Origin of the sequence: Pseudomonas jessenii, from assembly GCF_002236115.1 — a bacterium.
In the GTDB taxonomy this organism is placed as follows: Bacteria; Pseudomonadota; Gammaproteobacteria; order Pseudomonadales; family Pseudomonadaceae; genus Aquipseudomonas; species Aquipseudomonas jessenii.
Genome location: NZ_NIWT01000002.1, coordinates 858,450 through 916,120, shown reverse-complemented (window position 1 = coordinate 916,120; position 57,671 = coordinate 858,450). Strand labels below are relative to the sequence as shown.

Here is a 57,671-nt window from a genome sequence, read left to right as displayed (position 1 = left end):
AGTGGATCTGCACGGAAGCCCTCCTCGGTTATCTCGTTGACGAAAGCGTTCGGCGTCCACAACGAACGCACGCTGCTACGCGAAACATTGGGTAGAAAGGTGACTGCCTGAGTGACGTCATACAGACGCTTGAGAGCCGTCTCGCTCCAGATCTTGCCTGCGCGAGTCTTGACCACAATGGTCAGTCGATTCGCCCCCAACAGGTCATTGCGGTACGCCTCGAACGTTTCTACATATTCATGGCCGATGGGCAGCTGCTTTTCAAAGCCCGCATCCATACGCAACTGAACAGCAAACCAGGCCATGATCAGAGTGAAGATGACCAGACTCGCCAGTACTGACCGGCGATGCCCGAAAAGCCAGTTTTCGATGCAAGGCAGCACGCCACGCCCCCGTTTGACGGGCATTTTTACAGAAGTATTCACGACATGCCTCACAGAGTGCGCGAAATCACGAAACCGACATAGTCGCGATCACCCAACAATTGATCGTAGGGGGTATCGCCTCCCATGAATTTCGCGTAGTTGAAAGAGACCTGCCAACTTGCGGGATTACGCACGAAGTTCAAATACAGGTTCATGCTGCTGGCACCCTCAGTGAAGGTTGCAGACAGATTGGGCGTCCGTCCGCCAAGGGAGCGCGAATAGAAGATCCCAGGCGTAACCTGCCAACCTGGAAGCAACGTCCCGTCATAGGTGAGGCTGAAATCCACATTGACACCGGATGAGGTTTTGTCGCCCTTGGCCGTCGGCGGGGTCGTTGGATCTAGCTGCCAGGTGTTCAAACCCGCGGCAATCAGCTCACCGTCGACACTGTCATGCAGATCGGGATACTTCACGACCACCAATTCAGACAGCAGGGTGCCCGTACTGGCGCCGGTGAAGTCAAGCAGTCCGGGGGAGTTGGAGGGTGTCAGGCTGTATAGGCCGGTCAGGTGCCACTGGAATTTTTTCTGGTCGTCCCAGCATTTGCCGCCATTGTTTGCACAGAGATCAAGAACAGGGTTGAGTGGCACCGCATCCTTGGGACGGTAGGACAACTCCGTGCCGACAGCCCAGTCGCCAATCGGCATGTTGGCGCTGATGCCATAGAGCATACGGTCTTCCGGATATACCCACTTTTGCGAAAGGGCGAAGGTCTCAGGATCGAGTACCTGCACCGTCAGCGACGGCAGCTTTTCGTGATAGCGCATCACGTAAAGGCCGAGATTGAGATCGGTGTCATCCGGTTGCCAACGCAGCGAGATGCCCCACTGTCCGTTATCCCGAGCATGCTTATCGTCGAACCCGTAGGATTGCATACCCTCACCGAGCCCGTGAGTGGTGGACCAGTAACTGCCAACGGGCGGCAACTCGCTCTTGTTCCAGCCGAACTGATAGTAGGCCTCAATGTTCAGACCTGAACCCAGACCCGAAGCGAGGCTGAGCATCGGGGCCGGCAGCACGGCTTCCTTGAGCTGGACACCAGGACGCGCGAGGGCCTGATAATCGTAAGCGTTGGTGTTGTTGATGCCACCAACCACGAACAGGCTTTCGCCCCAGTTGATCACCTGGTTGCCCAAGCGAGCCCGTACACGCTGATCGCCGACATCGAAGCTCTTGCTCACCCACAGGTCGAGCAGGCGAGCCTTGAACTCCAGGTCGTCACGCGCATCATTGGTAAGACCGTCGCTGCCAACGCCCGCAGGTGTGTTGAAAGACAGGGCGCCGGTGGTATCGGTGGCGGCGAAGTCACGAATCCAGCTTCCTCGCGCCATGAAGGTGAAGTCCTCCGGTAACTTCAGCAGCAACTCATGGGAGCCTTTGATGTAGTTGGTGAACAGGTCACCCTTGTCGTAGTTCAAGTTGCCCTGATCACCAATGCCAGAAGTTTGTGCCAGGCAACCACTGGGCGGGTTGTGTCCGGTAGCGCCGGTGTTGACCAGATTGCAGGATTGCGAATCGGTGCGCAGGCCCATGCCCAAGGCGATGGTGGAATCGAATGAACCACGGATGTTTTCGGTTTCAAACGTGAACGCCATTGCCAAAGGGGTTGCACACGCGATGACAAGGCCTGATGCTTTTGTGATTATTTTTTTCATGATGGCTCTCGACCGATCGCTTTTCAGCGTTCACTGATGGCACGCAAGTTGTCGGATGTGTAGAAGTCACGCTTCAGGCGGGGGTTGCCGGTACTCTCGGTGAGCCAGCGGTGATCGTTCTTACCCACTCCGACAGACGTCATGTCGTACAGGTAGCGACCGTCAACCAGGTTGTACTGCACCTGTGCCTCCATATCGCAGGTGCCTGTCTCGTAGACCGGGATCGTATAGCCTTCGCGAACCTTCCAGATTTGCCCTTGCTTGTCGTAGTCGACAGCCATCAGCGCGTTCCAGCTATCTTCATCGATGTAGAAGAGTCGCTTCGGAGCCTGGTGGCGCATGCCCTGGCGAACCGTGGCCTCGACGACCCAGACACGATGCAATTCATAGCGGCGTGATTCGGGCGCGATGTAATCACGCTTGGCCACACTCTCAATGTTGGCAGAGGCGTCATAGGCCCCGAAGGCGTTGTAGGGCACCAACAACTCCTGCTTGCCGACCAGCTTCCAGTCGAAGCGGTCCATCGGCCCGAAGAACACGTTCGACTCATCGATGGTGTACTGATTATCGAGACCAATTTGTGGAGAGTCGTAGGAGTAGGCGGGCATGCGACGCACACGACGCTGGCCGGGGAAGTAATAGAACGTGGTCGCCTGTTCGCCGGCCTTGGTAGTCACCACACCGGCCTGTCCGGCAAGGGCAGCAGGATCCAGATAGGAGAAATAAGTGGCGACTTCCAGGCGATCGAAGGAAGAGAACAACGCACTGCCCTTTTCTCCCCATGGGGTATACATGAACCAGTCCGTCGAAGTGCGCAGCCAGTCGTTCCCCCCCTTGCGCGGCGATATCCCGGAAACGGTCTTGGACATATCGAAACCAACGCCGCGGTAGCGCATTTTCATGTTCCACATCACCTCGGCACCGGTGCTCGGCATAGGGAATGGAATACCGGGTACGTGGGCTTCTTTCAGCGCCAGGCCATCGGCATCCAATGTGGCGAACCCGACGTTCTTCCTGGTGTTATCAGCGACAAAGTCGGGCACGCCGCAGCTACGACGGGTCGGATACACGTCCATGCGATAGCCCGGGATTTTCTTGAACAGTTCCACCTGACCGGGTGAAAGCTTGTTCGCATATTGCGAGACATTGTTGGAGTCGATACTGAAAAGCGGCTTGTCGTTCTTGAATTTCCAGGATTGACCACGCACCTGGCCATAAGTCCAGCCACCGCCCTGCTGACCGGGTGGTGTCCAGGCCGGGATGACCCCATCAGCACTTGCCGCGACCTCCCCTCCCAGCGGCGTTAGCTTCGTACCGAGCAGCGCAGGATCCTTCTGTGCAGCTTGAACAGTGCCGATAGCAGCCATTGCTGCCAATGCCACGATCAGATGCCTGACTCCACTTCTGGTGGAGATACCGGCGCATGGCCGCTCAATAACTTCATTCATTGGAAGATCCTCATGGGGCTGGAACCGGCGGCGCGACCTTCCTGGAGGGAAGACTCGGGCTGTGTCACACTCTATAATCAATTGACTTGATCACTTGACCAAGTCAATTGACTACAAAGCAAACCACATGCCAAACCATGGAGGCAAAATGAATTTGCTTAGTTATCAATGTGTTAGAAATTTGATCAATCGGCCAGGCAACACTGCTTACTCACCGACGCACCCGCTTGTTTCAGCAGGCCGCACCAATCTGGGAATTTACGAAACAATTGTTACGTATTATCACCGCATTGGAATGAGCTATTCACGTGTGCCACTGGCAACAAAACCCATGCGTCGCTCCACGCCGGCTCATGACTCGCAGACCAGTCATGCTGTAGCATCCGCCGGCGTTGACGCCGCCCCCCAGGCAGGCGCTACTGCAGTAACAAAGGAGATTGCTTGACTATGGCCAGAGTGGGCGCTGAATTGCGTAGACAGGACTTCGTGGAAGCCACTGTCAAAGTGATTGCTGAACATGGGGTTGCCAATGCAACGACTCGACGTATCGCCGCTGCCGCAGGCTGTCCTCTCGCGTCGCTGCACTATGTGTTTCATACAAAAGACGACCTCCTCTATGCGGTCTATGAGTCTCTTTTCAACTTGCCACACCAGGCCCTGACGAACGTGCCTGCGGGAACTACCGCAGCGGAAACGACAGCGGAAATGCTTCGCCAATTAGTCACGTGGTTCTCCACCAACCCCGACATCGCCAAGGCACAAACCGAGCTTTTCTTCTGGGCCATGCGCAACAATCCCGAGATGGCGACCAGGATCTACGCGGTAGCGATAGAAGCAACGGAACAGGCAATGGAAAAAGCCATCGGTACGCAATTCGACAAGGCCTTCTTGAAGGCCACAAGTCGACTGTTGGTTCACCTTGTAGATGGTCTGATCATCGCCTGGTCCGCTCATGGAGACTTGGCACGGCTGGAGGCAGAAACTGAAACGGCCTGCGAAGCTGTAGCGCTATTAGTGGCCAGCCGCTGAACATTTCGATCCGTATCTACCTGACGATCATCAACCTGTACCCCGGTGGGTGATCGCCGGGGCCTGAGTGATTTGTTGAGCTGTGGCGGATATAGCTGTTGGAGGTACCGGTGAAGTATGGCAAGTCAGTGCTCAACCAGATCATGGTTGCAGCTGGCGACTCTGTCTGAGCACAAGCCTTGTCATCGAACTTGCTTACAAGCTACTGACCAATTGACCTCCATCCACTGCCAGAACGCTACCGTTCATGAACGCACCGGCATCGCTGGCGAGCAGTAGAAACGGCCCTTCCAGCTCGTGGAGTTCGCCTAATCGGCGCATGGGAATCAGCTCACGTATGTAGTTGATGCCCTTGTCACTATCGAAAAAAGCTTCATTCATTTCCGTCTTGAAGTAGCCCGGGGCTATGGCGTTGACGCGAATCTTGTAGCGCGCGAGCTCCAGCGCCAGCGACTTGGTCAGTTGCACCACGCCTGCTTTGGCGGCGCAGTAATGGCTATAGCCGGTGCCGACTCGTAGACCAAGTATCGAGGCAATATTGACGATGCTGCCGCTACGTCCTGCTTTAACCAGCCGCTGCGCTGCGACCTGAGCAACGCGCCAGACACCGTCGAGGTTGGTCGCCAGCATTGCACGCCAATCTTCCTCACCGATTTCCAGCGGGCGTTGGCCATTGCCGATGCCGGCATTGTTGAGCACTACGTCGACTACCCCGAAGTGCGCCTCGGCGGTGTCGAAGGCCGCCTCGACGCTAGCCCGGTCGGTGACGTCGAGAGCGACCGACAGCGCCTGGCCACTCTCCCACTCGATGTCCTTGGCAACTTGTTCGAGCCGCTCGACGCGCCGCGCAGCGAGCACGACGCGGGCGCCAGCGCGAGCGGCGATCCGCGACAAGTGCGCGCCAATGCCGCTGGAGGCGCCAGTGATCAGCACCGTTCGGCCGGCCAAGGAGAAGCGCTGGGCGAAGTCGCGATCCATCAATACACCTCGACTGCGATACAGATGACGCACAGGGTCAACTGGCTGGCCCAGGGCCGCGACATGGCACCGTTGACCGCGCCACAAGCGGCCTTGGTAATCAGTGTGTGGGCAGTGAAGTGAATCACGGGTTCTTTCATGGTGGTGCCTTGCATGTATATTGGGTTCCCTCTCCCTCTGAGAGAGGGCCAGGATAAGGGAGATGCGTGGTCGCCCTCATGACTCGCCCTGCTCCCCGGAGCGAGAGGGAATTTCAGATGATTTCGATGCGGGTATTGCCAGCAGCGACCAGGCGCTCCAGCAACTGTGCCGGCTGGAACCACATCTGGCCGTACTCGCCTAGAACGTGACGGTAGTGCTCAATACCGGCCAGCACCTTGTCCAGTCCCAACTGCTCGGCATAATGCATCGGGCCGCCGAGATGAGCCGGAAATCCGTAGCCGTTGATCCAGACCAGATCGATGTCGCTGGCGCGCAGAGCGATGCCTTCGTCCAGTAACTGGATGCCTTCGTTGATCAGCATGAACATGCAACGGTCATGGATTTCCTGATCATCGATGGAACGTCGGGGGACTTCCAGCTCATCGGCAAGGCGCTCTGCCAGCACCACCACCTCGTCGTCCTCCTTACAGTTGCGCCCCTCATAAAGGTAGAAGCCCCGCCCGGTTTTCTGGCCGTATCGCCCTAGGGCATAGAGTTCCTCTCCAAGGCGGCAGTAGGTTTCGTCATGGGCAATGGCGGCCCGATTCGAATCGCGTATCAAGAAACTCACATCGATACCGGCAAGGTCCAGCATGCTGAATATGCCCATATTGAGGTCCAGGCCGGTGAGCACACCGTCTACCTGCGCCGGTGTCGCCCCCTCCAACACCAGGCGATGGGCTTCACGGGAATAAGGCTCGAGCATGCGGTTGCCGATGAAACCAAAGCAAACGCCGGAGAGCACCGGTAGCTTGCCAATATGCTTGGCGATCTTCATGGTGGTTGCCAGTACATCCGGCGCAGTGGCCTTACCGCGTACTACCTCCAGCAGGCGCATAACATTGGCCGGACTGAAGAAGTGCAGACCGATCACGTCCTGCGGACGGGAGACGGTGGCCGCAATGGCGTCGACATCGAGTGACGAGGTGTTGGTGGCGAGAATGGCACCTGGCTTACACACCTTTTCAAGGGTGCGGAATACCTGCTGCTTGATTTCCATCTGCTCGAACACCGCTTCGATCACCAGGTCGGCATCGGCCAAATCGTTGTAGTCAAGGGTGCCGAATAGCAGGTCCATGCGCTGTTCCAGTTGTTCGGCGGTCATCTTTCCGCGCTTGACGCTGATCTCGTAGTTTTTGCGGATCTGCATCAGGCCGTTGTCCAGCGCCTCCCCCTTGAGCTCAAGCAGAGCTACAGGGATACCGGCGTTGGCGAAGTTCATGGCGATGCCACCGCCCATGGTGCCGGCTCCGATCACCGCAACCTTATCAACCTTGCGCAGCGCAATGTCCGCCCCGATACCTGGAATGCGTCCGGCCTCGCGCTCAGCGAAGAACACATGGCGCAGCGCCTTCGACTGGCGGGAAGCCTCGGCCTGCTTGAACAACGCCAGTTCTCGGGCGAGGCCCTCCTCCAGCGGCAGCAGGCACGCCGCTTCCAGCGCAGAGAGCACCAGACGCGGGGCCAATCGGCTTTTCCAGCGCGGCTCATGCTCGGTGCGGTAGCGGGCGAGGAAATCACCCGGCAGGTCCTCGGCCGGTTCCGGCCAAGCCTCTGTCGGCCGCGCCGGGGCGCCGTAGTCGATCAGCTCGTTGGCATAAGCGCGCGCCTCATCCAGCAGTTGCTCGGCAGCGGTAGCGATGCGGTCGAGGATGCCCAGCATGCGAGCGCGTTCGGCGTCTATTTGTTGACCAGAAAGAATCAGATTCAGCGCCGATTCAGCGCCGATAAGCCTTGGCAGGCGCTGTGTCCCGCCTGCGCCGGGCAACAGTCCCAGGTTTATTTCCGATAAACCCACTCGGGTGCTCGGCTCACCAATCCGGTACCCACAGGCCAGAGCCAGTTCCATACCACCACCCAAGGCCAACTTGCCAATGGCGGCAACCAGCGGTTTGTGGATCTGGGTCAAGCGAACCAGCGTGCTGGGTAGGTCCGGCTCGGCGAAGGAGGCCTCGGTGCCGAATTCCGTGATATCGGCGCCAGCACTAAACATACCGTGCTCGCCGTAGAGGATGATTGCTTCCACCCTTTCGTCAGCGGCTGCGCGCTCGCAAGCGTCAATGATAGCGGCGCGCAGAGGCTGGCCGAGTGCATTGACCGGTGGATGGGCCAGGCCTATCAGGGCCAGACCGTCTTCGAGACGATAGTGGATGAGGTCGCTCATTGGGGGATCCTTATGTTGCTGCACGACTGCTTAACGCTGAGCACGCGGGGATGCGCTCGTTGGCCGCGATTCGTCAAAAATGCCTGAAGACTTCGTTGATGCTGGTGATTGGATAATTCGGGTGAGCGTTGGAGACGCGACTCGAAACCACTGATCCAAAGGCGTAGATAGCCCCCGAAGCCAGTATCGCGGTCATGGTTACAGTCAGGCAGGAGAGCAGGAATCGGCGCATCGGAAACCTCCGTCATTTGGCGGGAGCCAAATGCAGTGTCTTTTGTTATTGAGGGTTTCGATTCTGGATAACGGCCGATGCAAAAGCTTGGCAGATCACGCCATGTATTTTGCAGTTCATGACTTTCAAGCGCCTCAGAACCTGGTGAAATTTGAAAGCCGAGACCTGAGCAAATAATGTCTCAGATGAAGTAATTTGCTCATGTTCTGCGGTTTTCGTTGCAGTGATGAGCTTTTCCTGCACAATTCCCGGCATTGAAATTCGATCCGAGACCGACTGATGTCCCTGACTCCGCAAGACGAAAGACTCATCAAAGCGCTGGCCCTGGCCATCGTTGATCGCCCGCGGGCGACGCTCAAGGAACTGGCTGAAGCTGCTGGCGTGAGCAAGGCTACGCTGCATCGCTTTTGCGGCACCCGTGACAACCTGGTGCAGATGATGGAAAGCCACGGTGAGACGGTGCTGAACCAGATCACCACCACGACCGACCTGTTGCACAGCGAGCCGGTGCAGGCGCTGCGTAGTCTGATCAATGAGCATTTGGTGCATCGTGAAATGCTGGTTTTCCTGCTCTTTCAATATCGCCCAGACACCTTCCCGGTAAATGGTGAGGGGGACCGTTGGCAATCGTATGCCGATGCCCTTGATGCTTTCTTTCTGCGCGGCCAACAATTGGGTGCCTTCCGCATCGATGTCACCGCAGCAGTCTTCACGGAACTGTTCCTGACCATGATCTTCGGCATGGTCGATGCGGAGCGCCGTGGGCGTGCGGCCAGTGCCAACTCAGCCAATGTGCTGGAGCAGATGTTCTTGCATGGCGCTGCCGGCGTAGTACGTCCCCAATAATCCCCACCCTTCGCTCCTCCAAAAAAAGAGCCCCGTGACCTAACGGGTCCACGGGGCTAAAGAACGGGTTGGATGCACCAACCCAAGGAGCGCTTGCCAGCTTCTTATCTGGCCTCTACTTGCGAGGACCATCCTCCGCCCAGCGAGCGGAACAGATCGACCAAGGCAATCTGTCGCTGAGTGCTGACCTCAATGAATGCCGTCTCGTTGACGAAGCTGGTGCGCTGGGCATCGAGGTAACGCAGGTGACTGTCAATGCCACCTTCATAACGGGCCTTGGCCAGCTTCAGCGTCTCGCTGCTGGTATTGGCCAGCGCGCGTCGGGCCGCCTCCTCCCGGCGCAAGGTGTCGGTGGCGGCCAATGCATCGGCGACCTCGCGAAACGCTGTCTGAATCGTGCCCTCATACGCCGCCACCGCCGAGTCCTTGCGGGCTTCGGCCAGACTCAGCCCTGCATTGTTGCGGCCAGCATCGAACAACGGCAGCGACAGGTTCGGCACAAAACTCCAGGACCGAGAGCCACCGTCGAACAAACCGGACATTTGCGCGCTGGAAGTGCCGAAGCTGCCCGTCAGACTGATACGCGGAAAGAACGCCGCACGTGCAGCGCCAATGTCCGCATTGCGCGCCTGCAGTCGATGCTCAGCGGCAAGAATGTCCGGTCGGCGCTCTATCAGCGCCGACGTGGTGTCAGGTGCGATGTCCTGAACCAGCATCGGCTCCTTTTGCAACCAGTCGGGAATCGACTTCGCCGCGTCTTTGGTGCCGAGCAACAGCACCAGCGCGTTAAAGGCCTGCTGTTTCTGACGCCGATTGCTTTCCTGTTCTGCGCGCGATTGCTCCACCAACCCCAACGCTTCCTGGTAGTCCAGTGCAGTCGCCGTGCCGTTCGAACGGCGCTGGCTGATCAGGGCGAACGAGTACTCGCGGCTGATCAGGGTTTGTTGGGTCAGATCCAGGCGACGCTGGGCGCCATCGTGAACCAGATACGCCTGGCTGACCTCGGCGATCAGTGCGATCTGCGCGGCGCGGGCGGCCTCTTCGGTGGCCAGGTACTCTTGCAACGCGGAGTCACTGAGGCTCTTCACGCGGCCGAACAGATCCAGCTCGTATTCAGGCAGCGACAAGCCGACCTGATAGTCGCTGGTAACTCCCGGCCGGCCGTTGTTAGCCAGATCCGCCGGCAAGCGCTGACGATTGCCCGCTGCGTTGGCATTCAACCCCGGTACACGGTCGGCGCGCTGGATGCGGTATTGCGCCCGGGCCTGCTCGATATCCAGAAGCGTCTGGCGCAGTGAGCGGTTGTTATCCAGAGCTATCACCACCAGCCGGCGCAGGTCGGGATCGATGATAAACGTCTGCCACACCAGTTGGTTGATCGGACTGCCCTGCTTCGTCGACTCACCCGCCCAGTTATCCGCAACCGGCGCAACGGGCCGCTCATAAGTGGGCGCCAACGAGCAACCGCCCAACAGCATGGCGATCACAAGCGTAGAAAAAGCTGAAATACGCATGAATCACTCCTGAGTCAAAGCGGGTTGTTCAGTGGGTGCCGGTTTACTACGCAGCATCGACAGCACCCAGACAAAACAGATCGGTACGAACAACACACCCAGCAAAGTCGCGCTGAGCATGCCGCCGATCACACCCGTACCGATTGCACGCTGACTCGCAGCCCCTGCTCCGGTTGCCAACGCCAGTGGCACGACGCCGAGGATGAAAGCCATGGAGGTCATGACAATCGGCCGAAAGCGCAGGCTTGCGGCCTCGATGGCAGCGCCGCGCAGGCTATAACCTTTCTCCCACAGCTCTTTGGCGAACTCGACGATGAGGATCGCGTTCTTCGCCGCCAGACCGATGATGGTGATCAGCCCCACCTTGAAATACACGTCGTTGGGCATGCCGGCGACCATTACCGCGAGTACCGCACCGATGGCACCGATCGGCACGATCAGCATCACGGTCAGGGGAATTGCCCAGCTCTCATAAAGCGCGACCAGCAAGAGGAACACCACGAGGATCGCGAGCGCGAACAGTTGCGTCGCCTGACCGCTGGAAACCTTTTCCTGATACGACAGGCCGGTCCACTCGTAGCTGAAACCCGCCGGCAATTGCGCGGCGATTCGCTCCATTTCCGCCATGGCTTCACCGGTGCTGTATCCCGGCCCGGCGTCACCAACGATCCGGATCGACGGATAACCGTTGTAACGCACCAGTTGCACCGGACCTTCTTCCCAATGGGTGGTGACGAAGGCGCTGAGCGGCACCAGATTGCCCGCGCTGTTGTGCACGTACAGTTTGAGCACACTTTCCGGGGTCATCCGGTCGCCCTGCTCGGCCTGCACCACCACACGCTGCTGACGGCCGGCGTTGGTGAAGTCGTTGATCACCTCCGAACCGAACGCGGCTGACAATGCACCGCTGATCGACTCGAAACTCACGCCCAGGGTACGGGCCTTGTCGCGGTCGATCACCACCCGCAATTGCGGCGACTCGGCCAGGCCTTCCATCATTGCGTAGAGGATTTTCGGGTTGCCGTTGGCCTGACCGAGCAACTGATCACGGGCTGCAATCAATGCTTCGCGGCCCAGACCGGCGCGATCCTGCAGGCGCAGTGCAAAACCACCGGAGTTGCCCAGGCCATCAATCGGTGGCGGAGGCACAGCCATCACTGCACCGTCGTTGGTCACGGCAAATTGCTCGTTCAGCGCCATGACTTCCGCCATGGCCGATTGATCTTCGCCACGCAGCGACCAGTCCTTGAACACCGGGAATGCCAGCGCCGCGTTATCGCCCATCCCGGAAAAACTGAAGCCTGATACCAGGAAAGTCGAAGCGACCGCTTCACGGGAGGCGAGGAACCGCTCCAGTTGTTCACCGGTGGCTTCGGTGCGGGTACGGGTCGCGCCCGGCGGCAACTGAACGTCGACGATCATGTAGCCCTGGTCCTCCACGGGCACAAACGACTCCGGCAAGCGCAGATAGAAGTAACCGAGCATCGCGATAATGCCCACGTACACCAACATCATCCGGCCGGCACGCGACACCAGCCCGTTGTTCAGGATCGAGTAACGCTCGGTGAGCCGGGCAAAGCCACGGTTGAAGGCGCCGAAGAAACCGCGTTTCTCATGGTGTCCCTGAGGAATCGGCTTGAGCAACGTGGCACACAGCGCCGGAGTGAACGTCAACGCCAGGAAGCCCGAGAACAAAATCGACACCGCCAGCGACACCGAGAACTGCTGGTAGATCACACCCACCGAGCCGGACATGAACGCCAATGGCATGAACACCGCCGACAGCACCAGGGTGATGCCGATGATCGCTCCCGATACTTGCCCCATCGCTTTAACTGTGGCATCGACCGGTGAAAGCCCCTCCTCGGCCATGATCCGTTCAACGTTCTCCACCACTACGATGGCGTCGTCCACCAGAATACCGATCGCGAGCACCATGCCGAACATGGTCATCATGTTCACCGAGAAGCCCAGCAGGTACATCAGCAGCAGCGTGCCCAGCAGACACACCGGCACCACAATCGACGGGATCAATGTATAGCGGATGTTCTGCAGGAACAGGAACATCACCAGGAATACCAGCACCATCGCCTCGATCAAGGTATGGATCACCTTCTCGATAGCGACATCGACGAAACGCGAGGTGTCGTAGGGCACGGAATATTCCACGTCGTCCGGAAAGTAGGCCGACAGTTCGGCCAGGCGTTCCTTGACTGCCGTCGCGGTCTGGATCGCGTTGGCGCCGGGGGATAACTGGATCGCCGCCGCCACCGCCGGTCTACCATTCAGACGCGAGTTGAAGTTGTAACTCTCCTGGCCGACTTCCACACGAGCGACATCCGCCAGATTGACCGTCGAGCCGTCCTCGTTGGCGCGCAGAACGATGCGTGCGAATTCTTCCGGATTATCCAGAGTACCTTTCACCGCCAACGTAGCAGTCAGTTCCTGCTGGCTGCTGGTCGGCGTACTGCCGAAGCTGCCGGCCGGCACCTGCACGTTCTGTCCGCGAATGGCTGTGCTCACGTCGTCGATAGACAGTCCATAACCCACCAGTTTCTGCGGGTCGATCCAGATCCGCATGGCTGCTTCAGAAGAGAAGAATTGCAGCTTGCCGACGCCGGGCACCCGGCGCAGTTCGTTGTTGATGTTGCGCGCGGCATAGTCACCCAGAGCGGTGGTATCGCTGTGCTGGGTGCCCTCCTTGTAGTTGAGCGCATAGATCAGCAGGAAACCGGCACTGGTCTGCTCCACCTCCAACCCTTGGGTGAGCACGGCTGGCGGCATGCGTGCTTCGGCCTTTTTCAGGCGATTTTGCACGTCAACCTGGGCAAGCTGCGGATCAGTGCCGGGCTGGAACGTAATCGCAATCTCGGCGATGCCGTTGGAGTTGTTGGTCGACTCGAAATACAGCAGGTTTTTGGCACCATTGAGCGACTCCTCGATCACGCTGGTGACCGAGTCCACCAGCACTTTCGCCGAAGCACCAGGATAGGTCGCCGTCACCTTGATTTGCGGCGGCGCAACGTTGGGATACTGCGCCACCGGCAGCATCGGGATGACCAGCAGACCGGCCAGAGAGATGAACAACGCCACCACCCAAGCAAAATTCGGGCGTTTGATGAAAAACTGAGACATCGGAGTATCCTCGCGGCGACTGCGCCCTTACTGTTTCGACTCAGGCGACTGAGCCTGCGCGTGGGGCTGAGCAGGTGCGACTTTGGCACCCGGTTGCAGACCGGTAAGGCCGCCGACAATCACCTGATCGCCCGCCTTCAATCCCTCACTGATTTGCCAGCGCGAACCCTGCATGGCGCCGGTGACCACATTGCGTGACTCGACTCGGTCGTCTACGCCGACCACCATCACCTGTGCAACGCCATCGCTGCCGCGTTGCACCGAACGTTGCGGCACAAGAATGGCCTGGTTGTCAGTGCCTTGTGGCGTGCGCACGCGTACAAACATGCCCGGCAACAGGACGCCGTCGGTATTGGCGAACTTGCCACGCAACGACACCTGCCCCGTGCCGCGATCAACCGCGACGTCGGTAAACATCAGTGCACCTTGGCGCTCGTATGCCGTGCCGTCGACGCGAATCGACAGCGCCTTGTTGTCGGTGGCGGAGAGTTTCCCGTCCTTGAGCGACTCGCGCAGGCGCAGCGCATCAGCGGCCGACTGAGTGAAATCGACATAGACCGGATCAAGTTGTTGAATTCGCGCCATCAACGTCGCGTCGCCCTGGCCAACCAAGGCACCTTCGGTCACCAGCGCGCGGCCGACGCGACCCGAAATCGGTGCGGTCACCGAGGCATAACCGAGGTTCAAGCGGGCGCTTTGCAGGTCGGCTTGAGCCGAACGGGTGGTCGCCTGAGCGTTGCGTAGATCGGCCGTGGCACTGTCGAAATCCTGTTGGCTGACCGCCTCGATCTTCACTAACGGTTCATAGCGTTTGACCCGCGCCTGCGCTTCCAGCACGACGGACTGAGTTCGAGCTAACTCACCCTCGGCGCGCGATAAAGCCGCTTTGAGCGGTGCCGGGTCAATCTGGAACAGCAGGTCCCCGGCTTTGACGTCAGCGCCCTCTTCAAAACGCTTTTGCATCACGATGCCAGGCACCCGTGCACGCACCTCCGCAACCCGCATGGGTTCCACCCTGCCCGGTAGCTCCGAAGTCAGCGCCAGAGGCTCAGTCTTCACCGCTAATACTTCTACCGGGCGCGCCACTTCGGCCACACTCGCTTGATCATTTGCCGGCCCACATCCCGCCAGCGCAATGGCTACTGCCAGCGAGCCCGCCATCCCTACTGCACGCAAATTGCCCATAACTCACCCAAAGCTTGATTGAATTTGGTGCGAATGCTACTTTCTAAGCCCTAATGAGTCAATATTGTCTCATATGAGAAATTTGAGAACCTTTATAAACATCGCTTGAGGCTTGGTGATGAACCCGATTTCCCATGATGAACACCTGCTCAAGACGCTGACCGTGGCGGTCGTCAGCCGGCCGCGAGCGACGATGAAGGAGTTGGCGCAATTGGCAGGCGTGAGCAAGGCGACCCTGCACCGCTACTGTGGAACACGGGAAAACCTGGGGCAGCGACTGGAGGAATACGCCGAGGGCACGCTCAATCTGATTATCCGCAGCGCCGGCCTGCAGCATCTGGAGCCACTGGACGCGCTACGCCGATTGATCAGGGAGCACCTCGCCCATCGCGAACTGCTGGCCTTTCTGATGGCGCAATACCGCCCTGACTTCCTGGACTTCGAACGGGGTGACATACGCTGGCAGTTTTACCTGGAGGCGCTGGATGGGTTCTTCCTGCGAGGCCAGCAAAAAGGGTTGTTTCGTATCGACATCACTGCAGCGATTTTTACCGAGCTGTTCATCACGCTGGTCTATGGCCTGGTGGATGCCGAACAGCGCGGGCGTGCCGCCAATGCTGATTCGGCACGAACGCTTGAGCAGATGTTCCTGCATGGAGCGCTGTCTGGCGGCGAGTTCCGCGAGCGCTAATCTGTGCAGGAAAGAACGCTTTAGTCTTCAGAAATGCGTGAAGGCATCGCTGATGCCAGCAACCGGTGGGTGATTGGAATGATGAACAACAGTGTGGCCAGCGGGCTGAGGCTGAAAATAAAGCGCACCCGAAATCAGCGCGACCACCAGGAAAGCGAACAGGAACCGACGCATCGAATACCTCCATCGTCCAGCCTTGGGCCGAACGCAGGTCTTTTGTTATTGGTGGTTCAAGTCTGGTCTCGGGACCAAGGTGAAAGCTTTGCAGATCGCGCCAGAGATTTTGCAAATCGTGCCAGTGCGCCCTTGGCCACAAGCTGTGTTTCATTCGGGGGATCGAGTTGATGTCCACTGTCCGTGGTACTGCTCTGTTAGGGTTTAAGGAGTTCGCTGTCAGTCAGGGCATCGATCCGGATTCGGCGCTGGCTGAGGTTCATCTGCCTTTAGACCTGCTGGATGCGCAACTTTCCGGCGCTCAGTTCAACGCCTTGGTCGAGTTGTGTGCGGTGCGCTCGAACAATCCGCTGTTCGGCTTGCAGTTCGGCTTACACCAGGGCACGCAAAGTCTCGGCACCCTGCTCTACGCCATGCGCTGTACCGGCAACGTGGGCGAGGCGCTGAATCTACTGACCCGCTATTTCCATGTTCATAGCGACGGCGCGCAAGTGCGCCTTGAACGTCAGACTGGCAACGTCCTGCTCCTGTATGAAATCACCGATGGAGCGTTGGCCTCGGTGCGTCAGACGGTGGAGTTGGCGATGGGGATAGCAGCGTGCTTGCTCCGCGAACTGCTGGGGCACGCCTGGCAACCGCGAGGCCTGATGTTGCGCCATTGTTGTGTGGCAAATCGCAGCGCCTACCGAGCACTACTGGGTTTGTTGCCGCGCTTCGATTGCCCCGTCAATGCGTGGGTGTTCGATGAATCATTGCTAGCGATACCTCTGGAAGCGACGGACGTCAGGTGTCAGCAATTGGTCCAGCAACACATCGATGAGCTGGCCCGCATGACGCTGCAAGAGCTGCCCTCTTACGTGCAAAAGCTGTTGCGCAGCAGGCTTGCCAATGGCCAGGTCGCGATTGGTCAGATTGCCGAGCACATGATGATCAGCCCGCGCACCCTGCAACGCTACCTTATGACGCAAGGCACAGGATTTCAGGAACTGTTGGACGACACGCGTCAGGCAATGGCCGCGCGTTACCTCAGCGACTCGTCGATCAGCCTGACGCAATTGGCAAGTCTGTTGGGTTACGCCGATCTGAGTACATTCTCCCGGGCTTTCACTCGCTGGAACGGCATCAGTCCGCAAAAGTGGAAGCAACATAAGTATCAAATCCCTCGGTGATAGAAATGGCTTCCAATCCTTTCATTCGTGCCCTCAGCCTTGCAGGATTCGATCAATTCGCCCGCAGTCAGGGCTTGGACCCGAACCGGATGCTGCGCCAGGCCTCATTGCCCGTGGCTTCGCTGCACCGTCCGGAAGATATCCTGTCCTTCCAGCACTATTGCGGCTTGCTGGAGCTGTGCCAACAGGGTTCGAATAACCCGTTGTTCGGCCTGGAATTCGGGCTCTATCAAGGGGTCGACGTTTTCGGTGATATTTTTTTCCTGATTCACAACACTCGAACCGTCGGTGATGCCTTGTTTGAGCTGCGTGCCAATTTCTCGTTGTACAACGGATCAGCGCAAATTGACCTCGAGGTTGTCGACGGCGTTGCCGTGCTCAGTTACCAGATAGATGAAACGACAATGGCCGGACTGTCACAGGCAGAAGAGTTGGCGTGTGGTGTCGGTATGCAACTGATGCGGACCTTGGTCGGGGACCAATGGCAGCCCGAAGCAGTAATGCTTCGTCACTCGCCCCATGCAGATGAGTTCGTCTATCGGAAGACGCTGGGCATCACGCCGACCTTCTCTGCGGCACATACCGGTCTGTTATTCGACGCTTGCGTGCTGACGCAGCCGCTGGATTGCGCCAGCGAAGCACTGCATCAACTCATCGCTCAACATCTGTCCGGCATGGAACGCTTGTCGGCAGACGAAATGCCCGGCTACGTCGGACAATTACTTCGCAATCTGTTGCCCAGCGGTCGTGCGACGATCGACAGAGTGGCCGACTGCATGGCGCTCAACCCTCGTACTTTGCAGCGTCGCCTGGAGCAAAAAAACACGTCCTTTCAGCAATTGCTGGATGAGACACGCCAGCAATTGGTGCGCAATTACCTGCAAGTCCCGACGATCAGCCTGACACAAATGGCGCATCAGCTGGGTTACGCCGATGTCAGCACGTTCTCGCGGGCATTCAATCGCTGGTTTAGTGTGTCCCCGCTGGAATGGTGCAGGCAGTCGGGATTGCGCAGGCAGCCATTACTGTTTCAGAACCGATTGAAAGATCGGCCGTGAACGTATTCTGGCGAATATCTGATAGTGCTTCTGCGCTGAGTGCAGACTTAGCTCGCCGATATTACCGTCTGCCCATAGGTATCCGCTTTGAGGTGATAGCTGCCTTTAATACCGGCGGCTCTCGGCCAGAGGTGGTCTGTTACGTATCCGCGCGGATCGCGCCCGATACCGCAGCAGCCGATCATAAAAAAGAACCGAAAACGCGCAAATTGCGTCCTTGATATCCATCGAAGATTCCACCCAGAGCCAGCCGTTTTGTAGGGGTAAAAACCACCTAAAATAAAAAGGGGTCGCCAGATAAAATCTCGCAACCCCTTGAATTATATGGTCGGGACGGAGTGATTCGAACACTCGACCCCTAGCACCCCATCTCCTTTTTCATACTTCTTGAAAGCTTCCAAAATTTTACTCTGGATTTTTACAAGCGAGTATTTACTTGAACTCCAGCGGTGTTCTGCTCTACGAGAGTCCAGTAACGTCCATCAAGAGCCGACGTTTTTGTGGGGGTAAAAGTAGGGGGAACCCATTTTATGGCCAAAATCACCATCAAAGAACTCGAGTCGCTGACCGCCAACGATGCCGGACGCATCCTCCGGGAAGATGGCAATCTCGCAGGTCGAATTTCCCTGCGTAAGGACGGCGTGTCGGTCAGCTTTTTCTATCGCTATCGGTGGGGCGACCAGAACAAAGAATACGCCTGCGGGTCTTGGCCACGCAAATCCCTGACGGACATCCGTAAGGCGCGTAACCAGGCCCGGGCACTCATTGATGAGCAGATCAATCCCAACGAGCACAAGAAAACCGCCAAGGCACAGGCTCATGCCGCGACGAACGCAAAAGCCGATCAGGAAAAATCGACGAAGGTCCAAACTCTGACCGTCCAGGATCTGGCCAAGGCCTGGCTGCTGGATGGCGTCGCGCGTAAAGACGGCAATGCCGAGTTGCAACGGCGCCTTAACAAGGACCTTTTGCCAGCCCTCGGCAAGACCGCGGTGAACAATGTGTCCGAGCACGATATTCGGGCGCTGATCCGCACCGTGGTCAACCGCGGCGCTTACCGACAAGCCATCAGTTTTTTCGCCGACCTCACCCAGATGTTTAGTTGGGCCAGAAAGCGTCAGCCCTGGCGGGCCTTATTGATCGAGGGCGATCCGACTGAACTGGTCGACATCTCCCCCCTGATCCCTGCCGACTACGAAGCGGAACGAAGCCGCATCCTTTCGCCGGCGGAGCTGTTGGAACTGCACAACCGCTTCCAGCAAATGACCGCCGATTACAGCGCCCTCCCCGCCGGGCAAAAGTACGAAGGCATTCGGCCATTGAAAAAAGAAACCCAACTCGCGCTCTGGATCAGCCTGGGCACCCTGTGTCGGATTGGCGAGTTGCTGCAGGCCGAATGGAAAAATGTCGATCTGGACCAGCAGACCTGGTTCCTCCCCAGTGAAAACGTCAAAGGCACCCGCGGCAAGAAACAGGACCACCATGTTTTCCTCTCCCCCTTCGCCCTGCATTTCTTTCAGGAACTCAAAACCCTGACGGGCGACTCTCAGTGGTGCTTTCCGAACAAGCAGGATGATGGGCATGTGGACGTGAAAGTGGTGAGCAAACAGGTCGGCGATCGCCAGGCCCGATTTAAAAGCCGCAAGGCTCTCTCCAGACGGCGTCACGACGATACGCTGGTGCTTGCCGACGGCCAAAACGGCGACTGGACACCGCATGACCTACGCCGTACGGGCGCAACCATGATGCAGGCCTTGGGGGTCAGCCTGGACGTCATCGATCGCTGCCAAAACCATGTGCTGGCCGGCTCCCGGGTAAGACGGCACTACCTGCATCACGATTATGCCGAAGAGAAGAAGCGTGCCTGGGACCTGTTGGGCGATCGACTCAGCGCCATGTTGTCCTCCACCTACGAGCATCCGTCAGCAGAATCGATGATGTCTTTTCCTGCGTATACCGTGACTGGCTCTTTACTGCCGTCTTAAATCGGTGCCTTTAGTGTTGAGTCCTCATAGTTGCGCAAACATCGCCGAGCACGTTCTTCAGCTTGATTTCGGCTTCATGACCGGTTGAATCCACAGCCAAGAGCGGTCACTGGGAGGCGCCGGGAAAACGAGTTGCGCATCAGAAATGACTGTGAGTGCCAACGCGATGGCTGATATCTTTCCCGCGCCCCAAATCGCGTCCAATCGACGCTGATCCCATCAAGGAAGATAAAAACAATGAAAATATTATTCATCGCTTCGCTAGGAATTTTATCGCTGACTCAAACATTACTATCCTTCGCGGATAATGCTAATGGAAAAAATCTCTATCTACAGCGATGCAGCATGTGCCACGGAATGGATCTCAAAGCAACAGGACCACTGGCCAATAAAAGCAATCCTCCTACACCTAATCTAACAACGTCCGCTTTCAAAAAACGATTAAATGATTATCCGGGCGTGATTGTATCTTCGATAATACTTCGTCCAAATGGAGACTTGATTCCAAGAACCTTGCGTGAGAATGGTGTAAAGCTATCGCCGCATTCATGGAGCATTAAAGATCTGCGCGATTTAAATCAATACATGGGTGGTGTGATTTCACAAAAACGATGACCTTTAAAGTGCCTGGTTTCTCCCCTATTGTTCAAAGGTGGTGCCCCACGAACCGGTGTAGACCCTGTGCTGTCACCTTCGATTGACCGCCGTTGCGTCTGACCTCACGGCTAATGGTCGAGGTTGCTCGCCCGAGCAGCGTTGCAGAATTTAAGTGTGTTGCATCGCCCGGTTGAACCCACAGCCAAAAGCTGCCATTCACTTAAGTAAATCGTAGCGATTTAGCACCACAAAACCTCCAGGCTTTGATTTGCGTAATTCGGTGGCGCCGTCCCGAACTCGCGGAGCGCGAGTGCGGGGTCTTCCAAATCGCCACGGATAGCGACGACCTTCAGACAGGCGCAGATATAACGTAGAGACCCACTTGTGGAGAGTGCACCGACAGCAAGGAGCTTGGTAAAACACCTCGATTAGGCATGGCTACTAACGCCGTGGAACGCGTAGCGCCCGCCCGCTGTAAAGAGCCCCCATGACAGGTTCAGCAATGGGCGCTGGAAAAACTACTCAATCAATACGTAGTGGAAATGCTCTGAGTCAGGTCGATTAATACCGATAGGTTGCCTGCACTGAAACACCATTCGCACTATTGTCGTATTTGGCACTGTATTCCGGTTGAACACCGGAGTTGTTCGACTGCTTTACCGATACTTTGGAATCCCAGAGATATCCGTAAGCAAAGTCTATCGTCAGGTCGGAATTTGGCGAATAAGCACTGCCCAAGGTCACGGCTTGGCGATTCCCAACCGGAATGCGCACGCTGCGATCGGCATTCCTGATGGGCGAAGGATCATAGGCGTAGCCTGCGCGCAGCAGCCATTGCTGGTTCACTTGATAGGAGGCGCCCACTGCGGTGCTCCAGGTGTCGCGCCAGTTCATTTCTTCGATCACATGTCCCAGGCCAGCCTGCTGGCCCATGGGGGAAAGACCGCTGTTGACTGCCTCAACCTTCTGGATCCGGCTCCACCGTTTCCAGGTGGTTCCCAGATAGCCCGTCCAGCGATCATTGAAGTGATGGGTGATAGACGTGTCCACGGATTCGGGCATCGTGAGGTCTATCTTGTTGTCATAATTTCCGTCCAGCGGGATAACGCTCGGGGAGCCAGAAACCTGAGTATGCCCCTTGAGTTCATAGTCCACCTTCGAGTGATAGTTAATCCCCCAACGGGTTGACTCAGTAAAATCAACCAGGATGCCTACGTTGTAGCCAAGTGCCGTGTCATCGCCTTTGATGGTGACCAGTGTGTCCTCGCCGTTGTTCAAGGCGCCGGTGGCCAGGTAATTCTGAAGCTTTGCATTGAAACGGTTTATGGTCGGTCCGCCACCAATGGACACGTAATCATTGATCCGATAAGCAATGGTCGGCTGCAGGGTTACTTCCTTGGTCGTGCTATAGGAGCCATGGTAGCGCCCCTGAAAAGTGCTCTCGTAATCATTGATCAGACCACTCGGCGCATAGAGACCCAGGCCAATCGAAAAGCGATCATCAAGTGGCGTCGACATATAAGCGAAGGGCACGACGCCCAAAGGTACCGAGTCCCCCTTATTGGTACCTGGGGCACTGCTTTGCGCATCACTGATGTCATCGCTCACCGAGACGACCGCGGCCCCGCCGGAAATCTCACTGCGTTTCAACTTGGTCAAGCCCGCGGGATTTCCAAAGATAGTGCTGGCGTCCAGCGCGGAAGACGACCTTCCCGCATAAGCAGTTCCCGCACTGCTTGCACTTTGTTCGTTGAGTGCAATGCCATTGGCGCTTGCAATGGTAGAGGCGCTGAGTAGTGCGATGGCACTGCTGAACTCAATCCAGACTGCACATTTGCGCTGAGTAGAAACACTCGAGATCACACGGCTATTCAGTTTCATTTTCCACCTCATGTTTATTGTTTTTGTTGATTGCACCAGGCAAGGCTTCGCCTTTCCGTGCACTTTTCAGTGCCGGTTAGAGAGGATCGATGTTGTGTAAAAAGCCCTGGCTGAACAGCACCAGGGCATGACTGCCGGACTTACAGATTACGAATCACGAACTCAATTAACCCACTCGACTTGAAAGCTATAACGGCCCAAGAGCGGAGCCAGGACTTCCTGGCCCGTTCCGGCCCTGACGCAGGCAACCTGCCCACGACGATTGTCCTGCACGACTTCAACAGCAATATCCGAAAGCCCCAGGCGCTCCACTTCCTGCTGGACTACTTTGGCAATCTCCCGCTGCTGCAACGCGGGCTTGAATATCTTGCCCACGGCAGTCAGTGGCAATGCTTCGAGGATTTCAATGCGCTTGGGAACGGCTGCGCGCTCGCTAATGTTCTGATGAGCGAACGCCTCAAGTTCTTCGGCATTGCAAACTTGCCCGGGACGCAGCTGAACATAGGCAACCGGCACCTCGCCCGAGTAGGCATCGGGGCTACCGATTGCAGCGGCCAAGGCGACAGCGGGATGCGCCTGAAGCGCCTCCTCGATTTGCTTGGGATCGATGTTGTGGCCGCCGCGGATGATCAACTCCTTCTTGCGTCCGGTCAGCCAGAAATAACCCTGCGCATCCTGGCGCCCCAAATCGCCCGTATTCAGCCAGCGATGACCGTCGATATCGATCCAGAGGCCCTGGTTATGACGTTCTTCCAGATAACCCTCGAAGAGGTTCGGTCCGCTGATTGTGATCAGGCCGATCTCATCCACGTTGGCGTCGCGCAGGTACTCTCCCGAATCATTGAGCAAGACCGCACGCATATTCTGGTACGCGATCCGTATCCCGATGGAGCCGATATGGCGTTCGCCATGGGGTGGATTGATTGAAGAGACGCAGGCGCCCTCGGTAAGGCCGTAACCTTCAAGGATTTTCACCCCGGTACGGTTCTCGAACTCTCGGAAAAGCTCTGCCGGCATGGGTGCGGCGCCACACATTGCAAAGCGCAGGCTGGACAGGTCGCGGCCCTGCCATTCATTTTGCAGAAGTGCCGCATAGACAGTAGGCACGCCGGAAAAGAGGTTGATACCGAAGTGCTCGACCATCTCCCAGAATCGTGGGATCACCCCCTCGCCACGATACCCTTGAGGCGTCCCGAGAATCACGTGATCGCCTTGAGTCCAAGGCATCAGTCCAGTCACCAGCTGGCCATTGACATGAAACAGCGGCAGGCCACAAAAGATAACCTGGCTACCACTGCGTGGCTGCAAGTGAGCGGCCACGGCCCATACATTGAATACTTCAGAGCCATGGGTGCGCGCGGCGATCTTGGGGAGTCCGGTAGTGCCGCCCGTACAGATGTAGGAGGAGCACTCATCCTGGCGGATTTGCCGACCGCTCTTGAGGTGCGTGTGCGGCTGAGTATTCATCAGCGCACGCCAATCGTGGATCGCGATGCCGCTGTGTAAGTCTCGTTCCTTCAGTGCTACGGCTTTAAGAGCGCCACGCACAGGTTCGTCGACATAGGGTTCCATGCTCACCCAAACAACAGACCTGACCGTTGGTAAACGATCCAGCTGCGAAGCCAGTTTGGGCCACAGGTCGCTGCCCGCCGTCGGCGCGAGCGTCACCACCACCGATGCTTTCGCCGCATTCAGCAAGCCAGCCATCTGCGAGGCTTCAAGCAGAGGATTGATCGCCATGGCGATCCCTGCCGCCTCCCCGCCCCATAGCGTGAAGTGGGTTTCCGGCAGGTTGGGCAGGATGAAGGCAAGCACCTCGCCCGGTCTTATGCCCAGGTCATGGAAGGCGTTTGCCGCGCGAGTGATATCCGCGAAGAGCTGGGAGTAGTTCCACTCGTAGGTGCGTTTGAAATCGGCGGCATCGGCAAAGAAACTCAGCGCCGGAGCCTGTGGGTTGCACTCGGCCGCCTGTTGCAGCACGTCATAAGTGCTGCAAGCCAGGCCACGCTCCGACAAGGGGACTCGTTCGAGATTTTCGATGTCATCCAGGGTCTGCACAACCATCAGGCTTCCCCCACGACGCGGTTGCGTTGCACGCCAAGGTCGATCACACCATCGGCGCTGCGAATGCGCGCCTCGACCACGTCACCGGCCTTGAGGTACTGCGTCCGGCCTTCCTGCGCCTTGAGGAAAAGCTTCCACTTGGTGGCTTCGGGTAGCAGCGCTGCAATGCGCATTTTGGCAGGCGAAGGGATCGTCAGGGCACAGCCGGCAGGCGTACCGGTGGCGATCAGGTCTCCAACCGCGAGATCTTGCAAGGCGGAAAGTTCGGTCAGGGTTTCAGCGGGGCCGTAAACCAGGTTGGCCGTGCTGTCGTTCTGTCGCACCTGGTCGTTCACCGTCAGGCGCAGCTGCAGTTCTTTCAGGTAATGAATGTTCGAGGCATCCAGAAGGCACAGGTACGGGCCGACCGGGCCGAAAGTGCGGTAGCTCTTGCCCTTGTAGAACTGCATCTGGGGAATCTGAATGTCACGAGCCGAGTAGTCATTGACGATGACGACGCCTGCAATGAACTCATGCAGATTGGCATCGGTGACAGCAATGGCGCCGGTGATCGAGCGCTTCATCACAAGGCCCAGTTCGATCTCGTAATCAAGGAAACGCACATGGCGCGGCTTGATCAGGTCGCTGTCAGCCGCCACCAGGCAACTGGTCGCCTTGGTGAAGATCATGTTGAATTTCTTCGCATCCGGATCCATGCCCGACTCGATCATGTGCTGACGGTAATTGGCACCCTGGCAGACGAACTGCTGGTTACGGGTTACCGGCGACAGCAGTTTTACTTCACGCTCATCCACCTCCGCACCTTTCAGTTGAACAAGGTCGTCGAGACTGTTCTGGCTAATGAAGTCACCGGTGGTTTCAAAAACACCGGGGACAACTGTGATACGGCCCTGGCGTAGCACGCCCCAATGGATACCATTCTGAAATTCAAAGCGGACTACGTGTACTGCAGACATTGAAGGCACTCCTGGAGCAGTGTTTTTCCCGTGCTCGATGGCACGAGAATTCTGGTGTTGTTCTTGTGAAGGGCTGGTAACGCTGTAAATCAACGAGCCGCCGGCGATCACAGCACCGGCTTTGAGCACATCGCGCCGGCCATATCTGGTTGAATTGCCCGACATGGCGGCAGCTCTACCCGAACATCCGCATGAGTGTTAGCAACTTTCGAAGGCTCAGGTCCGGGCTGCGTCGCAGGTTGCGAATCAGCAGAATCAGATTGGCCAGGCTCATCTTGGGTTTGGTAAAACTCTTGGGCATGCGCTGCCCCCATTGCGCCATTGCCTCGGGACTCACCGGATGAATGCCCGTAGGCTGGGTGGCCGTGAAAAGATCCCCATCGCAATAATGCTCGTGCTTGTCGCCCCAAGGGTCTTGCCAGTAATCGAAGATCTGACTGCCCAGAATGTGCCGGCCGATGCCCCATGAGTGCGCCCAACCGCGCTCGCGCAAGACGCGCTGCCCCATACCCACGGCGTCTGCATCGACGACTTCATAGGCGCTATGGCTGTAGGTGGCCATGAACCCTTGTGCAATAGCGAGCGTATGGTGATCCGCGGGAATGTCACCGAGATCAAGGCGCATGAAAGTGACAATGGGCGTGCCGTCGGGGAGTACCTGCACATCGCTGGGAATAAACCCGAAATGCCGCGTATACCAGGCACACGTCGCCTGATAGTCGGCCACTTCAAGGACGATGTGGCCAAGCTTGAGGACTTCAGGGGGGGCAATCGGCGGGCGCTGCGTGGCGTTGATTCGAGGTTGCTCGTGCGCCAGATTCCAGTTCAAAGGAGCTCTATGCGCCAGAGGCTTGCCTGGCGTCTGGTCGCAGACGGCTTCCACAATGAAACCGGAAGGATCCGTCAGTGTGACGTAATACCCTTTGCCAGGATGTTCCGACTTCTCTACCGATGACGCACCCGGGATTCGAGTGAGCTTTTCCAGATCTTCCAGGGACTGCACGGCAAGTCCGAACCCGATAAAGCGTGCCTGTTCGGCCCGTTGGACACGGTAACAGTAGGCAGTGGCTTCGGCGGCCCGTAGATAGAGCGTATCGGCGTCCTGCCGACTTACCGTGAGGCCGAAGTCAGTCAGGAAACGCGCCGCCGCATTCAAGTCCGGCCGCTGGAAGATCAGGTGAGTCAGATCCAGGGCCTTCACCGTCGGTTGCGGATGCCGGGCGGGCTGTTGCGTCGTCAACCGGTGCAATTCGATTTTGTTGTTCATTGTTGTTGTTTTCCGGTTTTTTAGGGCAAAGCGGTCCCGAACCCCGAAAAAACAGGGGTTTATTTTGTTAAGTCAGTTACGAACTCAGTCGAGAGATGGAAGTGCCGGCAACTCTTTGGTCGCCAACGCACGAGCCTCCTCTGGCGGCACACCCAATGCGCGCAGTACCAGCTCGGCGGTATCAGAGCCCGACTCGCGCCACGTTCGATGCCCTTCCAGTACCAGGAAAATCGAGCCAAGCACGCTGCTCGATATCAACGTCAGTACCGAGAGCAATTGCTCCTGCGCAAACGTGTAGCGCCCAGTGGCAAGCCCACTCAGAAGATCCGTGGTCGCCTGGCTGCTGAACATTTCGCGCAACGCCGAATTGCTCATGGCGAATTTATGGATGAACGCGCCCCACTGTGAGTCTTCGTGCGCTCGGCGAATGAAGAATCGAATGCCATTGGCAAGGCGATGAGCCGGATCCGAGAGGGAGTCGAAGCTCTTGTTGACGCGCTCATGCATCTCCCTCGCGAGATGGCTGGCGACCGCCTCGAACAGGCTTTCCATGCTGTCGATGTTGCTATAGACCGTTCCGCGCGCCACGCCTGCCTCTTGCGCGAGGTCGAGGATGTTCACTTGTGAGGTGCCTCTCTCGGCGAACAGGCGAAAGGCAGCTTGATGAATGCGGCGTTGTGTTGGATTCAGGGATTCCACGGTTCTCTCTCCAGGATTACCTCATGAATCGATTGAACACTCGTGTTCATTTTACGTCAACCCTATTTTTTAGCGTGTTGGATTTACCGTCTGAAATCTGGCCAAAAACCTAATAATCCGGACGTCATGGTCGATGACGCCGGATCAATCAAAGCCATGCACATTGACATAATTGAACACGCATGTTCAATTATGTCATGGCTCAGGCTCGCCTTCTCCGCAAGCACCTGGCTCTGCCCATCGATGAAAACCAGGACACAACATGACCGGCTCAAATCTCTTCAAACCGCTTCGATTGCCTAACGGCACGGTGATTCCAAACCGAATCGCCAAGGCTGCCATGGAAGAGAACCTTGCCAATGAGGCACACGCCCCAGGAGAAGCGCTGATCAAGCTCTACCAGCGTTGGGCGCAGGGTGGTGCCGGTCTGATCATCACTGGCAACGTCATGGTTGACCGCCATGCCTTGACCGGCCCCGCTGGCGTAGTGCTCGAGGATGATCGGAATCTGGCCAAGTTCAAGCTATGGGCCGATGCTTGCCGCAGCCATGGAGCCCAGGCCTGGATGCAAATCAATCATCCCGGACGGCAGCTATTGGCTTCAATGGGCCAACCGGCAAGGGGCCCCTCCGCAGTTGCGGTCGATATCCCCGGACTTTCAAAAGCGTTTGTGCTGCCCAGGGCTTTGGAGGAGCAGGAGATCGAAGAGCTGATTGAGCGCTATGCCCAAGCGGCGGTGTTGGCGGAGCGCGCCGGATTCACCGGCGTGGAGATTCATGCCGCGCATGGCTACCTGTTCAGCCAATTCCTTTCCCCCCTGACCAATCGGCGTGATGACCGCTGGGGCGGTAGCCTCGAAAATCGTGCGCAAATTCTATTGAAAACCATCGACGCAATTCGCCAGCGAGTGGCACCGATCTTTTGCGTCGCAGTGAAGCTCAACTCCGCGGACTTTCAGCGTGGCGGGTTCGATGCCGCGGATGCGGCTCGCGTGGTGGAAATGCTTAACACCAAGGCGGTCGATCTGGTCGAGTTGTCGGGTGGCAGCTACGAAAGCCCGGCTATGCAGGGGCAAACCCGCGATGGCAGCAGCCTCGCTCGAGAAGCCTACTTTCTCGAGTTCGCAGAAAAAATAGGAGAAATAGCGCGCATGCCGCTGATGGTCACCGGCGGCGTGCGCAGAAAGGAGGTTGCGGAGAGAGTGGTGAGCGGCTCGGTGTCGATGGTCGGACTTGCTACTGCGCTGGCAATCGAACCAGCCCTGCCGAGGCAATGGATGGCAGGTCGAGACGTCAGAGTGGAGCCCATCGTCGTCCGCTGGAAGAACAAGACGCTGGCATCGCTGGCAGTGGCATCGGTGATCAAGAAGCAGCTCGGCTTGCTGAGTCAAGGTAAACGGACAAACCCAGGGACCTCGCCACTCATGGCATTGATCGGCAATCAACTGAAGGCTCGTCGCCAGGCGAAGAGCTATCGGCAATGGATTGATCAAGCCAGGTAGAGGATCAGGCCGGTAGCGGCTTGCCGGCGATTTTCCTGGCTCTGGCAGGTGTGACGCCTAGAGCCTGGAGAATCATTTCGGCGACCCGCAGATCGTGCTCCGCCACTGCACGTCCCTCCACAACTGAGCGCATTGCTCCGGTTGTGCACGACAGGACGATGTCCAGGGCGATCCCTTCGTCCGCGTAAGCAAAAGTGCCTGCACGCAGCCCCTCACGCAGATCGCCCAGCACATGGTCAGCCAGACGCGAGCGCATGGCCTGGTCGAAATGGATGATGCGCAGCAGCGCATTCGCCCATTGATGGTCGGCCGCAGCCCGGCACACAAACATGCGCACGCCGATCGAAAGCCGCTGTGCGCCGCAGTGCTCGTCCCTGCTCATCGCGGAAATGGCATCGGAGAACTCGGCGGCCATGGCGATGCCAACCGCCTCCAGCACTTCGTCGCGAGTTCGAAAATAGTTGTAGATGGTGCCGTTGGATACTGCGGCTTCCGCAGCGACCTCGAGCAGTGCGATCTCCCCCACTTCCTTACGCGCGATAAGGCGCAATGCCGCGTCCACCAGGCCGCGACGGGTGCGCTCACGCTTCTTGTGACCTCTCGTGAGAGGTTCTGGCGCATCAGCTTCTAAAGGAAGTGTGGGGGAATGCATAATCAAGCTCGCAATCGAATGGGCTCGTTGATGGTAATGGAAACGCTGTCCGCAGTGGCGCCTTCGCTAGCCAGCAGGTTCCTGCAGTCTCGAAGAAGGCTGCCGGCCTCTGAGCCAGGGGCGTGGTGCATGATGATACGGTCGGGGCGAACCGCGACGAGCGTTCCCTTGGCCGCCAGCGGCAGGATCTCATGGTTCATGTCTTCGATGAAGTCACAGCTGCCCCCGGCGCGTTGGCCACGGGCTCTGACCTCTAAGAAGTGCCCCCCCATTTTTTCCCAGGAAACGATCTGATCAGGGGTGAGCAGTGACAACGGGTCCACACCGAATCCAACCAGGGTCAGGCTATCTCCCAGAGCATCGTCGCTCAGTTTGATCTGCTTTTGCATGTTGCGGGTCCAGGCCTGGGGAAACAGGCTGCCACGTACCAGTTTGTCGCCCCGGCGATGCTGCACGAACAGGCCCTGTTTGAAGGTGTTCTTCGGCTTGATGTCCAACTGTTCGAAGTACCTCCTGGTCGTGGGCGTCAACGCCAGCGTGCGCATCAGGCCGTGGACAAAGAAAGCGGCGATCTTGTTCTTGGGCATCACCAGGCGCCCCATGAGTTTCGCCAGATTGATCATCGCCCGGGCATGGGGGCGGCGCTCTACGTCATAGCTATCGAGTATTGCAGGCGCGGCATGGCCGCGAAGGACCCAAGCCAGCTTCCAGGCAAGGTTGGCGCCATCCCGAAGTCCCGCGACGAGACCTTGCCCGACAAAAGGGGGCGTGATGTGCGCGGCGTCGCCGGCCAGAAAAACGCGCCCCCGGCTGAATCTGTTGCAGCAGCGAGCATGGAATCGATACACCGCCTTGCGCTCGATTTCCAGCTCTTGCGGGTTGATCCATGGCGCGATCAGCCGGGCGATGCTTTCCGGGCTTTCCAGCTCCTCTCGGGACTCATTGGGTTGCAGCATGAACTCCCAACGTTCCCTGCCGCCGGGTGCAGGCATGTGCGGCGTCGGGCGCCGCGGATCACAGAGAAACTCGATGTGATCAATCGCCGACTTATGCCGGTTCTTGACATCGACAATCAGCCAATCCTCCGCATAGGTCTGCCCCTCGAATTCCTGGCCGATCAGCGCTCTGACCCTGGAGCTGGCTCCGTCCGCTCCGATCAGGTACTGGGCGCGAACGGAATGCGGCTGCCCATTCTCATCCCGTACGGAAGCGAAGACGCAATCCGACACTTCGACCAGGCTCTCAAGCTCGAAGCCACCCAGGCTGGTCACGGTTTTTAACCGGGAAACCTGGCCGCGCATCGCGTGTTCGAGGTCGGGTTGATAGAACGTCACGAGTTTCGGATGGCCGTAGACGCACCCCTCGGTATTGGCTCGACCGAACTGCCCGAGTACCGGGGAGTGCATCCTCACTTCAGGGATAACGATCTTCTCGAAAGCGTCTTCCGACAAACCGGCCTGTTGCAGGATGCGCAGCGCCTCGTTGTCCAGAGCAATGGCACGCGGCATCAGTACGACGTCATGGACCTTGTCCATTACCAGGGTCGTGACCCCGTAGCGGCCGAGCAGCGCAGCGATGGTCGCACCTACCGGGCCATAACCGATAACCAGCACGTCGACGGCGGCGGGTGGCAATTCGCAAACTTTCTTGTTGTTGTTCATCTCGGGCCCTTGTTGTGATTGAAGTCGTGAGACTCGAGGTCTCATCGTCAGGCAAGGTCAAGGTATTCAATATTGAGATATATTTCAATATTGATGTTTTTGTCATTAATCTTTGAGATCATGCTCAAACCGCGATGGGCCAAGGGGCGAGCCGAAGTGCTCGGCGTGAACCGAGTTGGCGCGTGTGCCAGTTTCCGACCGGCGACCCTTGGCTTCAGCGCCGATCAGCGTTGTCATTGGATGCAAAGCTGAAGACGGCCTCGTGAAGATCGTGGCGCACACTCTGTCTAGTCTTTTAGGAATCAACCGTGGCACGCCCGCAGCCCCATCCGAACCCAGTCTTGCTCTGCTTCGTCGAGTTCGAGCTCGATGAGTCCAACGCCTGTTTGTCGCGAAATGGGCAAGCGGTGGCGTTGGCGCCGACGCCCTTCACGTTGTTATGCGTGCTGGCACGCCAGCCAGGATCGCTGGTGACCAAGGATGCCTTGCTTGATGCCGTGTGGGGGCACCGGTTCGTCAGCGATTCGGTCCTGAAGACGGCCATCAGCGATCTGCGCAAGGTGCTGGGCGACGACCCCAGGCATCCTCGCTTCATCGAGACGGTGTCGCGGCGCGGCTATCGCTTCATCGCTTCACCCTCCTCCGCACTTTCGATGCCGCCTGCATCCGCGACGGCTACAGCTGCCAGCACACCTTCGTCACCGTCATTCATCGGCCGCACTGACGAGGTCGCGAGGCTGCAAAGGGCGTGGGAGCGGGCGAATGGCGGCGAGCGCGCAGTGGTCTGGCTCGCCGGAGAGCCGGGGATCGGCAAGACCACGTTGATCGAACATTTCCTCGCAAACCTTGGCGACATCGCCTGCGCACGCGGCCATTGCGTGGAGCACTACGGCGCCGGCGAGCCATATCTGCCGGTGCTCGAGGCGTTAGCCGATCTGTGCCGCAGCGACCCCACCTTGCCGGCGCTGCTGCGCGCCGTGGCACCGACCTGGCTGCTGCAACTCCCTTGGCTGAGTACCCCGCAGGAGAAAGACGCGTTGCGGCGCGAGCTTGCCGGCGTCGGCCCGGATCGCATGCTGAGGGAAATGGGCGAATTGCTGGACCGCTACACAGAGCAGCGCCCGCTGATGCTGGTGACCGAAGACCTGCACTGGAGCGATCGGGCGACGGTCCAGCTCATCAACTATGTAGCACGGCGACGTGGCCGCACGCGGCTGATGTGGCTGTCGAGCTTCCGCCTTGCTGAAGTTGTAGCACTCGAGCATCCCCTTAGCTCGTTGCGCCACGAACTGCGTCTGCAACGTCTGTATGAGGAAGTGGTGCTCGACCCGTTCTCGGAAATCGAGGTCGCTGACTATGTTGCGCTGCGTTCGACCTCGCTGGCACGCGATGAAGCCTTCGTGCGCGCCCTGCACGAGCGGACCGACGGCGTGCCGTTGTTCGTTTCGTCGATCACCAGTGAAGTGATGGACCCAAAGGACGACAAAACCACCATCCAGGCTCGGCTTGCGAATCTGGCGGTTCCCGAAAACCTCGCAGCCATCATTGATCACTACATCGCCAGGCTGGGTCCGGAGCAACGTACACTCCTCACGGCAGCAGCAGTGTGCGGGACCGAATTCCGGGTTGAGACGGTTTCGCTGGCCCTCGAGCGCGACCATTCTTCGGTTACCAGCGCTTGTGAGGAGCTGATGCGCGCGCAGGTCTGGCTCACACAGTCGCGGACCACTAACGTTGAAGAGACGATAGAACTGCCTTACTCGTTTCGACACGCTCTCTTCCGCCAGGTGCTGTACGACCGCACGCCGCGCTCTTTGCGCACCCAACTCCATCGCCAGGTCGGCGCTGCCCTCGAACGCGACCGCACGACCGGCCTACCGGTTGCTGCCTCAGAGCTGGCAATGCACTTCGACCGCGCCCGACTGCCGATGATTGCGCTGCGTTATTACGCCGAGGCCGCAGAAGCTGCGCTACTGCACTTCAGCCCGGACTTGTGCATTGGCCTCACTGAGCGCGCCTTGGTCCTGCTGATGCAGGCACCCGAAGGGACGGAGCGCAATTCGCTCGAAATCACCCTGGCCACGCTGCAAGGGGTTTCGGCGTTCCACGTGTTCGGTGTCGGCAGCGAAGCCAAGAGCGCCTTCGAACGTGCATACAGGCTGCTGGCGGATGTACCCGAGCACCCCATGCGTGGTCGCCTGCTGCACGGATTCGGCTATCTACTGGGTCTGCGCGGCGACTATGCGTTGGCGCTCGAGGTGGCGGAACGTGCTGAAGCCCTCTCCTGCGCAGCAAATGATCAAGAGCTCATGCTGGCGGCATGTATCGTCCAGGGCGAGGTGCATCACCTCCAGGGACGCACGAAAACGACTCGCCGTTGGCTGGAACGCGCCCTTGCGATCGCCGAGCCGCTGGACATCGGGACGAACGAGGTCTTTGCGGCTGATCCTCAGGTCATGCTGCACGGCATGCTGGCCATAGAGCTGGTACGTTCTGGCCTGCTTGAGCAAGCCCGAGTCCACCTGCAGCAGGCGCGGGTACGTGCACAGAAGTTGCGCCAGCCCATGACCTGGCTGGTCGCTGCCTGGCAGGAGGTGTTGATCGAGGTGAGGATGGGAAACCACGTGCGTGTGGCTGCGCTGGCCGATGACATGCAGGCGCTGGTCGATGAGTATTCGCTTGCACTCGGGCGGACGGCTTGCCGCTGGTGGCGCGGTTGGGCCGACGCGCGCCGTGGCTCTCCGAGCGACGGCTACCTTCGCATCCGTGAAGCCTACGAAGAACACACCGGCCTCGGCATGCGCTCCGGTGCAAGCGAAGTTCTCGGTTACGCCGCCGAGGCACTTCTATTGGCGGGTGATTGCAACGCAGCGCAAGTCGAGCTGCAGGAAGCGTTTCGGGTGGGCGAGGAATTGGGCGAGCGCGTATACCTGCCGCAGCTATTGCTGCTGCAGGCAGCGATCTCGCGAGCGCAGGGTCGGCCCGACGCCGGCATCGCTGCGGTGCGGCGCGCGGTTGAAGAGACTCGCGCCCAGGAAGCACCGTGGCTGGAGCTGCAAGCGCTGGTCGAGTTGTGCGAGCACCCTGACGCTACGGCCGAGGACCTACAGGCATTAGCCACACTGATTGACCAGTTGCCCGAAACTGACGGAACCGAGCTGGCGAAACGTGCGCGCACGCTGATTCTCGCTGCCAAGCCGGCTTAAAGCGACGCGATTTCTCTGCGCAGAGAATGCGGTCCCGACCGAAGCCTGACCTTTCGCTTACGACTCGACCCGGGGGGGCGGCTTACGCTGTCATCGAACTTTCTTGCCCCCCTGGTCTGCAATGATCCTGAACCCTGAATCCAAATACCCGAGCCGCCGCTCGTACGTAGTGAAGCTGCGTAGCGACGCCGCGCCGGGGGCCCTGGTGGGCCGCCTCGAAAACCTGGTCACTGGACGACAGCGTGAGTTTTCGTCCGCCGAAGAGCTGTTGGAGTCGATTGCATCGGACCTCGCGTTGGCAACCGGCGAGCACACGGCCGATGCCGGCGACGAGTGACGCCTCCACCACGAATCAGCGCTCGAGATGGCGACCGAACGGCGACCCTTCGCTGACGACTTCGCGCACACCGGGCCTTACGCTGATACCACCTCGAATTTGCACGAGCCCAATCCGATGCCGCGACTTCCAAACTTCCACCTGTTGACCCGCAACACCGGGCAGACGCCCCTGCAACATGCCGAACGCGTAATCGGTGTCGTAAAGGGTGCGGCGCTTGCCGCGTCCATCGCCCTGATCCTGACCGGTTGCTCCACGGAGGTGCTGACGCCGTCGGTAGACCTACCGAGCAACTTCGCCGCGAGCACGGCCTCCGAAATGGAACCCGAGGCGGCATGGTGGGAGGTTTACCACGACCCGGTGTTGACGGATCTGGTGCGCCGAGCCGCGCGCGAGAATCGCGACGTCAAGATTGCCGCCGAGCGCCTGCACGCCGCGCGTGCTGGCGAAACGGTCAGCCGTTCATGGCTGTTCCCGAGTGTCGGCGCATCCGCCTCCGGCAGCGATCGCAGCAGCGGCTACAGCTCGGCCATGAAACAGGGTTATCCGGATACCGAGACCACCAGTGCGGGGCTGGACGTCTCGTGGGAGCTCGACCTGAGCGGCCGCTTGCGCGCCGGCGCAGCGGCGGCTGACGCCGATGCGATGGCCGCGGAGCACAGCATGCGCGGCGTACGCCTGCTGGTGATGAGCGACGTCGTCAGCAATTACTTCACACTGCTCGGCGCGCAACGCCAGGTCGCGACACTGCGCGCCATCTCAGCGATGCAGGACGAGACGCTGCGTCTGGTTGTCGCTCGCCAGCAGGCGGGGCTGGCCTCGGCCTTCGACGTCGAACGCGCGCAGACCGACGCCTTGTCGGCGCGGGCGCAGATTCCGCCGCTGGAAACACAGGTGGCTGTGTCGCGCCATCGTATTGCGGTGCTGATTGCCGACCAGTCCTTCAATACCGCGAACATCCAGTCTTCGATCAGCGATGTGGCAGTGGTGCCCGAGGCCAAGCCAGGCCAGCCCGCAGAGCTGCTGCAACGTCGACCTGACGTGCTGGCGTTGATGGCGCAGCTCGATGCAGCCAATGCGCGCCGCAAGCAGGCCGCGGCCGAGTGGTTTCCGCGGCTGTTCCTCGACGCCTCCTTCGGCCGCCAGGGCTTGAGCCTGAACGGCGCCGATCTCGGCGTTGCACGCTTCACTAACGTGGCGGGTTTGCTGGCGATGCCGCTCTTCAACGCCGGGCGCACGCAAGCAATCAACAATGCGGCCGAAAGTGCTCAAAAAGAGGCGCTGCTGCGCGCCGAAGACGGCATCGTGCGGGCGCTCGAAGATGTAGAGAACGCCCTCGTCACGCTGGCGCAAGAGCGGCGCCGCGCCGGGTCGCTGCAATTGGCCGCCGCGTCCGCCGAGGCTGCACAGAACCGCGCCCAGTCGCTCTATAACCGCGGGCAGATCGACCTGTTGCCACTGCTGGATTCGCAGCGCGCGCGCCTGGCGGCACGCTTGAATTCCAACGAAAGCAACACCCGCCTGCTGATCGATAGCGTGCAGCTCTATAAGGCACTGGGCGGGGGCTGGCAGGTGTTCGAACAACCCGCTACTCCCACAGCAGCCACCGCAGCCGACCGGCCACCACTTTCCTGAGAATTTCGTTTTACAAAGAGGAACCGCCTTGAAAACCTCCCTTACTGCGGCCGGCGCTCTGGCCGTAGCCGTCATGCTTTGCGCGTGCAGCCCCGACCAGCCAGCGGTGCAGGCACCCCGACCGGTGCGCACAGCTGAAATCAGCTACGACAACGCTCGCGACATCAATCGCTACGTGGGTACCGTGCAGTCGCGGCACGAAGTAGACCAAGCCTTCCGCGTGGGCGGCAAGATCGCCCAGCGCAAGGTCGATGTCGGCCAGTTTGTGCGCGAAGGCGACATACTGGCGGTACTGGATGACAGCGACTACCGCCTCGCCGAAGAAGCGTCGCGACAACAGTGGACAGTTGCCGTCGAGCAGACACGCCAGGCCGACTCGGACCGCCAGCGTCTGACCGCACTGAAGGCTGACGGTTCGGTCAGTGCGGCCGACGCCGAGCGCGCGCAGACCAATGCGCAAACCGCGCATGCAACTGCCGAGGCCGAGGCACGCAAGCTCGAACTCGCGCGCAACCGACTCAAGTACACCGCGTTGCGCGCCTCGCGCAGCGGCGTCGTCACGGCTGTGCGCTTTGAGGCCGGGCAGGTTGTGCCGGAGGGTCAAGCGGTTGTCTCGATCGCGAATCCGGATGAGTCCGAGATCGTCATCGATGTGCCCGAGAATCAACTGGCCGTCTTCAAGGACGCGCGTTTCAAGGCGTCGCTGGCCAGTGCGCCGGGCGAGGTCTTCGATGTCACGCTGCGTGAGCTATCGCCGCAAGCCACAGCGCAGACGCGTACCTATCGCGCGCGGCTCAAGCCGTTGCAAGCGCTGCCGCTGGGCGCCACCGCCACGGTGACGGCCGAGCGAGTCATGACAAGTGTCTCTGTGGCGGCAGTGCCAGCCACGGCATTGACGCAGAACGGCGGTCAGCCGGCGCTGTGGGTGGTCACGCCTATGGGCAAGGATCCGGCAGGCATAGTTGATCTGGAGCGTGTGGCCGTTTGGGGTTACCGCAACGACGAGGTGCTCGTCTCTGGGCCGCAGGCCGGCGCATTGGTCGTCACCGCCGGCGTCCAGAAGATGACGTCCGGACTGAAGGTCGCGCTCCCAGGTGCGGCGATCGTTGACGCCAATACCACGCAGCAGGCAGCCCGATGAACAACTTCAACCTCACCGACTGGGCGCTGCGCCACCGCGCTATCGTTCTGTTCATGCTCCTCATTGTCGCGGTGGCCGGCGCCTTCAGCTTCACCCGACTCGGCCAGCTCGAGGATCCGAACTTTTCCGTGCCGTCCATGACCGCCATGGTCATCTGGCCGGGCGCCACTGCCCAGCAGTTGCAGGACCAGGTCCTAAACCGTATGGAGAAGAAATTCGAGCAGATCGACAACTTCGAGAAGGTGGTCACCTACGCGCGGCAAGGCTACGCAGGCATGACGCTCACCGTACGCGGCGGCACTTCCAAGGCTGACCAGCGCGAAGCCTGGTACCAGGCGCGCAAGAAACTCAACGACCTGAGCCTCGAGATGCCTGACGGCGTGATCGGCCCGATCCTGAACGACGAGTACGGCGACGTGTATGGCCTGATGTACGCCATCAAGGGCGACGGCGTCGGTCAGGCCGACCTGTCGCACGCAGCCGAGGACATCAAGCGCCAGATGCTGAAAGTGCCGATGGTCAAGAAGATCGATCTCATCGGCAAGCAGGCCGAGCGTGTCTACGTCGAGTTCTCGCACGAGCGCCTGGCCGCGCTGGGCATTACACCGCTGACCATTGCCGAAAGCCTCAAGAGCCAGAACGCCATGGTGCCGGCGGGCCAGATCGACACCCGCGGCGACCGCGTCATGGTGCGCGTGAGCGGCCAGTTCGCCAGCGAAGAGGCGATCCGCAACGTGCCCATCTCTGCGAGCGGCCGGCAGATCAAGCTCGGCGACATTGCGACCGTTACACGTGGATTCGAAGATCCGCCCACCTACACGGTCCGCCACAACGGCCAGCCCGTGCTGATGCTCGGCATCACGATGACCAGCGACGGCAACATCGTGGACCTTGGCAAGGCGATGGACGCGGCGGTCGCCAAGATCCAGTCCGAGCTGCCGCACGGCGTGGAACTGGAACTCGTCGCCGACCAACCCACCACAGTGAGGGATGCAATCCTGGACTTCGGCCGCGCGCTGGCCGAGGCGTTGATCATCGTGATCGCGGTGAGCCTGGCCAGCCTGGGCTGGCGCGCCGGCCTCGTGGTCGCGGCCACGGTGCCGCTGGTGCTGGGCGGCGTGGCACTGGTGATGCTGGCGATGGGCTGGAACCTCGAGCGTATTTCGCTCGGCTCACTGATTATCGCGTTGGGACTGTTGGTGGATGACGCCATCATCGCCATCGAGATGATGGTGGCGAAGATGGAAACCGGTATGGACCGCGTGAAGGCGGCCGCCTTCTCCTATCAGTCCACCGCGATGCCGCGCCTGACCGGCGCACTCATCACGGTCGTAGGCTTCCTGCCGATCGGCCTCTCGAAGTCCACCACCGGCGAATACGCGGGTGGCATTTTCTGGATCGTTGGCGCCGCGGTGCTGTTCTCGTGGATCTGTTCCGGCATCTTCACACCGTACCTGGCGGTCAAGATGCTGCCCAACGACTTGGGCACGCACCAGCACGCCGATCCGCACGACACCAAGTTCTACCGCAGCTTGCGCCGCTTGATCGATACCGCCATCGAGCGTCGCTGGGTAGTCATCGGTGCGACGGTTGCCGCTCTGGTGCTTGCTCTGGCCTGTATCAAGCTGGTGCCGCAGCAATTCTTCCCCAACAGTTCGCGTCCGGAGCTGGTCATAGACCTGCGCGTCAAGGAAGGCTCCTCGTTCGCGGCGACGACCGAACAGGTCAAGCACATGGAGGAGATCCTGGCGAAGGACGAGGACGTGCGTTTCTATACCGCCTATACCGGCGCCGGCGCACCGCGCTTCTATCTCTCGCTCAACCCCGAACTGCCCAATCCGGGATTTGCCCAGTTCGTTGTGATGACCAAAGACCTGGACGCACGCGAGCGGGTACGTGCGCGACTGGTGGCCTCCGCTGACCAACAATTCCCCCAGGCGTGGGTGCGCGTGACCCGGCTCGAATTGGGCCCACCTGTCGGCTACCCGGTGCAGTTCCGCGTCGTCGGGCCTGATACCCAGAAGGTGCGGCAGATCGCTCGCGAGGTGGAGAACGTGATTGCATCCAACCCGAAGGTGCGCGACCTCCAGCTCGACTGGAACGACCCGGTGCGCACGCTGAAGGTCGAGCTTGATCAAGACAAGGCAAACGCACTCGGTCTCACGCCGGCGGACGTGTCGCTGGCGACCCAGACTGTGATGAACGGCGCAACCTTGTCGCAGCTGCGTGAGCACGAGGAGCTGATCGACATCGTCGCCCGCGCCGTGCCCGCCGAGCGCCTGAGCCTCGACACGCTGAAAGACATCAACCTCTACACGCGCCAGGGAACGGTGGTGCCACTGTCGCAAGTCGCACAAGTACGCTCTGAGCTGGAAGAGCCAGTGCTTTGGCGCCGGAACCGCGATATGGCAATCACGGTGCGTGCCGACGTGAAGGATGGCGAGCAAGGTGTATCGGTGACTCAGGAGATCCAGCCGTTGCTCAAGGACATCGAAGCGAAGCTGCCCTCGGGCTACCGCATCGACACGGGCGGAGCCGTTGAGGAAAGTGACAAGGCCAACAAAGCGCTGCTCGCGGTGGCCCCGCTGATGCTGATCACCATCCTGCTGTTGCTCATGCTGCAACTGCAGAATTTCTCTCGCATGTGGATGGTCGTGCTGACCGCACCGCTAGGGCTGATCGGTGTGGTGCCGGCGCTGCTGGTGTTCCAGTCGCCGCTGGGCTTCGTTGCAATCCTGGGCATCATCGCACTGGGTGGCATGATCATGCGCAACGCAGTGATCCTGATCGATCAAGTGCAGATCGAAATCACTGAAGGGCGCGACCCGTGGAATGCTGTGCTGGATGCCGCCATACACCGGGCCCGTCCGGTGATGCTGACAGCGCTGGCGACCGTACTTGCAATGATCCCGCTGACGCGCAGTGTGTTTTGGGGGCCGATGGCAATTGCGATCATGGGCGGTCTTACGGTGGCGACGCTGCTAACGATTTTCTTCGTCCCTGCATTGTACGCCGCATGGTTCAAGGTGGGTCGCCAGACGACCGCTGACGCTCATCAGTTACAGGGGGACGCCACGTTCGCTTCTGACTTATAAATGCCGGGGCACTGTGCCCCGATTTCACCGCAATTAGAAGGCTTGCGAGGCGGTCGTTCAGGCTATCCGGCTTCGAATGCTGCTCTCCAATCGAAGGGCGCCTCGCTCCAGCCTCTCTTTAATAGACTTGAGGAACGATGAGTTCCGGTGGCGTCGGACTGCGGGAGTAATCCTCCTGTCTTACGCGTTGCGGTAGTTCGATCACCGGTAACTCTACCTCTTCATAGGGCATCTGCCCGAGCAGGTGGTGGATGCAGTTAAGTCTTGCTTTCTTCTTATCATCGGCTTGCACCACCCACCATGGCGCTTCGGCGATGTGGGTGCGTTCCAGCATTACTTCCTTGGCCTTGGTATAGGCTTCCCAGCGCCGACGGGACTCCAGATCCATTGGGCTGAGTTTCCACTGCTTGAGCGGGTCGTGAATGCGACTGAGAAAGCGCAGGTGCTGTTCCTGGTCGGAAATGGAGAACCAATATTTGATTAGCTGAATGCCGGAGCGTGCAAGCATTCTTTCGAACTCTGGCACAGTGCGGAAGAACTCTTCGTACTGATCGGCGTTGCAAAAACCCATCACCTGTTCGACGCCTGCGCGATTGTACCAACTACGGTCGAAGAGGACGATCTCACCCGCTGCCGGCAGGTGTGAGACGTAGCGCTGGAAGTACCACTGAGTACGTTCGCGGTCATTGGGTGCAGGCAACGCGGCAACCCGACACACGCGAGGATTGAGCCGTTGGGTAATGCGCTTGATGACACCACCTTTGCCCGCGGCATCACGACCTTCGAACAGAATGACTACTTTGTGGCCTGTCTTTACCACCCAGCTTTGCAGCTTCACCAATTCGCCTTGCAGGCGGAATAGTTCGCTGAAATAAACTCTTCGAGCTTCCTTCTCACTTCCTTCCTCTACCTGCTCATCGAACAGAGCATTCAGGTCAGTGCCGTCTTCGGATAATTCCAGTTCCAGCTCTTCGTCACTGTGATCAAGCAGCTCACGGCGGATGCGCTGTATCAGTGTGTCTTCGGTTGATAGCATAGGAGCAACTCGCGTCGGGAAGGGCCTGACTCAGTGTTAGTCGTACTTGGTTACGAAGTAATTACAAAAACTTTTGCTTCAAAGCAGGCCCGTATCAAGGGCGGCTACGGGTGCAAGGCGATATCGAGCTGGCAGACAAGTCAATCAGCGAGATCTTGTGCCATCGGACTTTCATAAAGGCGTAACAAGATTGTTGCAGAGTTTCGGAGCCCGCTATCACAAGGAGTTCCTTCGATGAAAAATTTGATGAAGTCTGTTGCGCTCGCCATTACGGTTTCTCTTTGTGCAACCTCAGTGTCTTTCGCTGCTGAAAGCGTTCGACTGACAGGTTCCGGCGCCAGTTTTCCGGCTCCGATTTACCTCACTTGGTTCAAGGATTTCAGCAAGAAAACCGCTGGCGTCACCGTGGATTATCAATCCAAGGGCAGCGGTGCAGGTGTGCAGGACTTTTTGAACAAAACGGTCGATTTCGCCGCCAGCGACTCGGCGATGAAAGACGAGGACATCGCCAAGGTTGCCGAAGGCGCGCAGTTGCTGCCGATGACAGCGGGTGAAATCGTCCTGGCCTATAACCTGCCAGGCAGTCCTAAAGGGCTGAAATTGCCACGCGATGTTTACTCCAACATCTTCCTGGGCAAGATCACCCAATGGAATGACCCGCAGATCGTCGCGGCCAACCCGGAGCTGAAACTGCCTGCTACACCGATCACCGTTGTCGTGCGTGCAGATTCCAGCGGCACCACCGCGGTATTCACCAAGCACTTGGCGGCAATCAACCCGGCGTTCAAGCAGGAGTTAGGTGAAGGCAACACCGTCAACTGGCCAGCCAGCGACAAATTCATCAAATCGCCTAAAAACGATGGCGTGACCGCTACCGTACGTCAGACCCCGGGCGCCATTGGCTACATCGAGTACGGCTTCGCCAAGCTGGCCAAGGTCGACTTTGCCCAATTGCAGAACAAGGCCGGTCACTACGTTGTGCCGAATGCCGAGAGCGGTGCCGAAGCTCTGGCTGCGGTGAAGATGCCTGAAAGCCTCGTGGCTTGGCTGCCTGATCCGGATGGCGCCAAGTCCTACCCGATCACTTCCTACACCTGGATGATCTTCCGCAAGCAGAACGAAAGCCCGGCCAAGGCCAAAGCCATGCGTGAAATGGTCGAGTACAGCCTGACTGAAGGTCAGAAAATCGCCGATTCGATGGGCTACATCCCCCTGCCGCAATCGGTCGTCGATCAGGTTCGCAAAGCTTCCGCCAACATCCAGTGACGCTCGCGAGACCTCTCGGCGTGTGCTTCCAGCCTCACCGAGAGCGTTCTCCCCTACGCCGGAATAGCCCATGAACAAGCCATTTGTCGTACCGGTCAATCCGGATTCCGCCTGCCGTCCACCGTCTGCAAAGGATTTTCTGGTTGATCGCACCTTCCGCGCACTGGCGCGCATCGGTGTGGTTCTCGTTCTGGCGCTGGTCTTTGCCTTGGTGTTCGAGGTGGGACGCAAAGCACTTCCAGGCATGGAGAAACACGGTTTTGACGTCCTTTTGGGAACCGTGTGGGACGTGAACCAGGGCAAGTACGGCATCCTGCCGGCCATTTGGGGCACGCTCTACAGCGCCTTCATCGCCTTGATGATCGCGGGATTTTTCGGCGTCAGCATGGCGATTTTCCTGACCCAGGATTTCCTGCCCGCGAAACTGGCGGCCGTTTTTCGCACCATTGTCGAATTGCTCGCGGCCATTCCCAGCGTCGTTTATGGCCTGTGGGGCATCTACGTGGTGATCCCGGCCATTCGTCCCCTCACGGATTGGCTGAACAGTGAACTTGGCTGGATCCCCTTTTTCGGCACGACCTTGAGTGGCCCGGGGCTGTTACCTGCCGCGCTGGTGCTTGCCATCATGATTCTGCCGACCATTGCCGCTGTTTCGCAGGATGCCCTCACCGGCGTTCCGATGAAAACCAAGCAGGCGGCCTATGGCATGGGAACCACCCACTGGGAAGCGATTCTCAAGGTCATGGTGCCCTCCGCTGCCACCGGCATTTTTGGCTCGCTGGTGCTGGGTCTGGGTCGGGCCTTGGGTGAAACGATGGCCCTGGCCATGTTGGTAGGCAACTCGAACAACATTTCCCTTTCTCTGTTTGCACCCGCCAACACGCTCGCGGCCTTGTTGGCGCTGAACTTCCCCGAGGCGGGACCGACCGAGATCGAGGTGTTGATGTATGCAGCACTGGTCCTGATGCTGATCACCCTGATCGTGAACGTCATCGGCTCCATGATCATGGTCTATGCCCAGCGTGGTACTAAATGATGACTGACATCACTTCTTCGACAGCCGCTTTGCCCAGTCTGCAGCGCAAGTTTGAAGGACGCGCCCTGCGCAGCCTGGTGTTAACTACGCTGGTCTGGGCTGGCGCCCTGCTGGCCAGCGTGCCCCTGATTTCCGTGCTCTACATGCTGATCACACGTGGTGGTGCCCGCCTCAGCCTAGAGGTGTTCACCGAACTGCCGCCGACCGGCTTCGAGACGGGTGGCGGCTTCGGCAACGCGATGGCAGGCACCTTCGTTATGGTCGGTATCGCCGCTGCCATCGCGGTTCCGGTCGGCATCATGGCGGCCATCTTTCTGGCTGAGCTTGGGCCGGACAGCAAGCTGGCCAACGCCGCGCGCTTTGCCGCCAAGATGCTCACCGGATTGCCTTCGATTTTGGCGGGTGTTTTTGCCTACGCCCTGGTGGTGATGACCACGGGCACCTACTCGGCACCGGCAGGTGGCGTGGCGCTGGCAGTATTGATGCTGCCCATCGTTGTGCTGACGGCTGAAGAATCGATGAGGATGGTGCCCAAGATCATGAAGGATGCTGCCTACGGTATGGGCTGCACCCGATCGCAGGTGATCTGGAAAATCGTACTGCCTACCGGCCTGCCAGCGATCCTGACCGGCGTGATGCTGGCGGTGGCCCGTGCAGCCGGCGAAACCGCGCCGCTGTTGTTTACCGCCCTGTTCAGCAACTACTGGATCTACCACGACGGCAGCCTGGCGGTGATGAATCCGACCGCATCGCTCGCCGTACTGATCTACAACTTCTCCGGCATGCCGTTCGACAATCAGCTTGAGCTCGCATGGGCGGCCTCGCTGGTGTTGGTGATGATCGTGCTGATCGTGAATATCGTCAGCCGAATCTTCGGCAAGCCAAAGTTTTAAGAATGGGAGCACATAGTGTGAATGTATTATCTGCGCAAAAAGTTGCCCCGCTCGAGACACAGGTCCCTGTGGTCATGGACTGCAAGCTGGACAAGATTTTCTACGGCAATTTCATGGCGGTGCGTGACAGCCATGTGCCGATCGAAAAAAACAAGATCACCGGATTCATCGGTCCTTCGGGCTGCGGCAAGAGTACCGTACTGCGCAGCCTCAACCGGATGAATGACCTGGTCAAAGGCTTTCGCTTCGAGGGTCATGTGCATTTCCTCGGGCAAGACGTTTATGGCAAGGGCGTTGATCCCGTGGTCGTGCGCCGCTATATCGGGATGGTGTTTCAACAACCAAACCCGTTCTCGATGAGCATCTTCGATAACGTCGCTTTTGGCCTACGCCTCAATCGCTACCAGGGCGATCTGGGCGACCGCGTCAAGCACGCCCTGCAGGGCGCCGCGCTGTGGGATGAAGTCAAGGACAAGCTCAAGGTCAGCGGTCTGTCCCTCTCAGGGGGCCAGCAGCAACGACTCTGTATCGCCCGCGCCATCGCCACCGAACCGGAAGTCCTGTTGCTGGATGAGCCGTGCTCGGCACTCGACCCGATTGCCACCCGCCGCGTCGAGGAATTGATGGTCGAGTTGAAGAAGGATTACACCATCGCTCTGGTCACCCACAATATGCAGCAGGCGATCCGTGTCGCTGACACGACGGCATTTTTCTCGGTGGATATTTCACAGGGCACGCGTACCGGCTATCTGGTTGAGATGGGCCCCACGGCCCAGATATTCGACAATCCGCGCGAGCAGATGACCAGCGATTACATCAGCGGAAAATTCAGCTAGGCAAAAACCGTCCGGTCAGACCGAATGCAGCCAAGGGCCAAACGACATTGGCATGCATTTGGTCGTTTTACCTTCCCACCCCTCTTTCATCAGGATTGCCAATGTCTGCAAAGCGTCGTCTTGATTTGTCTGCGATTGAACGTGCGCTGCGTGAGGTGCAAAGTCGTTTTGCTGAGCTCAGCAGGCACTTCACCGAGCCACGAGATCCCTTGACGGACGAAGTGCTTCAGAACGTGCTTGATGGCTATGCCCTGATTGACGACTACATTGCACGTGGCGTCGACCTGTTTGATCTTCAGCAGTTGAATCTGATGCTGGAGATCAATGCCACGGTCCTGTGCGGTCGAGACCCGGCGCGCCGGCTGGAATTCGCTCAACACCTTGCTGCCACCGAGGAACACTTCTTCAACAACGTGGAGGGTGGAATCAAAGACTTGTTCAATTGGTACAGCGCGTATCGCAGTGAATCAGTCTGGAAGCGTGCCGCGGGTGTGTACGTGCGCATCCTGAGCAAGCCGCAATTGTTCATAGAAGGCAACAACCGCAGTGGGTCGCTCATCGTCAGCTATTTGCTCATGCGCGCAGGTTTACCGCCGTTCGTGCTGACGCTGGAAAACGCCGAGGGCTATTTCAACCCATCCTCAGTCATACGCAACTCCGCCAAGCATGGAATCAAGGCGCTGTACGAACTGCCCAAGATCAAGAAAAAATATGCAGCCTTCCTGGAAGAACAGGCGCCTGATCCAATGAAGTTTTTTCTCAAAGACAAGCCCTTGCCCGTCCATCAGGAAGGCCGTTGATGAGCTGGCATCCAATGCTCGCTAAATGCCGAACTTTCGGCAGCCGTGTATGGCAAGCCATCCAGTGTGCCATCCCGATGCCCGTGTTCAGGCGTCCGCGCATACGGATTTCGTTCGATATCGATGACACGCTGGCCTGCCAACTCCACCAGTGCGCAGTAGAGAAAAACCGGCTGCCGGCCTGTGTCCACCGTTGGCTGGGTGAGCCGTTGCGTATCGGAACACGCTCCCTGACCCGAGAGTTACGTCGCCAGGGCTGCAGTATCTGGGTCTACACGTCATCGGGTCGCACGCCTTCCTACATCCGGCGTTGGCTATTACTTTACGGTATCCGCGTCGACGGCGTGGTCAACAGTGTGCGGCATAACCATGCCCTGACGATGCATGGGCTGTCGAACGCCCCTTCGAAATTTCCGCCAGCATTCGATATCGACTTGCATGTCGATGATTCCGAAGGTGTGCAGATTGAAGGTCATGACCACGGTTTTCGCGTGGTTGTCGTACATCCGGAAGACGAGCGCTGGGCACAGAGAGTCTTGGATGCAGTAGCTGAACTCCAGGCGCAGCTAGCTTGGCAGCAACCGCTCAGACACAAGGCGCCAGCGCAACAACGCTCGGAAGTTTTTTCCTCCTGATTTTTAGTACATCTGAAATATTTAGATCGCTCGCTGAGCGATCACCAATTCACACTGGGCGTAGTTGAGCTCAATTGGAATCGATGAAAAAAACCAGTCAGCATTAGGCAGTCTTTGGCCTTCTGCCTGTATCTACAGTTTTTAAGAACGGTGTTAGATGCCGCTCCAGTACGAAGAGCCGGAACAAAAGCATAGGTTGTGAACTCTCTTCGGCGTATTCAAAAAAGTCACGTACAAACAAAAACGCCGCTTATTGAGCGGCGTTTTTGCAGCAGGCAATGAAGCTCAGTTGTATGTTACGAGCCTTCGGCGTTACCGCTCCAGGGGCGGTCTCCATTCTCATCCTTGATGCGGGTCGGCAGGCCCATCACGTCCAGCGCCCTGAGGAACGGCATAGCCGGCAGCTCTTCGACGTTGGCCATGCGTTGCACGTCCCACTCGCCGCGGGCGACCAGCAGCGCTGCAGCCACTGGCGGCACGCCAGCCGTATAGGAAATGCCTTGGCTGTCGGTTTCTGCGTAGGCTTCTTCATGGTCGGCCACGTTGTAGATGAACACCTCGCGCAGCTGCCCATCTTTGGTGCCCTTGATCAGGTCGCCGATGCAGGTCTTGCCAGTGTAGCCAGGCGCCAGCGAGCTCGGGTCAGGCAGCACGGCCTTGACCACTTTCAGCGGCACGACTTCCAGGCCTTCGGCGGTCTTGACCGGTTGCTCGGAGAGCAAGCCAAGGTTCCTGAGTACGGTGAACACATTGATGTAGTGCTCGCCGAAGCTCATCCAGAAACGCACGTTGGGCACGTCGAGGTTTTTCGACAGCGAGTGCACTTCATCGTGGCCGGTCAGGTACAGGTTCTGCGCGCCTACGACCGGCAGGTCATCAGTACGCTTGACCTCGAACATAGTGTTGCTGGTCCACTGACTGTTCTGCCAGCTCCAGACCTGTCCGGTGAACTCGCGGAAATTGATTTCCGGGTCGAAATTGGTGGCGAAATACTTGCCATGGGAGCCGGCATTGACGTCGAGAATGTCGATCGAATCAATGCGGTCGAAATACTGTTGTTGTGCCAGCGCCGCATAGGCGTTGACCACACCCGGGTCGAAGCCCACACCGAGAATGGCGGTGATGTTCTTCTCTTGGCATTCCTGCAGGTGGTTCCACTCGTAGTTGCCATACCAGGGCGGCGTCTCGCAGATTTTGCCCGGTTCTTCGTGAATGGCGGTGTCCAGATAGGCCACGCCGGCATCGATGCAGGCGCGCAGCACCGACATGTTGAGGAAGGCGGAACCGACGTTGATGACGATCTGCGATCCGGTTTCGCGGATCAGCGCCTTGGTCGCTTCGACATCCAGGGCGTTCAGCGAGAATGCCTGGATTTCGGCGGGCTGTTTGAGGCTGCCCTTAGCCTTGACGCTGTCGATGATGGCCTGGCATTTGGAGATGTTGCGCGACGCGATAGCGATACGACCAAGTTCGTCGTTGTGCTGCGCGCACTTGTGGGCCACCACCTTGGCGACACCTCCTGCACCAATGATAAGAACGTTCTTTTTCAATTGCTTTACTTCTCCTTTATCTGTCCGTTTCAGGAAAGGCTGGACAGATAGTCTTCAAAATCGAATTGACGAACCACCTCGACGGTACCGTCGAGTTGTTTCACTGCGATGGACGGCATTTTCAGGCCGTTGAACCAGTTCTTCTTGACCATGGTGTAGCCCGCGGTATCGACGAACGACAGGCGGTCGCCGATGGCCAGCGGTTTATCAAACTGATACTCGCCGAAGATGTCCCCGGCCAGGCACGACTTGCCGCACACCATGTAGGTATGCTCGCCGTCGCTCGGCGCCAATTTGGCGTTGAGGCGGTAGATCAGCAGGTCCAGCAAGTGGGCTTCGATGGAGCTGTCCACCACCGCCAGGTGCTTGCCATTGTACAGGGTGTCGAGCACGGTCACTTCCAGCGAGGCACTGTTAGTGATCGCCGCTTCGCCCGGCTCCAGGTAAACCTGCACGCCATATTTTTGCGAGAAGGCCTTGAGCCGCGCGCAGAACGCGTCCAGCGCGTAGCCTTCGCCGGTGAAGTGAATGCCGCCGCCCAGGCTCACCCAGTTGACCTTGTGCAGCAGCTCGCCGAAGCGTTCTTCGATGGTGCACAGCATTTGGTCGAACAGGCCGAAATCGCCGTTCTCACAGTTGTTGTGGAACATGAAGCCAGAGATCTGATCGATCACGCCTTCGATCTTCACCGGGTCCCACTCGCCCAGCCGGCTGAACGGGCGCGCCGGGTCGGCCAGCAGGTAGTCGGAGCTGCTTACTTGCGGGTTGACCCGCAGGCCGCGGACCTTGCCTTGCGAGCGCTCGGCAAAGCGTTGCAGCTGGCTGATGGAGTTGAAGATGATCTTGTCGCTGTTGTCGAGCATCTCTTCGATCTCGTCATCGGCCCAAGCCACGCTGTAGGCGTGGGTCTCGCCTTCGAACTTCTGACGACCGAGCTTGAGCTCGTACAGGGACGACGAGGTGGTGCCGTCCATGTATTGTTGCATCAGGTCGAACACCGACCAGGTCGCGAAGCACTTGAGCGCCAGCAGGGCCTTGGCCCCCGACTGCTCGCGCACATAGGCGATCTTCTGCATGTTGACCAGCAGCTTCTGTTTGTCGATGAGGTAGTACGGCGTTTTGATCATTTCAAGGCCTCCTGCAAGGCCAGCCAAAAAAGGATAGGCATTGTGCCTTCGCTGACTACATATCGAAAGAGCTAGAAGGTACAGCTCACTGAGTCTATATATCCACGTGATTCGAGCGTCCAGAACGTGACTTACTACGACGCGTAACTCACGGATATAAAGGCGAATGCAAGCGAGGGCAGTCAGCTTTAGACAATAGACACTTCATGGCACCAAAAGCGCTTGGTCGATCTCAATAGATGGAATGGCTACTTCCTTGCGTTTACTGGCCAGCCAAATCCTTGTTTTGCTCACATCAAAAATTTGCCCCTGCTCCATCAGTGCCAACACGAGCGCATCGGAAACTCGATAGTGGCCACAGGCGGGACAATCTCTTTCCTCCCACGGGCCATGGCACCGAATGCGTTCAGCGACACCTGCACAAATAAGACAGCTCATGGGATCACCATTGTTTTTTTCCAGTCTGTACCTATAAGTTGTTGGAAGGTGTAAACAATGAGCAATCGTTCATCGGGTTTATCGGAGCTCTTGGTTCTGATTTTGCCAGTGAGCGTATCTTGGAGCAGACGATGTCATTATCTCCCTATGGACCAGGCGCCAGGGATCGGAAAATGGATCTGTGGATACGTTTTTTGATGCAGCGGCTACTGGAGCGACCGCCAGTAGCAAAAGCTAAACGTATGGCTGCGTTGTGCAGCAATTTTGCTTGCTGGTAAGTTGCAAGCTTTCCTTCAAAGTGAATCGAGAAACTCATTCAGTCCGCTGCTGGCCGCTTGAATCCACATGCCAATAGCGGTCATTGGAATGCAAGTCTAACAACAGTTTGTAGTCGTTTTCACTGAATCCAAGCTCACTGCCTTGTCTTCACTGTGACAAACATTTTGATGCGGTCGTGAATCTCTTGGAGTGCATGGCGGAAAGGCTCATGTTTCTCACTGGTCGTCGGGTCCTCAAAACACCACACGATCACCTCACCGGAGGACGGCATCCGTGAAGCGTCTTCCGAGGATTTATCACACAGCGTGATCACGTAGTGAAACTGCTGCCCGTCAAATTCATTAATCGATTTGCTACGCAGACCGTTGGTCTCTATGCCGATGTGTTCGAGAGATTCTACGGTTCGAGGATCAACCTCACCGGGCTCAAGGCCAGCGCTGAAAGCTTCGAAGCTTGAAGAGTCAGTGTGGCGAAGCATAGCCTCGGCCAGCAACGAACGGACGTCATTTTTAGCGCAGACAAACAGCACCCGAATTTTGTCAGCCATTTCTTTCTCCTCGCTCGAACAGTGATCCGAGAAAACGCCCTGTTCAGTTAAGCAGCGTTTTGATCGCCCACCTTCAAGTCGATAGAATGCATTATTTCCAGATCTTTCAATTCTCGGCAGCCGCCGGCCGTAACAGTAGCGTTCACTCAGTTGCCGCCTCCAGCACATGCAAGAGATCAACGAACTGGCCTGTCAGCTTGTGATGCCTGTCGAGGTAGATCAAGGGCAAGCACCGCTCATGAGATTCACGCATCTTGACCGAGCTGCTGAGATACACCGGAAGAATCGGCAGCCCTTCCCCGATGAGTTCCTCGACCAGATTGCGGTGAAAGCCAGTGGTGCTGACGTAGTGATTGATGACAATTCCTTCAACGGCCAGTGATTCATTATGGTCAGCCTGAAGTTCGGTCACCTGTGCCAGCACCTGGTACAACGCTTGGCGAGCGAAGGTATCGCAATCAAATGGAATCAAATGGAATCAAAACCGCATCGGCGGCGATGAGCGCACTGAACGCATAGAAATTCATCGCCGGCGGCGTATCGATGTAAAACCGGTCGTAGTCTTGTGAAATGTCATCCAACAGCCGGCGCAGCTTGTTTATCTTGAACTTCGCTTCCAGCTTGGGCTGTAAATCCGAAAGCTCGTGGCTGGCAGTGATGAGGTGAAGATTGTCGTAGGGTGTCTCAACGATATGAGCGCGACATTTTTTGGCTGCCGGCCCAGAAGACAGCGTTTGCTTGAAAAAGTCCGCAATACCCACCGGAATATCATCCCCGGTCAGGCCGGTGAGGTAATACGTGGAGTTGGCCTGGGCGTCCAGGTCGACAACCAGCGTCCGGTACACACCCCAGTAGCGGCGCCGCTCAATGCCGTTGTCCAATCAAGGCCAATGAGAGCCAAGCCCAAGGCGATGGCGGCAATCGTGATGGTGAAGAAAAACGAGAAGGTCAAAAGCGAGCGCACGATCTCCTCATCAATGGGATGACCGTTGTACTTCTTCTGAATCACGGCTCGAGGATGGATCAACTGCTTCAAACTACTGACCAGCAGCGGTCAACGCGCAGAGTGGCATCAGTGCCATTGGGAAGCTGCCGGTCTGAAGGTCTGACTGGACGCATTGACGTGCTGCTTGTGCCTTCCGGGACATGCTCTGGCCTTTGTATCAGCCGAAGATTCCACCCAGTGCCAGTCGTTTTGTAGGGGTAAAAACGATAAAAAATAAAAAAGGGTCGCGAGATAAAATCTCGCAACCCTTTGAATTATATGGTCGGGACGGAGTGATTCGAACACTCGACCCCTAGCACCCCATCTACTTTTTCATACTTCTTGAAAGCTTCCAAAATTTTACTCTGGATTTTTCTAAGCTAGTATTTACTTGAGCTCCAGCGGTGTTCGGCTCTACGAGAGTCCAGGAACGTCCACCAAGAGCCGACGTTTTTGTGGGGGTAAAAGTAGGGGGAACCCATTTTATGGCCAAAATCACCATCAAGGAACTCGAGTCGCTGACCGCCAACGATGCTGGGCGAATCCTCCGGGAGGACGGCAATCTGGCCGGTCGAATCTCAGTGCGTAAGGACGGCGTGTCGGTCAGCTTTTTCTATCGCTATCGGTGGGGCGACCAGAACAAAGAGTACGCCTGCGGGTCCTGGCCACGCAAATCCCTGGCGGACATCCGCAAGGCCCGCAACCAGGCCCGAGCGCTCATCGATGAGCAGATCAATCCCAACGAACACAAGAAAACCGTCAAGGCACAGGCATACGCCGCGGCTAACGTAGAGGCCGAACAAGTAAAAGCGGCGAAGGTGCAAACGCTGACCGTCCAGGATCTGGCCAAGGCGTGGCTGTTGGATGGCGTGGCGCGGAAAGACGGCAACGCCGAACTGCGGCGCCGTTTTAACAAGGACCTTTTGCCAGCCCTCGGCAAGACCGCGGTGAACAATGTGTCCGAGCACGATATTCGGGCGCTGATCCGCACCGTGGTCAACCGCGGCGCTTACCGACAAGCCATCAGTTTTTTCGCCGACCTCACCCAGATGTTTAGTTGGGCCAGAAAGCGTCAGCCCTGGCGGGCCTTATTGATCGAGGGCGATCCGACTGAACTGGTCGACATCTCCCCCCTGATCCCTGCCGACTACGAAGCGGAACGAAGCCGCATCCTTTCGCCGGCGGAGCTGTTGGAACTGCACAACCGCTTCCAGCAAATGACCGCCGATTACAGCGCCCTCCCCGCCGGGCAAAAGTACGAAGGCATTCGGCCATTGAAAAAAGAAACCCAACTCGCGCTCTGGATCAGCCTGGGCACCCTGTGTCGGATTGGCGAGTTGCTGCAGGCCGAATGGAAAAATGTCGATCTGGACCAGCAGACCTGGTTCCTCCCCAGTGAAAACGTCAAAGGCACCCGCGGCAAGAAACAGGACCACCATGTTTTCCTCTCCCCCTTCGCCCTGCATTTCTTTCAGGAACTCAAAACCCTGACGGGCGACTCTCAGTGGTGCTTTCCGAACAAGCAGGATGATGGGCATGTGGACGTGAAAGTGGTGAGCAAACAGGTCGGCGATCGCCAGGCCCGATTCAAAAGCCGCAAGGCTCTCTCCAGACGGCGTCACGACGATACGCTGGTGCTTGCCGACGGCCAAAACGGCGACTGGACACCGCATGACCTACGCCGTACGGGCGCAACCATGATGCAGGCCTTGGGGGTCAGCCTGGACGTCATCGATCGCTGCCAAAACCATGTGCTGGCCGGCTCCCGGGTAAGACGGCACTACCTGCATCACGATTATGCCGAAGAGAAGAAGCGTGCCTGGGACCTGTTGGGCGATCGACTCAGCGCCATGTTGTCCTCCACCTACGAGCATCCGTCAGCAGAATCGATGATGTCTTTTCCTGCGTATACCGCGACTGGCTCTTTACCGCCTTCTTAAATCGGTGCCTTTAGTGTTGAGTCCTCATAGTTGCGCAAACATCGCCGAGCACGTTCTTCAGCTTGATTTCGGCTTCATGACCGGCAGAAATCGGCTGAAGCGGTCAGTCGCTCAAAACACTTAAAAACCACTGATTGCTAAAGTAATCAGGATCCGAAAATAGCTCACTCGGTCGAAGGGACGGATGCTTTGCTGCCCAAGCGGATTAGTTCATTGGAGAAACACAGGCCGACGATGATCAGTGCCGCTCCCGCGTACAGGCTTTCGCGCGGTACTTCATTGAGCGCCACAAACGCCAGCAGCGCGGCGAACAGTGGCTCGGTCAGCTCCAGCGCTTGCACTTGGGATGGCTTGAGATACTCGATGGCCTTGGTGGTGCAGAAGAAGCCCAGGATTGTCGGCAGCGTGGCCAACGCCAGCAGCGCGGCGATCGCCAGCGGCGACAGCTCGCCCATCGCGAAACCATCGGCCGCAGCCGGCATCAGCAGGTACAGGCTGCCAAAGAACAACAATTGTCGGGTGAAGTGCAGTCCCCCCGACACACCCATACGCTTCATGGCAACCGAAAAGGCCCCATAGCCGCAGCCGGCCATGGAGGCGAGCGCAGCACCTTGCAGGGTAAAGCCCTGCTGCAGGTCGCCGCCGAAGATCACCGAGATCCCAGCGATAGCCAGTGCGGCGCCAACGGTAGCGTTCGCGGTGATGGCATCCTTGAGGAAAATGCGCCCCAGAATGATCGAGGAAATTGAGGCACTGGCCATCAGCACCACCACCACACCTGCCGCAGCGTAGTGTCGATAGGCGGACGTTTCGAAATGGAACAGCACAAAGATGCCAAGGAATGCGCAGATAGCCGCCCGAGTCCATTTGGTCGACGCCGCCGGGCGCTTGAGGAAAAACAGTAAGATCGAGAGAAGCACGCAACCAAGTACGGTCTTGATGACAGCGACACTGCTAGCGGTGAAACCATTACTCATGAGTACTTTGCTGAGTACACCGATCGTTGCGTTCAGTGCCGCAGCGGAGAGTGCAAATATGACGCCTTTGCTGAAAGTAGATTGCATTGATGACGATCCCTGTCGCTGTATTGTCGTTCGATAGAATGCCGCCCTACATCGACGGCGCAAAGTTTGAGGATACGAAGATCCCACCAACCCCAGTATTTATTGGGGCATAAGCTGGATCGCCCAGTAGGATGCTGTCGGCCTTCTTGAAGTTCCCGTACGAAATGGCGGAAAAAAGTTGGTGGATCAGGTGGACGTTCACTCCCAAGCATCGCTGTGAAGTAGTGCTCAAGCGGATGGCTGAGGCGATTGAGTGTTAGTTAAACATACCCCCCAAGCTAGAGGCGATTATGCACCCTGTTCTCCCAGCATAGGATCAACATGACTCGACAAGGGCCGATTTCAAGCACGATGGTTGCACTTCTAAGTTGATGAATCCGCATTACTTACCTTAGGAAAGTCCATTTAATCGGGGCTAACGACTTTGTCGCCCCCAAGGGAGAAGTCAGAGGGCCTGGCCCTTGGCTATGCAATTTGAGTTGACGAACATTGCAGTGTGCTGCAAAGACTGACGTATATCCGGTTTGGATATTCCATGCATATTGGCAAATTGCTCGACCGCCGCTGTATCAAAACGAGTGGTCTGGATAAAGTCCAAGGCTTCGGGTTTTGTATTCAAAAACCGCGCGACGGGAGGAATACTCAGTAGCAACTTCAACAATCGGAGTGAAATGTAATGCTTGGGAGACTTTAAGCCCAAAGGTTGTGCCACCTGTACCAGGAGTTCTCGCAAGTTCGGTGTTTGGTCATCAAGCGCCAGCAGTTCCTGGCCCACCATGGCAGGATCAAAAGCACAAACCGCCACCAGCTCAACCAGGTAATCCACGGTGACCAGTGGCAGCCAGTGCTCGGCGGTACCGGGCACTGCAGTCAGCTTTCTCTGCACAAGGTTTCGTATCAGCTCCACCAGCGGCTGACCGTCAAGGATATGCCCAGTGCGGCTGTGGCCACAAACCGTCGCGGGGTGGACAACGGTAATCTCCCCGCCCTTGGCGGACATGACCTCCAGGGTCGCAAAATGCGCCTCCAGCTTGCTCCCCTCGTAACCACCGACATGTCGGTAGACGGCAGGCCAATTCGTCAGCTCCGGATAACGAGGATCAATTCCGATACGTTGCAGATGTTCATGATTTTTCAGCATGTAGCCGCCGATCATCACTAACCGGCTTTTTTGCTCAGCCGCCAACAGCGCCACGCGCTTTGCCCCTTCCACATTCACCGCACGAGAATGCTCCACTGAAAGCCCCCATGCGAAGTGGGCGCCTAGGTGGAATATGATTCTTGCGTGCCTTAGCACTTCTCGGTCAGCAAGACTCAGCCCGAGGTTGTCCCGTTCCAGATCGCCAGCTACGGCAAATACCCGGGTTGCGCACCCTCCCAAATTGTCGACTTGCTCCCGCAGTGCAGCTAGTCGCTCTGGGCGACGCATCAACACCCGAATGGTGTGACCTTTTGCACTCAGGTACGCCACCAAATGTTGACCGATGAAGCCGGTACCCCCCGTGACAAAGCACTCCACGCTCATTTCCCTGCTCCTTGTTTAAGGTGAGAAATCAAGCGTAAACTATCGACCCAACTCTATAGTCAAGCGGTGCTTTCATGAAAATCGGCGAACTCGAGGCCCGCAGCGGCGCCAGCCGCCATACGCTGCGTTACTACGAGCAAATCGGCCTGATCTCACCGCTGCGGCAAACTAACAAATATCGCGTTTACACAGCGCAAACTCTGCAGGATCTGGACTTTATCCAGCGCGCGCAAAGCATGGGGTTTTCCCTGGGGGAAATAGGCGAGATTCTGGATGCGCAGCGGAACAAGCTGATCGATTGTGCTGACGGCGCTAAGCTAATTGAAAAGAAGATGGCAGAAATCAAACAGAAAATCGCCAACTTCCAAAGCATTTATCGGTATCTGGATGAAGAGCGTGCAAACCTCGAAGCCAGTGCTGCCAAGCAACTTGAGCTTCAGCAGCTGAACAACTCTTCCAACTGAACTGTCAGCATCTGGGAAACGGAAGCTGCTGCTTGCTTCCAGTTTCAAGCCCATCGCTTACGCATTTTCTAAAACCTTGTGGCCAGGCCCTGGACAGTAAGCGTCCGCCCAAAAGACCTTGCGTGGTTAAACGGGCGCCCATCTATGCGGCAGCAACTCGATAATCTCGCTCGGCTGCTGCATCGGCATGAATTGCTCCGGATTTGCTAGACACATGATGTCTACTATGGGTCGAAATCGGCCCTTCACAACAGGTAGCAATCGGCCAAATGCAGATAGTCGAAAGTGCCTGGGTATCGCTTTAGCTATGCCCCCCATATGAACTGTACCGTCATACTCTTCCACTGATAGGGAGCCTGGAAAAGTTTCGATGGGGAGCCTCAAGCGTCAGAAAGGACGGCGATGAAGCGTTGGTGCCTGGCAGTGTCTGGAATAGCTGCCGGCAACTCAGCAGCGTTATTTGAATTGCCGCTTATACTGACCGAGCAGCCTGGGTTTGCCATCCCCATCCATGTCGAATTCTCCTCGAACAGTGTCGCGTTCGGAGTGACATCTTCGGGCAAGACAAAGACTTACAGGAAGACAAGAAGCGCGATGTGTCATCAGGTCGTTAACAGCGCACCCCTTCATATCGCCTGATTAATGGTTAGTTGATCGACTCACTATCCG

General features: G+C 58.0%; 46 protein-coding genes and 2 pseudogenes (1 of these 48 only partly in view). 22 read left to right on the top strand and 26 right to left on the bottom strand.

Annotated elements, in window-relative coordinates; genetic code table 11:
• The 3 genes in view from PSJE_RS08935 to PSJE_RS08925 are tightly spaced (at most 23 nt apart) and all read right to left on the bottom strand, a layout consistent with a single transcriptional unit that may run on beyond the window.
• Positions 1–425: the start of an efflux RND transporter permease subunit gene (locus tag PSJE_RS08935; RefSeq protein ID WP_090454620.1), read on the bottom strand. 1,990 nt of this gene lie to the left of the window's left edge; 425 of the gene's 2,415 nt are visible here — the first part of the coding sequence; the start codon lies at positions 423–425; the stop codon falls past the left edge of the window.
• 8 nt (positions 426–433) lie between these two features.
• Positions 434–2,080, bottom strand: coding sequence for a DUF1302 domain-containing protein (locus PSJE_RS08930; RefSeq protein WP_328587063.1), 1,647 nt, complete (start codon positions 2,078–2,080; stop codon positions 434–436).
• A 23-nt stretch (positions 2,081–2,103) separates the two neighbouring features.
• Entirely contained in the window at positions 2,104–3,528 is a 1,425-nt protein-coding gene (locus PSJE_RS08925; RefSeq protein ID WP_090454616.1) for a DUF1329 domain-containing protein, read from the bottom strand.
• Positions 3,529–3,676: 148 nt separating this feature from the next.
• Between PSJE_RS08925 and PSJE_RS30435 the strand changes: the two genes are divergently transcribed.
• Together PSJE_RS30435 and PSJE_RS08920 are read left to right on the top strand one after the other, a co-directional pair.
• Positions 3,677–3,973 carry a hypothetical protein gene (locus PSJE_RS30435; RefSeq protein ID WP_139212662.1) on the top strand — a complete coding sequence of 99 codons (297 nt, stop codon included), beginning with the start codon at positions 3,677–3,679 and terminating at the stop codon, positions 3,971–3,973.
• 2 nt (positions 3,974–3,975) lie between these two features.
• Positions 3,976–4,557, top strand: a complete 582-nt coding sequence (locus tag PSJE_RS08920; protein ID WP_167362888.1) for a TetR/AcrR family transcriptional regulator — start codon at positions 3,976–3,978, stop codon at positions 4,555–4,557.
• 195 nt (positions 4,558–4,752) lie between these two features.
• Here PSJE_RS08920 and PSJE_RS08915 read toward each other — a convergent pair whose 3' ends face one another.
• The 3 genes from PSJE_RS08915 to PSJE_RS08910 all read right to left on the bottom strand — a co-directional run bounded on the left by PSJE_RS08915 (position 4,753) and on the right by PSJE_RS08910 (position 7,900).
• Positions 4,753–5,535, bottom strand: a complete 783-nt coding sequence (locus tag PSJE_RS08915; protein WP_090454614.1) for an SDR family NAD(P)-dependent oxidoreductase — start codon at positions 5,533–5,535, stop codon at positions 4,753–4,755.
• On the bottom strand, positions 5,535–5,690 hold the full coding sequence (locus tag PSJE_RS31275) for a hypothetical protein (RefSeq protein ID WP_159439179.1): 156 nt from the start codon (positions 5,688–5,690) through the stop codon (positions 5,535–5,537). The genes PSJE_RS08915 and PSJE_RS31275 overlap by 1 nt, the downstream gene beginning before the upstream one ends.
• Positions 5,691–5,788: 98 nt before the next feature.
• Positions 5,789–7,900 carry a 3-hydroxyacyl-CoA dehydrogenase NAD-binding domain-containing protein gene (locus tag PSJE_RS08910; RefSeq protein ID WP_090454612.1) on the bottom strand — a complete coding sequence of 704 codons (2,112 nt, stop codon included), beginning with the start codon at positions 7,898–7,900 and terminating at the stop codon, positions 5,789–5,791.
• Between the two features lie 511 nt (positions 7,901–8,411).
• On the opposite strand from PSJE_RS08910, the gene PSJE_RS08905 reads away from it, so the two are divergent.
• On the top strand, positions 8,412–8,978 hold the full coding sequence (locus tag PSJE_RS08905) for a TetR/AcrR family transcriptional regulator (protein ID WP_090454611.1): 567 nt from the start codon (positions 8,412–8,414) through the stop codon (positions 8,976–8,978).
• Positions 8,979–9,082: 104 nt separating this feature from the next.
• On the opposite strand, the gene PSJE_RS08900 is transcribed toward PSJE_RS08905, so the two are convergent.
• From PSJE_RS08900 to PSJE_RS08890, 3 genes are read right to left on the bottom strand one after another with little or no spacing between them, the layout of a single operon-like run.
• The gene (locus PSJE_RS08900) at positions 9,083–10,492 is read right to left on the bottom strand and encodes an efflux transporter outer membrane subunit (RefSeq protein ID WP_090454609.1); all 1,410 of its coding nucleotides are present in this window, start codon (positions 10,490–10,492) and stop codon (positions 9,083–9,085) included.
• Positions 10,493–10,495: 3 nt separating this feature from the next.
• On the bottom strand, positions 10,496–13,627 hold the full coding sequence (locus PSJE_RS08895; RefSeq protein WP_090454607.1) for an efflux RND transporter permease subunit: 3,132 nt from the start codon (positions 13,625–13,627) through the stop codon (positions 10,496–10,498).
• Positions 13,628–13,654: 27 nt separating this feature from the next.
• Positions 13,655–14,812: a MexC family multidrug efflux RND transporter periplasmic adaptor subunit gene (locus PSJE_RS08890; RefSeq protein ID WP_090454605.1), complete on the bottom strand. Its 1,158-nt coding sequence runs from the start codon at positions 14,810–14,812 to the stop codon at positions 13,655–13,657.
• Between the two features lie 118 nt (positions 14,813–14,930).
• Here PSJE_RS08890 and PSJE_RS08885 point away from each other — a divergent pair, with 118 nt between their 5' ends.
• Positions 14,931–15,503 (top strand): TetR/AcrR family transcriptional regulator, encoded by a 573-nt coding sequence (locus PSJE_RS08885; RefSeq protein WP_090454603.1) that lies wholly within the window; start codon positions 14,931–14,933, stop codon positions 15,501–15,503.
• Positions 15,504–15,530: 27 nt separating this feature from the next.
• On the opposite strand, the gene PSJE_RS31270 is transcribed toward PSJE_RS08885, so the two are convergent.
• The gene (locus tag PSJE_RS31270; protein ID WP_167362856.1) at positions 15,531–15,677 is read right to left on the bottom strand and encodes a hypothetical protein; all 147 of its coding nucleotides are present in this window, start codon (positions 15,675–15,677) and stop codon (positions 15,531–15,533) included.
• A gap of 167 nt (positions 15,678–15,844) precedes the next feature.
• Between PSJE_RS31270 and PSJE_RS08880 the strand changes: the two genes are divergently transcribed.
• From PSJE_RS08880 to PSJE_RS08865, 4 genes are all read left to right on the top strand, one after another.
• Positions 15,845–16,846: an AraC family transcriptional regulator gene (locus tag PSJE_RS08880; protein ID WP_090454601.1), complete on the top strand. Its 1,002-nt coding sequence runs from the start codon at positions 15,845–15,847 to the stop codon at positions 16,844–16,846.
• 5 nt (positions 16,847–16,851) lie between these two features.
• Complete coding sequence (locus PSJE_RS08875; protein ID WP_090454600.1) at positions 16,852–17,904, top strand: AraC family transcriptional regulator; 1,053 nt, start codon at positions 16,852–16,854, stop codon at positions 17,902–17,904.
• Between the two features lie 530 nt (positions 17,905–18,434).
• On the top strand, positions 18,435–19,889 hold the full coding sequence (locus tag PSJE_RS08870; protein WP_090454599.1) for a tyrosine-type recombinase/integrase: 1,455 nt from the start codon (positions 18,435–18,437) through the stop codon (positions 19,887–19,889).
• Between the two features lie 237 nt (positions 19,890–20,126).
• Positions 20,127–20,504, top strand: coding sequence for a c-type cytochrome (locus PSJE_RS08865; RefSeq protein ID WP_090454597.1), 378 nt, complete (start codon positions 20,127–20,129; stop codon positions 20,502–20,504).
• Positions 20,505–21,047: 543 nt separating this feature from the next.
• On the opposite strand, the gene PSJE_RS08860 is transcribed toward PSJE_RS08865, so the two are convergent.
• The 5 genes from PSJE_RS08860 to PSJE_RS08840 all read right to left on the bottom strand — a co-directional run bounded on the left by PSJE_RS08860 (position 21,048) and on the right by PSJE_RS08840 (position 27,353).
• The gene (locus PSJE_RS08860) at positions 21,048–22,367 is read right to left on the bottom strand and encodes an outer membrane protein transport protein (RefSeq protein WP_090454595.1); all 1,320 of its coding nucleotides are present in this window, start codon (positions 22,365–22,367) and stop codon (positions 21,048–21,050) included.
• A gap of 162 nt (positions 22,368–22,529) precedes the next feature.
• On the bottom strand, positions 22,530–24,431 hold the full coding sequence (locus PSJE_RS08855; protein WP_090454593.1) for an acyl-CoA synthetase: 1,902 nt from the start codon (positions 24,429–24,431) through the stop codon (positions 22,530–22,532).
• Positions 24,431–25,387: a fumarylacetoacetate hydrolase family protein gene (locus PSJE_RS08850; protein ID WP_090454592.1), complete on the bottom strand. Its 957-nt coding sequence runs from the start codon at positions 25,385–25,387 to the stop codon at positions 24,431–24,433. Before PSJE_RS08850 ends, PSJE_RS08855 begins: the two co-directional genes overlap by 1 nt.
• 175 nt (positions 25,388–25,562) lie before the next feature.
• Positions 25,563–26,654 (bottom strand): VOC family protein, encoded by a 1,092-nt coding sequence (locus tag PSJE_RS08845; protein WP_090454590.1) that lies wholly within the window; start codon positions 26,652–26,654, stop codon positions 25,563–25,565.
• 84 nt (positions 26,655–26,738) lie between these two features.
• On the bottom strand, positions 26,739–27,353 hold the full coding sequence (locus tag PSJE_RS08840) for a TetR/AcrR family transcriptional regulator (RefSeq protein ID WP_090454588.1): 615 nt from the start codon (positions 27,351–27,353) through the stop codon (positions 26,739–26,741).
• A 262-nt stretch (positions 27,354–27,615) separates the two neighbouring features.
• Here PSJE_RS08840 and PSJE_RS08835 point away from each other — a divergent pair, with 262 nt between their 5' ends.
• Positions 27,616–28,854, top strand: coding sequence for an NADH:flavin oxidoreductase/NADH oxidase family protein (locus PSJE_RS08835; protein WP_090454586.1), 1,239 nt, complete (start codon positions 27,616–27,618; stop codon positions 28,852–28,854).
• Positions 28,855–28,858: 4 nt separating this feature from the next.
• Here PSJE_RS08835 and PSJE_RS08830 read toward each other — a convergent pair whose 3' ends face one another.
• Both PSJE_RS08830 and mhpA read right to left on the bottom strand, forming a co-directional pair.
• Positions 28,859–29,506 carry a TetR/AcrR family transcriptional regulator gene (locus tag PSJE_RS08830; RefSeq protein ID WP_090454584.1) on the bottom strand — a complete coding sequence of 216 codons (648 nt, stop codon included), beginning with the start codon at positions 29,504–29,506 and terminating at the stop codon, positions 28,859–28,861.
• A gap of 2 nt (positions 29,507–29,508) precedes the next feature.
• Positions 29,509–31,167, bottom strand: coding sequence for a bifunctional 3-(3-hydroxy-phenyl)propionate/3-hydroxycinnamic acid hydroxylase MhpA (gene mhpA, locus PSJE_RS08825; RefSeq protein WP_090454582.1), 1,659 nt, complete (start codon positions 31,165–31,167; stop codon positions 29,509–29,511).
• 308 nt (positions 31,168–31,475) lie between these two features.
• On the opposite strand from mhpA, the gene PSJE_RS08820 reads away from it, so the two are divergent.
• From PSJE_RS08820 to PSJE_RS08800, 5 genes are all read left to right on the top strand, one after another.
• Positions 31,476–34,373, top strand: a complete 2,898-nt coding sequence (locus tag PSJE_RS08820; RefSeq protein ID WP_090454580.1) for an AAA family ATPase — start codon at positions 31,476–31,478, stop codon at positions 34,371–34,373.
• A 121-nt stretch (positions 34,374–34,494) separates the two neighbouring features.
• Entirely contained in the window at positions 34,495–34,710 is a 216-nt protein-coding gene (locus tag PSJE_RS08815) for a hypothetical protein (protein WP_090454578.1), read from the top strand.
• A gap of 117 nt (positions 34,711–34,827) precedes the next feature.
• Positions 34,828–36,345, top strand: coding sequence for an efflux transporter outer membrane subunit (locus PSJE_RS08810; RefSeq protein WP_090457826.1), 1,518 nt, complete (start codon positions 34,828–34,830; stop codon positions 36,343–36,345).
• A 28-nt stretch (positions 36,346–36,373) separates the two neighbouring features.
• Positions 36,374–37,486: an efflux RND transporter periplasmic adaptor subunit gene (locus PSJE_RS08805; RefSeq protein ID WP_090454576.1), complete on the top strand. Its 1,113-nt coding sequence runs from the start codon at positions 36,374–36,376 to the stop codon at positions 37,484–37,486.
• Complete coding sequence (locus tag PSJE_RS08800) at positions 37,483–40,581, top strand: efflux RND transporter permease subunit (protein ID WP_090454574.1); 3,099 nt, start codon at positions 37,483–37,485, stop codon at positions 40,579–40,581. The genes PSJE_RS08805 and PSJE_RS08800 overlap by 4 nt, the downstream gene beginning before the upstream one ends.
• 118 nt (positions 40,582–40,699) lie before the next feature.
• Here PSJE_RS08800 and ppk2 read toward each other — a convergent pair whose 3' ends face one another.
• On the bottom strand, positions 40,700–41,617 hold the full coding sequence (gene ppk2 / locus PSJE_RS08795; RefSeq protein ID WP_090454573.1) for a polyphosphate kinase 2: 918 nt from the start codon (positions 41,615–41,617) through the stop codon (positions 40,700–40,702).
• A gap of 234 nt (positions 41,618–41,851) precedes the next feature.
• On the opposite strand from ppk2, the gene pstS reads away from it, so the two are divergent.
• From pstS to PSJE_RS08765, 6 genes are all read left to right on the top strand, one after another.
• The gene (gene pstS / locus PSJE_RS08790) at positions 41,852–42,883 is read left to right on the top strand and encodes a phosphate ABC transporter substrate-binding protein PstS (RefSeq protein ID WP_090454571.1); all 1,032 of its coding nucleotides are present in this window, start codon (positions 41,852–41,854) and stop codon (positions 42,881–42,883) included.
• A gap of 70 nt (positions 42,884–42,953) precedes the next feature.
• The gene (pstC, locus tag PSJE_RS08785; protein ID WP_090454569.1) at positions 42,954–43,919 is read left to right on the top strand and encodes a phosphate ABC transporter permease subunit PstC; all 966 of its coding nucleotides are present in this window, start codon (positions 42,954–42,956) and stop codon (positions 43,917–43,919) included.
• Positions 43,919–44,812 (top strand): phosphate ABC transporter permease PstA, encoded by an 894-nt coding sequence (pstA, locus tag PSJE_RS08780; protein ID WP_090457824.1) that lies wholly within the window; start codon positions 43,919–43,921, stop codon positions 44,810–44,812. Before pstC ends, pstA begins: the two co-directional genes overlap by 1 nt.
• Before the next feature lie 2 nt (positions 44,813–44,814).
• Positions 44,815–45,648, top strand: a complete 834-nt coding sequence (gene pstB / locus PSJE_RS08775; protein ID WP_371856345.1) for a phosphate ABC transporter ATP-binding protein PstB — start codon at positions 44,815–44,817, stop codon at positions 45,646–45,648.
• A gap of 101 nt (positions 45,649–45,749) precedes the next feature.
• Entirely contained in the window at positions 45,750–46,448 is a 699-nt protein-coding gene (locus PSJE_RS08770; RefSeq protein ID WP_090454566.1) for a hypothetical protein, read from the top strand.
• Complete coding sequence (locus PSJE_RS08765) at positions 46,448–47,083, top strand: hypothetical protein (RefSeq protein ID WP_090454565.1); 636 nt, start codon at positions 46,448–46,450, stop codon at positions 47,081–47,083. Before PSJE_RS08770 ends, PSJE_RS08765 begins: the two co-directional genes overlap by 1 nt.
• 296 nt (positions 47,084–47,379) lie before the next feature.
• Here PSJE_RS08765 and PSJE_RS08760 read toward each other — a convergent pair whose 3' ends face one another.
• From PSJE_RS08760 to PSJE_RS31560, 6 genes and pseudogenes are all read right to left on the bottom strand, one after another.
• Positions 47,380–48,633 carry a saccharopine dehydrogenase family protein gene (locus tag PSJE_RS08760; RefSeq protein ID WP_090454563.1) on the bottom strand — a complete coding sequence of 418 codons (1,254 nt, stop codon included), beginning with the start codon at positions 48,631–48,633 and terminating at the stop codon, positions 47,380–47,382.
• Positions 48,634–48,662: 29 nt separating this feature from the next.
• Positions 48,663–49,760 (bottom strand): carboxynorspermidine decarboxylase, encoded by a 1,098-nt coding sequence (locus PSJE_RS08755; RefSeq protein ID WP_090454561.1) that lies wholly within the window; start codon positions 49,758–49,760, stop codon positions 48,663–48,665.
• Positions 49,761–49,964: 204 nt separating this feature from the next.
• Complete coding sequence (locus PSJE_RS08750) at positions 49,965–50,198, bottom strand: hypothetical protein (protein ID WP_090454560.1); 234 nt, start codon at positions 50,196–50,198, stop codon at positions 49,965–49,967.
• Positions 50,199–50,610: 412 nt separating this feature from the next.
• Positions 50,611–51,024, bottom strand: coding sequence for an arsenate reductase ArsC (locus PSJE_RS08740; RefSeq protein WP_090454558.1), 414 nt, complete (start codon positions 51,022–51,024; stop codon positions 50,611–50,613).
• Positions 51,025–51,166: 142 nt separating this feature from the next.
• Positions 51,167–51,866 (bottom strand): annotated as a pseudogene (locus PSJE_RS08735) (ParA family protein); the annotation flags it as partial.
• Positions 51,866–52,075: pseudogene (locus PSJE_RS31560) on the bottom strand (potassium transporter TrkH); the annotation flags it as partial. The pseudogenes PSJE_RS08735 and PSJE_RS31560, both read right to left, overlap by 1 nt.
• 419 nt (positions 52,076–52,494) lie before the next feature.
• Between PSJE_RS31560 and PSJE_RS08725 the strand changes: the two are divergent.
• Positions 52,495–53,949: a tyrosine-type recombinase/integrase gene (locus PSJE_RS08725; protein WP_090454557.1), complete on the top strand. Its 1,455-nt coding sequence runs from the start codon at positions 52,495–52,497 to the stop codon at positions 53,947–53,949.
• A gap of 164 nt (positions 53,950–54,113) precedes the next feature.
• Here the strand turns inward: PSJE_RS08725 and PSJE_RS08720 are convergent, their stop codons facing one another.
• On the bottom strand, positions 54,114–55,013 hold the full coding sequence (locus PSJE_RS08720) for a DMT family transporter (RefSeq protein WP_090454555.1): 900 nt from the start codon (positions 55,011–55,013) through the stop codon (positions 54,114–54,116).
• A gap of 445 nt (positions 55,014–55,458) precedes the next feature.
• A complete protein-coding gene (locus PSJE_RS08710) occupies positions 55,459–56,538 on the bottom strand; it encodes an SDR family oxidoreductase (RefSeq protein ID WP_090454553.1) in 1,080 nt (359 codons plus the stop codon).
• A 74-nt stretch (positions 56,539–56,612) separates the two neighbouring features.
• On the opposite strand from PSJE_RS08710, the gene PSJE_RS08705 reads away from it, so the two are divergent.
• Positions 56,613–57,002, top strand: coding sequence for a MerR family transcriptional regulator (locus tag PSJE_RS08705; protein WP_090454552.1), 390 nt, complete (start codon positions 56,613–56,615; stop codon positions 57,000–57,002).
• The last annotated feature ends 669 nt before the right edge of the window (positions 57,003–57,671 follow it).

Coding starts and splice junctions, on each gene's coding strand:
- PSJE_RS08930 (WP_328587063.1), bottom strand. CDS start 2,080: ATGAAAAAAATAATCACAAAAGCATCAGGCCTTGTCATCGCGTGTGCA.
- PSJE_RS08925 (WP_090454616.1), bottom strand. CDS start 3,528: ATGAATGAAGTTATTGAGCGGCCATGCGCCGGTATCTCCACCAGAAGT.
- PSJE_RS30435 (WP_139212662.1), top strand. CDS start 3,677: ATGAATTTGCTTAGTTATCAATGTGTTAGAAATTTGATCAATCGGCCA.
- PSJE_RS08920 (WP_167362888.1), top strand. CDS start 3,976: ATGGCCAGAGTGGGCGCTGAATTGCGTAGACAGGACTTCGTGGAAGCC.
- PSJE_RS08915 (WP_090454614.1), bottom strand. CDS start 5,535: ATGGATCGCGACTTCGCCCAGCGCTTCTCCTTGGCCGGCCGAACGGTG.
- PSJE_RS31275 (WP_159439179.1), bottom strand. CDS start 5,690: ATGCAAGGCACCACCATGAAAGAACCCGTGATTCACTTCACTGCCCAC.
- PSJE_RS08910 (WP_090454612.1), bottom strand. CDS start 7,900: ATGAGCGACCTCATCCACTATCGTCTCGAAGACGGTCTGGCCCTGATA.
- PSJE_RS08905 (WP_090454611.1), top strand. CDS start 8,412: ATGTCCCTGACTCCGCAAGACGAAAGACTCATCAAAGCGCTGGCCCTG.
- PSJE_RS08900 (WP_090454609.1), bottom strand. CDS start 10,492: ATGCGTATTTCAGCTTTTTCTACGCTTGTGATCGCCATGCTGTTGGGC.
- PSJE_RS08895 (WP_090454607.1), bottom strand. CDS start 13,627: ATGTCTCAGTTTTTCATCAAACGCCCGAATTTTGCTTGGGTGGTGGCG.
- PSJE_RS08890 (WP_090454605.1), bottom strand. CDS start 14,812: ATGGGCAATTTGCGTGCAGTAGGGATGGCGGGCTCGCTGGCAGTAGCC.
- PSJE_RS08885 (WP_090454603.1), top strand. CDS start 14,931: ATGAACCCGATTTCCCATGATGAACACCTGCTCAAGACGCTGACCGTG.
- PSJE_RS31270 (WP_167362856.1), bottom strand. CDS start 15,677: ATGCGTCGGTTCCTGTTCGCTTTCCTGGTGGTCGCGCTGATTTCGGGT.
- PSJE_RS08875 (WP_090454600.1), top strand. CDS start 16,852: ATGGCTTCCAATCCTTTCATTCGTGCCCTCAGCCTTGCAGGATTCGAT.
- PSJE_RS08870 (WP_090454599.1), top strand. CDS start 18,435: ATGGCCAAAATCACCATCAAAGAACTCGAGTCGCTGACCGCCAACGAT.
- PSJE_RS08865 (WP_090454597.1), top strand. CDS start 20,127: ATGAAAATATTATTCATCGCTTCGCTAGGAATTTTATCGCTGACTCAA.
- PSJE_RS08860 (WP_090454595.1), bottom strand. CDS start 22,367: ATGAAACTGAATAGCCGTGTGATCTCGAGTGTTTCTACTCAGCGCAAA.
- PSJE_RS08855 (WP_090454593.1), bottom strand. CDS start 24,431: ATGGTTGTGCAGACCCTGGATGACATCGAAAATCTCGAACGAGTCCCC.
- PSJE_RS08850 (WP_090454592.1), bottom strand. CDS start 25,387: ATGTCTGCAGTACACGTAGTCCGCTTTGAATTTCAGAATGGTATCCAT.
- PSJE_RS08845 (WP_090454590.1), bottom strand. CDS start 26,654: ATGAACAACAAAATCGAATTGCACCGGTTGACGACGCAACAGCCCGCC.
- PSJE_RS08835 (WP_090454586.1), top strand. CDS start 27,616: ATGACCGGCTCAAATCTCTTCAAACCGCTTCGATTGCCTAACGGCACG.
- PSJE_RS08830 (WP_090454584.1), bottom strand. CDS start 29,506: ATGCATTCCCCCACACTTCCTTTAGAAGCTGATGCGCCAGAACCTCTC.
- mhpA (WP_090454582.1), bottom strand. CDS start 31,167: ATGAACAACAACAAGAAAGTTTGCGAATTGCCACCCGCCGCCGTCGAC.
- PSJE_RS08815 (WP_090454578.1), top strand. CDS start 34,495: ATGATCCTGAACCCTGAATCCAAATACCCGAGCCGCCGCTCGTACGTA.
- PSJE_RS08810 (WP_090457826.1), top strand. CDS start 34,828: ATGCCGCGACTTCCAAACTTCCACCTGTTGACCCGCAACACCGGGCAG.
- PSJE_RS08800 (WP_090454574.1), top strand. CDS start 37,483: ATGAACAACTTCAACCTCACCGACTGGGCGCTGCGCCACCGCGCTATC.
- ppk2 (WP_090454573.1), bottom strand. CDS start 41,617: ATGCTATCAACCGAAGACACACTGATACAGCGCATCCGCCGTGAGCTG.
- pstS (WP_090454571.1), top strand. CDS start 41,852: ATGAAAAATTTGATGAAGTCTGTTGCGCTCGCCATTACGGTTTCTCTT.
- pstC (WP_090454569.1), top strand. CDS start 42,954: ATGAACAAGCCATTTGTCGTACCGGTCAATCCGGATTCCGCCTGCCGT.
- pstA (WP_090457824.1), top strand. CDS start 43,919: ATGACTGACATCACTTCTTCGACAGCCGCTTTGCCCAGTCTGCAGCGC.
- pstB (WP_371856345.1), top strand. CDS start 44,815: ATGGGAGCACATAGTGTGAATGTATTATCTGCGCAAAAAGTTGCCCCG.
- PSJE_RS08770 (WP_090454566.1), top strand. CDS start 45,750: ATGTCTGCAAAGCGTCGTCTTGATTTGTCTGCGATTGAACGTGCGCTG.
- PSJE_RS08765 (WP_090454565.1), top strand. CDS start 46,448: ATGAGCTGGCATCCAATGCTCGCTAAATGCCGAACTTTCGGCAGCCGT.
- PSJE_RS08755 (WP_090454561.1), bottom strand. CDS start 49,760: ATGATCAAAACGCCGTACTACCTCATCGACAAACAGAAGCTGCTGGTC.
- PSJE_RS08750 (WP_090454560.1), bottom strand. CDS start 50,198: ATGAGCTGTCTTATTTGTGCAGGTGTCGCTGAACGCATTCGGTGCCAT.
- PSJE_RS08740 (WP_090454558.1), bottom strand. CDS start 51,024: ATGGCTGACAAAATTCGGGTGCTGTTTGTCTGCGCTAAAAATGACGTC.
- PSJE_RS08725 (WP_090454557.1), top strand. CDS start 52,495: ATGGCCAAAATCACCATCAAGGAACTCGAGTCGCTGACCGCCAACGAT.
- PSJE_RS08720 (WP_090454555.1), bottom strand. CDS start 55,013: ATGCAATCTACTTTCAGCAAAGGCGTCATATTTGCACTCTCCGCTGCG.
- PSJE_RS08710 (WP_090454553.1), bottom strand. CDS start 56,538: ATGAGCGTGGAGTGCTTTGTCACGGGGGGTACCGGCTTCATCGGTCAA.
- PSJE_RS08705 (WP_090454552.1), top strand. CDS start 56,613: ATGAAAATCGGCGAACTCGAGGCCCGCAGCGGCGCCAGCCGCCATACG.